Source organism: Streptomyces mutomycini, assembly GCF_001700505.1.
In the GTDB taxonomy this organism is placed as follows: domain Bacteria; phylum Actinomycetota; class Actinomycetes; order Streptomycetales; family Streptomycetaceae; genus Streptomyces; species Streptomyces mutomycini.
Genome location: NZ_MAPV01000063.1, coordinates 1 through 57,671 on the forward strand (window position 1 = coordinate 1; position 57,671 = coordinate 57,671).

The following is a 57,671-nucleotide window of genomic DNA, read 5'->3' on the forward strand; positions in this document are numbered from 1 at the left end:
CCCCCGTACCCCAATGCGCCCCGGTAGGAGCGGCCGGGACGGGGCATCGATGGGACGACACCGGCGTGCCGCGCCGTAGGGGGAGGTCCACCGTGCACGGACCGGCGATGTCCGGCTGGCTGCTCATGGCGTTGTGCGGAGTCACGGGGGCGTACTGCCTGCTGCGCACCCGTGACGGCACGGAGCGGGAGCGCGGGCCGGCCCGCGCCGAGGCGCTCATGGGGTTCGGGATGGCAGCGATGGCGGTACCCCCGGCCCTGATCACGCTCCCCGGGTGGATGTGGGTGGTGTACGCGGTGGTGTTCGGCTCCGCCTCGCTGCACGCACTCGTGTACGCCGGGGGCGGCGGCCACCATCTTCACCATCTGGTCGGTTCGCTGGCCATGGTCTACATGGCCGTGGCCATGGCGCCGGGGGCGGCACACACGGGCAGCGGTCACCCGGGCCACGCGGCGGGGGCGGCCGGAGGCGTCCCCGTGCTGACCGGAGTGCTCCTGGCGTACTACGCGCTCTACGTGCTGCGCTCGGCGGGGCGGCTGATACCGGCGCCCCCACAGGCCGGCGCCCCTGCCGACGGCGGGAGCGGCGGCATGGCGGGCCCTGCCTGGGGTGCGCGGCCGGAGCTGGCCCTGGCGTGCAGGCTCACGATGGGGATAGCCATGTTCGCCATGCTGCTCACATTGTGAGACGGCAGGCCCCGCGCCCCGTGTCGTACGTCACTTGGCGCACGCGGCCATACCCGTGGATACCGCGGCACTCATAGGCTGACGCCCATGTTGGTCTCCCTCGCGCTGCTGCTGCTCGGTGCACTGGCTGCCGTCGTGGCCCCGGGCCTGATGGCGAGGGCCCGCTGGCCGGAGCGTGAGCCGGTCGTGGCCCTGTGGGTCTGGCAGTGCGTGGTCGCGGGCGTCCTGTTGTCGTTCGGGCTCTCCATGACCCTCAGCGCGGCCGCCGCCTGGCAGGCGGTCCGCGGCCATGTCTTCGCACCCGCCCCGCACGCCGTGGTCGAGGCGTACGCCCTGGGCGCGTACGGGCCGTGGTCGGCGGTCATCGCGGTCCTGCTGGCGCTGGGCGGACTGTGGAGCGCAGCCATGCTCGTGCGGGAGATCCACCGGGCCGGCGCCCGCCGCAGGCAGCGGCGCACCGAACTGCTGGTCCGCTCGCCGCTGATGCCGGGCGAGGAACCCGGCAGCGGGCGCCTCGTGGTGCTGGAGGGCGAACGGCCCGACGCGTGGTGGCTGCCGGGCTCGGCTCCCCAACTCGTCGTCACCACCGCGGCACTCGGGCGGTTGAAGGGGCGTCAGCTCGATGCCGTGCTGGCCCACGAACAGGGCCATGCGCAGGCCCGCCACGACTGGCTCCTGCACTGCTCGGACGCGCTCGCCACCGGGTTTCCCCAGGTGCCGGTGTTCTCCGCTTTCCGCGACGAGATGCACCGCCTCGTCGAGCTGGCCGCGGACGACATGGCCTCACGGCGCTTCGGACGCCTCACGATCGCGCTCGCCCTCGTCGAACTCAACGAGGACCGCGGGGTGTTCGGCCCGGCACCGTCGTCCGGCGCCCATGTCCCGCTCAGGGTGAACCGCTTGCTCGCCCCGGTGGAACGGCTCACCGCGGGCCGGCGGCTGCGGCTCACAGCCGCCGCCGCACTGGTGCCCGTCGTGCCGCTGCTGGTGGCGTTCGTCCCCGGACTCAGCGCACTGGGATAGCTTCACGCGCGGATCATGAACGAGGATCGTCCCCATGCACTCCCCTCCACTCCCTCCGCACACCCGAGTACCCCTGCTGCCCACGGGCCTCGTCTGCGCCTCGCTGTCCTTCGTTCTCCTCGTGCTGGTCTCGGTCCGCTGGTCCCCCGTGATGTCGCTGGACACCACGGTGGCCGAGGCGCTGCACCGCAGGGCGGTGGCGGAACCGGCGCTGGTCCACGCGAACCGCGTGCTGACCGACTGGGTGTGGGACCCCTGGACGATGAGGGCGCTGACCGCCGTCGTCGTGATCGCCCTCTGGTGTCGCGGCTCACGGCTCCTCGCCGGGTGGATCGCCGCGACCAGCCTGCTCGCCACGCTCGTGCAGCAGGGGCTGAAGGCCGCTGTGGGCCGGGAACGTCCGCAGTGGCCCGACCCGGTGGACTCGGCGCACTACGCGGCCTTCCCCTCGGGTCACGTCATGACGGCGGCGGTGACCTGCGGGCTCCTCATGTGGCTGCTGCGGCTGCACGACGCGCAGCCGGCCCTGTGGTGGGGCTCAGCCGTGATCGCCCTGATCTCGGTGGCCGGTGTGGCTTTCACGCGTGTCTACCTGGGCGTGCACTGGCTGAGCGACGTGGTGGGCGGGGTGCTGCTGGGAGGAACGGTGGTCGCGCTCTCCGTAGCCGGGCACAGCGCGTACACCCGTCGCGTCCACCGGCCGGCCTGCGACGGGGGCGCCCCCTTGTAGGCCATCGCCGGGGACGGCGATGATCGGCTTCATGAAGATCAAGGGTGTTCTTTTCGACTTCTCCGGGACCCTCTTCCGGATCGAATCCGTCGACGCCTGGCTGCGCGCCGTACTCGGCGCACGGGGCACGGCCGTGGAGCAGGCCGACTTCGAGCGCTACGCAGCGCAGCTGACCGCGGCCGGAGCGTTGCCCGGCGGCCCGCACCCGGAGCGGATTCCGCCGTCGCTGGCCGCCGCATGGGACGCTCGCGACCGCAGTGCGCCGCTGCACAGGGAGGCGTACACCGGCCTGGCCCGCGAGGTGGCCCTGCCGGACCCGGGCCTGTACGACGAGCTGTACGACCGCCACATGAGCCCTGCCGCCTGGCAGCCCTATCCCGATGCGGAGGAGGTGCTGCGCGGGCTGCGTCGTAACGGAACGGCGGTCGGTGTCGTGAGCAACATCGGCTGGGACCTGCGCCCCGTCTTCCGCGCGCACGGCCTGGACGAGCTGGTCGACGCCTACGTGCTGTCCTACGAACACGGCATCAACAAGCCCGATCCGCGCCTGTTCCGCACCGCGTGCACGCTGCTGGAGTGCGATCCCGAGGAGGTGGTCATGGTCGGGGACGACCGCCACGCGGACGGCGGTGCGGCCGCCCTGGGCTGTGAGGTGCGTTTCGTGGACCATCTTCCCGTGGCGGAGCGGCCGGCCGGGCTGCGGGCGCTCGGCCTGCGGTAACTCACCGGGAAGGGGACCAACCGGCACCGCTCGTGAAGGATTCCGGGAGACCGTGTGAGGGATATCCCTGCCCCTGAGGGGGTCCGGGCGTCCCGCGGGGGTTTAGTTTGGTGGACATGTCCCCGTACCCGAACCCGTCCGCCGCCGTGCGCCCCGCCTCCGTGGTCAACGAAGAGATCCGCTCCCTGTGGCAGCGCTCGGGCGGACGGCTGCTGTCCGCGGACGACGAGACGGAGTACCAGCGCCTGCTGGTGGAGTGGGCCGCAGCGGCGGGTACGAGTGTGCGGCCGGCTGCCTGACAGACCGTGCAGCACGGGGCCTCGCGGCTGGTTCCGGCGATCCCCCGCATCGCCGGAACCAGGGTTCCAGCATGTCCCCGCGCCGCCCACGGGTCAATGAGATAAACGTGCCCCGCCGGGCGGGGGCAGGGAGGCGTCAGACCTGGCCGAGGCGCTCGGCCTGCAGGTCCGCCCCACCGAGAACGCTGTCCAGCAGGCCGGGGAAGAGCGCATCCAGGTCATCCGTCCGCACGGAGCTCAGCTTGGCCGTGCCGCGGTAGAACTGGGCTATCACACCGTTCTCGCGGAGCACCCTGAAGTGGTGCGTGGTGGTGGACTTGGACACCGGGAGATCGAAGCGGGAACAGGCCTGCTCATCGGTCGCGGCGGCCAGTTGGCGCACGATGCGGAGCCTGATCGGATCGGAAAGCGCATGGAGCACGCCTTCGACGCGGATCTCGTCACGGGAGGGGTGTGCGAGCAAGCGGGCGGCTTTCGTCGTCACAGTGGCTCCACTTCGCACGGGGGCCACCATTGTACGAGGAGTGTCGTAGCCCTATCCACGGGCCGCGGCCAGGAGCCGGACGCGAGGGCTGCCGTCCGGCCGGCGGCCGAACTCTTCCAGTGGCAGCAGCCGCACCGTGAATCCGGTCCGCACCAGGTCGTCCACCACACCGGCCAACGGAAACGTGCGGTAGTACATGACGAAGGGCGGGCGCCACAGCGCGTTGCGCACGCGCATGGCCACGTCGAAGCCGAGCAGCGACCAGTAGGCGCGGGAGCCGACCGCCGGCGGCGCGCCCACCGGGAAGACGAACAGTCCGCCCGGCCGCAGCGCCGCGTACACCTGGTCGAACAGCTCGGGGCGTTCCTCCGGCAGGAAATGACCGAACGCACCGAAGCTGACGGCCAGGTCGAAGCTGCGCGCGAACGGGAGTGCCAGGGCGTCGGCCCGGATCCAGTCCACCGCCGGTCCGCCGGGGTCCGCGGTGTGCGCGGCCCGGGCGACGTCGAGCATGCCGGCACTGAAGTCGACGCCGGTGACCCGCTCCCGGCACAGCCCCCGCAGCACGCCCACACCCGCTCCGGTGCCGCAGCAGACGTCCAGGCCCCGGCCGAACGGCCCGAGGGGCCGCACCGCTTCGGCGACGGCTTCGAGCAGCCGGTCCGGGGTCCGGTAGGGCGTCAGGTCGAACTTCGGGGCGAGCAGGTCGTATCCGCGCATCGTCGAGGAGAACGCCTGTACGGCCAGTTCGCGCAGCGTGGGGCCCTGGGGAGTGAACATCGCCGCTCAGCGTACCCACAGTCCCGCCGACGCACCGGGTGGCGGCGCTGTTCGCGCGCCCCGTCGGGGGCCGGCCCGGCGAAGCCGCGCGCACGGTGCCCGCTCACCCGCCCGGCCTCAGCCGGCGCCGGAGCCGGATGTCGGCCTCGGCCGCGTACATCTGGCTCCAGCTGCGTCCGCTTCCGGAGGTCCAGGTCACCTGGACGTTCTGCCCGTCGGTCCTGACGGCCTCCACCGTCATGAGCCTGTCCCCGTCCCGTACGTCACCGCGCAGCAGCTCACGCGCCTTGACGGTGACGGGCTCGGCCGATCGCGCGTGCTCCGCTTCGGTGGCCGCCCGGACGAGCGCGGCGGCCAGTTCCCTGGCCGCCGCCGGCGTGCAGGACCAGGAGGCGTGCGCCGAGGGGCCCTCGATCAGGAGCGCGACCTGGTCAGGCCCCTCAGAAGCCCCGGGGGCCACCTCCAGCACCGCGCCGCGTCCCTCGGTGTCCCGGATCTCGATGCTCATCCCTGCCGCCTCCTCGTCCCACTCCGGTCAGCTCAGCTCAGCCGGAGACTCTCCGGCGGGCCCGGACGGCTGGGCTCGAGGCCGCCGGGTGTCCACCACGAGGTTCTGGAGTACCACGATCGGGTCGGCCGGCCAGAATTTCCGGCCGGGAGTGACCTTCGAAAGTTTCGAAGCCGGCCCCGCACACACCGTGGGCGTGTGCGGGGCCGCTGTGCCGGGGGTCGCGACCTCCGGGTAGTCAGCTCTGCGCGACGAGTGAGTCGAGCGACGGGGCGCACACCATGCGTCGCCGGTGGTCGACGGTGCGCTCGGGGCCGGTGAGACGAAGCCGTACGGTGTGCCTGACATCGGCCACGTCACTGGACGTGGCGAAGCGCAGTTCCAGGTCGCCGGGCTCGACGATCCGGCGCCCGCCGGCCCCGGTGAAGGAGACCAGGTCCGGGTGGAAGCGGAAGCTGACCCTGCGGGACTCCCCCGCCGCGAGCGGTACCCGGGCGTATCCGATCAGCCGGGCCTCGGGGCGCGTGGTCTGGGCGACCGGATCGTGCACGTAGAGCTGGACCACTTCGGCCCCGTCGCGCTCACCGGTGTTGCGGATCGTGACGGCGAGGTCGGTCTCCCCGTCGGTGGAGAGTTCGGCCGGCACGTCGGCGTCGCCCTCCCAGGCGAACGAGGTGTACGAGAGTCCGTGACCGAAGGGGTAGAGCGGGGTCGGGTCCAGGTTGCTGACCCCGTTGACCCGGCCGAGCGGCGGCTGCAGGTAGGTCCACGGCTGACCGCCGGGGCCGTCGGGCACGCCCAGGGGAAGGCGCCCGGAGGGGTTGACCCGCCCCGAGAGCACGCCGGCGAGAGCCGCTGCGCCCTCCTCGCCGGGGAAGAACGCCTGCACACATCCGGCCAGCCGGTCCGCCCGCCCGCCGAGGGCGTACGTACGTCCCGTCACCAGCACCAGGACGACCGGGGTTCCGGTTTCGAGCAGCGCGTCCAGGAGCTGGCCCTGGAGACCGGGCAGCGCCAGGTCGGCCGCGTCGCAGCCCTCGCCGGAGGTGCCGCGGCCGAACAGCCCGGCCCGGTCGCCGAGGACGGCCACACAGACGTCCGCCCCGGCTGCCAGGCTTGCGGCGCCCTTGATCCCGGCGGCGTCCGTACCGTCCACGTCGCATCCCTGCGCGTAGTCGATGCCCGTGCCGGGGAACTCCTCGCGGAGCGCTTCCATGACCGTCGGCACCTCGATGCCCGTGGGGGCCTCGGGGTGCAGGACTCCCACGTGGCTCGGGAAGGAGTAGCAGCCGAGCATGGCCAGCGGGTCGTCGGCGCGGGGCCCCACGACCGCGATCCGTCCGGTGCCGCTCAGCGGCAGCGCGCCCTCGGGATTGGCCAGCAGGACACAGGAGCGCTCGGCGAGCAGCCGGGCCAGGGCCCGGTTCAGCGGCGGGTCGAGGTCGACAGTGCCGCGCGCCTGCTCCGGATCCACGCCCTTGAGTACGGAGGGCAGAGCCGGTCCGTCCGGATCGAGGAGACCGAGCTCGCACTTCTGCAGCAGAACCCGGCGCAGGGCGCGGTCCACCAGTTCCTCGGCCACGAGGCCCTCACGCACGGCCGCGACCAGCTCGTCACCGTAGCTGCGCACGGTGGGGAGCTCGATGTCGACGCCGGCGGTCAGGGCGAGGCGGGCGGCGTCGCCGCGGTCCGCGGCGACCTTGTGCAGGGTCTCCAGGAAGCCGATGCCGAAGTAGTCGGCGACGACGGTGCCCTCGAACCCCCAGGTGTCGCGGAGGAGTCCGGTGAGCAGCGCCGGGTCGGCGGCGGCCGGGACCCCGTCGATCTCGGCGTACGAGTGCATCACCGAACGGGGGCCGCCCTCACGGACCGCCATCTCGAACGGGGGCAGGATCACGTCGGCCATCTCCCGGACGCCGGCCCGCACCGGGGAGAGGTTCCGGGCGCCGGCCGAGGCGGAGTAGCCCGCGAAGTGCTTGAGTGTCGCGACGATCCCGGAGGACTCCAGGCCCCGGACGTACGCCGTGCCGATGGTCGCGACGAGGTAGGGATCCTCGCCGATGGTTTCCTCGACACGGCCCCAGCGCAGGTCCCGCACCACGTCCAGGACCGGGGCGAGGCCTTGGTGGACACCGACCGACCGCATGTCGCTGCCGATGCGGTGCGCCATCTCGGCGACCAGTTCCGGGTCCCATGCCGCGCCCCAGGCGAGCGGCACGGGATAGGCGGTGGCGCCCCAGGCGGTGAAGCCGGCCAGGCACTCCTCGTGGGCGAGTGCCGGGATACCGAACCGGCCCGCCTCCACGATCCTGGCCTGAGCCGTGGCCAGCGAGACGGCGCCGACGCCCGGGTCCACCGGGGCGGTGCCGAACGGCCGGGTGAGCTGTCCGAGTCCGCGGGTGGTGATGTCCTCGAAGTCGACCGGGTCGACCATGTCGTTCTGGTGCGGTGCGACTCCGTCGCCCTCCGCGTCGGCGCCCACCCAGATTCCGTACAGCTGGGCGGCCTTCTCCTCGAGGGTCATCCGGGCCGCCAGATCGGCCACCCTCGCCTCGGGGTCGAGTGAAGGGTCGCGCCACGGGCCGTCGACGGCGGGGGGCGGATCGGCCTGACGGGTCTGCGGGGCGGGCTGGATTGCCATGGCGGCAGGGGTTCCTCTCATGAGTGCGGTGGTCCGGGGCGGCGTCGGTGTGCTATTTGCCGCCCACCCCCATCAGTCCGTTGATCAGCGCCCGCCGGGCCACGAGGTACACGGCGAAGATGGGTATGACGGAGAGGACGATCGCTGCCAGTACCGCGGGGATGTTCACTCCGAACTGGCTCATGAAGTTGAACAGCCCCAGCGTCAGCACGCGCTGCTCCTCCGACTGCGTGAGGATCAGAGGGAACAGGAAGCCGTTCCACGCCTGCAGGGCGGAGAAGATCGCCACCGTGCTGATCCCGGCCCTGGACAGCGGCACCGCCAGCTGCCACAGCATGCGCACGGGCGAGGCACCGTCGAGGGACATCGCCTCGTACATCTCCTCGGAGACGTCTCGCATCGTGCCGCTGAGTACGAGCACCGCCACGGGCATCGCGAAGGCGGCGGTCGGCAGGATGATCGCCCACAGGGTGTCGTACAGCCCCATCTTGCCGATCATCAGGTAGAGGGGCACGATCACCGCCTGAGCCGGGATCGCGACGCCGAGCAGGAAGGTGCGGAAGGCGAGCGACGAGAGGCGGCTGCGGGTGCGGACCGCCACGTACGCCACCGGGACGGAGAGCACCAGCACGATGGCGACCGTGGCCACGGCGACGATCGCGGTGTTGCCGATCAGGGTGAGGAACCCGCTGTCCAGCACGGTGTTGTAGTTGTCGAGCGTCGGGTCCGTGGGGATCGCCAGCGGGTCGCCGTTGAGCGCCTCGTCCTGATGCATCAGCGAGGCGGAGACCAGTGTGTAGAGCGGCACCAGGACGATGAGGAGCCAGATCAGCGAGCCGAAGCCGGCCACCGGGTTGCCCGGGGACCTGCGCCGGCGGGCCGGGCGGCCGCGGCGCGGCGCAGTGGGTGTCGCGTCACGCCGCGGCGCGACGGGACGGGTGTCGATCGACATCGCGTCACATACCTTCCCGGGTGGACCGCATGGACCCGAAGCCGCTGAGGCGGACCATGAGCAGCGAGATACTGGTGGCCACGACGACGAGCGCGGTGGCGATGGCCGCCGCGTAGCCGAGGTCGTACGTCTGGAAGCCGGTCCTGTACATCAGGTAGGGCAGGATCGTCGTGTCCGTGCCCGGCCCGCCCTTGGTCATGATGAGCACGGTGTCGAAGTACGTCAGCGAGCCGACGATCATCAGGACGGACGAGGTCGTCATCGTGTGGCGCAGCTGCGGCAGGGTGATGTGGAAGAACTGCCGCACCATGCCCGCGCCGTCGATGGAGGCGGCCTGGTAGAGGACCTCCGGGATCTGCCGGGCGCCGCCCTGGTAGATCAGCGTGTGGAAGGGCATGAACTGCCAGCCGCCGACGAAGGCCACCACGAGCAGGGCGCCGGTGGACGATCCCATGACGTTGGGGTCGATGCCGAGCCATGGCCCGATCGTCTGGATCACGCCGAAGTTGGGGTCGAGCAGGGCGTGGAACAGCATCGCGATGGCGGTGGTGGAGAGCAGCAGCGGGATGAAGAAGATCGCGGACAGGAACGCGCGGCTGCGCTGGCGGCCCGCGGCCCAGACACCGAGCAGCAGGGCCACCGGTGTCTGGAAGAGCCAGCTGACCGTGGTGAGAAGGAGGCTCAGCCAGGCGGCCTGGCCGAATTCGGAGTCCTTGAACAGCCGGGTCCAGTTGTCCAGGCCGGTCAGGGTCGGGGAGTTGAGCCCGTCCCACTCGCAGAAGGAGAGATAGACGGCGATCGCAAGCGGGACGATCGCGAAGACGGCGAAGAAGAGGATGCCGGGTACGGCCCAGGCGACCGGGGGGCGGCCGACGTTTCCGACGGCCGCCTTCCTGTCTCCGTGCCTCTTCGCGACCGGAGTGTGGTGGGACATCGTTACTTCGCGGCCTTCATTGCTTCGACGAACTGCTCAGGGGTCGTCTTGCCGGCGAACAGCTTGCTGATCTCCGTGAGCAGTGGCGTGGCGTACTGGGCTTCGAGTGCCTGGTCCCACGAGAGGGTGAAGCTCGGGGCCTTCTGCACCATTTCGTACTGGTCGGTGGCGAACTGCGGGTTGGGGGAACCGCTCAGCATCGAGGCCGCGTTGGACGTGGTGGGTACGTCACCGTTGTCGACGAGGGCCTGTGCGTAGGTCTTCGACGCCATCGTCTTCAGGAACGCGACGGCGGTGTCCTTGTGCTTGGTCCGGGCGTTGACCGACCAGTAGTTGGTGGGGTTGCCCACCACGTTGGCGGGGTCTCCCACGCCGCCGGCCACCGTCGGGAAGGCGGTCCAGCCGAGGTCCTTCTTCGCGAATTCGGGAGCCTTGCCCAGCTGGGTGGAGTACTCCCACGAGCCCATGAGGTGCATGGCGGCCTTGCCCTTGTTGAGCAGGGTCGGGGCTCCGCCGTTGCCGTAGTCGACGGAGTTGAAGTTCTTGCCGAACGCGCCGTCGTCGATCAGCTGCTTGACGGTCTCGGCCGTCTTGAGCACCGCCGGGTCGCCCCAGCCCTGGGTGTCGCCGTCCTGGATCTTCTTGAAGACCTCTGGGCCGCCGATCCGGTCCAGCAGGTACTCCATCCACATCAGTTCGGGCCACTTGTCGGAGCCGCCGAGCGCGAAGGGGGTGATACCGGCGGCCTTGAAGGTCTTGATGGCCGCCTGGAGGTCTTCCCAGGTCTTGGGCGGCTCGATCTTGTGCTCGGTGAAGAGCGCCTTGTTGTAGAAGAGCATCACGGGCTGCATGCCGCGCATGGGCACCCCGTAGACCTTCCCTTCGAGACCACCGGCCGTCATGATCGAGGGAAGGAAGCCGTCCTTGAGCGTGGCATCGTTCTTGATCGTCGACGTGAGGTCGACCAGGTCCTCGGAGTCGACGTACGGCTTGATGGATCCGCCGCCCCAGTTGAAGAAGACGTCAGGAGCGCTGGGCGAACCCATGGCGCTGCGCAGCTTGTTCACGTAGTCGGTGCCGGGGACCGACACCAGCTTCACCTTGACCTTGGAGGTCTTGTTGAACGTGTCGACCGCGGCCTGCTGAACCTTGACCGCGTCGTCGCCGTAGACGTAGGCCGTGATGGTTCCGCTGTCGCTCCCGCTGCTCCCGGAGCCACAGCCGGCCAACAGTGCGGCCATGGCCATCGCCGCACCCGCCGCGGCCCATCTCGTCGTACGTGTGCCCTGAGTGAATATCCCCGACCGCATGACCGCACCCTCTATCGAATGTTTCGGCGTGCCTTTCGAATGTTGCCGGAACCGTACGGTCGTGTTTCGGGCCCGTCAAGAGGGTGGGAGCAAGGATTTACGGACCTTGCCCAGCCGCGTGTCCAGGGCGGCAGGCGAGCTACGATTCGTGCATGAGCCCTGCAAAGGTCCAGCCCCAACAGGAGACGGCGTCCGTCGCCGAGTCGTCGGAGAGCACCGCCACGCTGGCAGAGATCGCCCGAGCGGCCGGAGTCTCGGCTCCGACAGTTTCGAAGGTGCTGAACGGCCGCGCCGACGTCGCCCCGGGTACGCGTACGAGGGTGGAGGAGCTTTTGCTGCGGCACGGCTACCGCCGCAGGCGTGGCGCCTCCCAGCAGTCCCGGCTCATCGACCTGGTCTTCCACGAGCTGGACAGCGCCTGGGCGATGGAGGTCGTCCGGGGCGTCGAGAACGTCGCCAGGGAGGAGGGCCTGAGCCTGGTGCTCTCGGAGAGCGCCGGCCGGCTCACCCCGGGCCAGACCTGGGTGGACGGCGTCCTGGCCCGTCGCCCGGCCGGAGTGATCCTCGTGCTCTCGGACCTCGACGCGGCGCAGCGCGCCCAGTTGACCAGCCGCTCCATCCCCTTCGTGGTCGTCGATCCGGCAGGCGACCCCGGGGACGACATCCCGTCGGTCGGGGCGGCCAACTGGCAGGGCGGCCTTGCCGCCACCCGCCATCTGACGGGTCTGGGCCACCGGCGGATCGGTGTCATCGGCGGGCCGGCGCGCATGATGTGCAGCCGGGCCCGGCTGGACGGCTACCGCGCCGCGCTGGAGACCTCGGGTGTCCCGATGGATCCCGCGCTCGTGAGGGAGGGCGAGTTCAACCACGAGGACGGCTACAGGGCGGCCCTGGAGCTGCTCCGGCTGCCGGAACCGCCCACGGCCGTCTTCGCGGGGAACGACCTGCAGGCACTCGGCGTCTACGAGGCGGCGCGCGAACTGGGGCTGCGGATTCCGGAGGACCTCAGCGTGATCGGCTTCGACGACCTCCCGATCACCCGCTGGATCGGACCGCCCCTCACCACGGTGCGTCAGCCGCTCATAGAGATGGCCGAGACCGCGGCTCGTCTGGTCCTCGACCTGGGCCGGGGCAGGCAGCCCGCGACCACCCGGGTCGACCTGGCCACGAGCCTGGTGGTCCGCAGCAGCACGGCCCCGCCGTCGACGGCGGACCGCCCGTGACTCCCGAGCTGCGCACGGCACGGCTCCTGCTGACCCCGTACACGCCGTCCGACGAGGAGGAGTTCGTCGCCCTGTTCCAGGACGCGCGGGTGTCCCGGTGGATGGGCGACGGCCCCTCCACGGAGGCCGAGGACCGTGCCCTCTTCGGACGGGTCTTCAGCAGGGTCTACGCCCGGGAGCTCTTCGACGTGTGGGCGGTCCGCGAAGGAGGCACGACGGTGGGCCATGCCGAGATCAAGCCCACCCCGGAGTCCGGCGGGCACGAGATCATCTACGCCCTGGCCCCCGGCGCCTGGGGCCGTGGGCTCGGCACCGAACTGGCCGGTTCGCTCGTCGACTACGGATTCGGCGTGCTGGGCCTGCGCGATGTGTACGCCACGGTCGCCGCGGAGAACGAGGCATCGCTGGCCGTGCTGCGGCGCATCGGCTTCCGGCACGTCCGGGACGTCCCGGAGGCGGACGGGAGCACGACCCGGCTGCTGGTCCGCACCCGCGAGGAATCCCGGGAGCAGCCGCCCGGATGCCGGACGCCGTAGGGTCCTCCGGAGGCGTACCGACGCCGCCGCGACCGATGTGACCTGGGCCGACACCGCATTTCCCGGCCACTGTCAGTGGCCGGGTGCAGACTTGCCCTCATCCGGCACAACGGCGTCTCGGGAGGTCCTCTCATGACCGATGTACTGCTCACCGTAGGCACCCGCAAGGGGCTCTTCATCGGCCGCCGACACCATGGCTCATGGACGTTCGGCGATCCGCAGTTCAACGCGCAGGCGATCTACTCCATCGCGATCGACACCCGCGGCGACGAGCCCCGTCTGCTTGTCGGCGGCGACAGCGCGCACTGGGGCCCCTCGGTCTTCCACTCCGACGACCTGGGCGCGACCTGGGTCGAGCCGAAGCAGCCGGCGGTGAAGTTCCCGCAGTTCACGCAGGCGTCGCTGGAGCGGGTGTGGCAGCTGCATCCCGCCGGCCCCGAGGCGCCAGGCGTCGTGTACGCGGGGACCGAGCCCGCCGCGCTGTTCCGGTCGGACGACCGGGGAGAGTCCTTCGAGCTGGTCCGCCCGCTCTGGGAACATCCGACACGGTCCAAGTGGGTGCCGGGCGGCGGCGGCGAGGGCCTGCACACCATCCTGACCGACCGGAGGGACGCCGGAGCGGTGACCGTCGCCGTCTCCACCGCGGGAGTGTTCCGCACCATGGACGGCGGCGAGCGCTGGACGCCCTCCAACAAGGGTGTCTCCGCCGTGTTCCTGCCGGACCCGGACCCCGAGTTCGGCCAGTGCGTGCACAAGGTGACCCGGGACGCGGCGGACCCCGACCGGCTCTATCTCCAGAACCACTGGGGTGTGTTCCGCAGCGACGACTCCGGGGAGCACTGGAAGGACATCGGCGCGGGCCTGCCCTCGGACTTCGGCTTCGCCGCCGCGGCGCACCCGCATCGCGCGGACACGTTCTACGTCTTCCCGATCAACGCCGACGCGGACCGTGTGCCGGCCGGCCACCGCTGCCGGGTGTTCCGCACCCGGGACGCGGGAGAGTCCTGGGAGCCGCTCACCCGGGGTCTCCCGGAAGGCGATCACTACGGCACGGTGCTCCGTGACGCGCTCTGCACGGACGACGCCGACCCCGCGGGCGTCTACTTCGGCAATCGCAACGGCGAGTTGTACGCGAGCGCGGACGACGGCGACAGCTGGCAGCAGCTGGTCTCGCATCTGCCGGACGTGCTGTGCGTGCGGGCGGCGGCGCTGGGCTGAGCGGGCGGGGCGTCGAATCCCTGCCCCGCCCCGGTCAGACCTCGGTCGGGACGCACAGCACCGGTACGGTCGAGAGGTGGAGGAGCTTGTGCGGGGTGGAACCGAGCAGCGCCCCTCGAATCGGGCTCTCGCCCCAGGTGCCCACCACGATGACTCTCGCCCCGTGCCGCGAGGCGGCTTCGATCAGCGCCTGCGCCGGACTCATGTCGATGACCTCGACCGTGGTCGGCACATCGGCCGCCTCGGCTGCGGCGACCGCGTGTTCCAGCCCCGCGCGCCCGGCCTGGCGGATCGCGTCGTGGTGGGCGCGGTACTCCTCGCCGGTGGGGCCGGGCGGCGCCGCGCCGTAGACCAGGACGAGCGGCTCACCGTACGCGGCGGCCACCTCGATCGCCGTCCGCAGGGCGCGTGCGGCACCGGGCGACTCGTCGTACCCGAGGACCACGGACATCTCAGGGCTCCTTGCCGTGTACGAGGTCCGGGTCGACCACGCCGCGGCGTTCGGCCCAGAAGGATGGCGACCGGAACCGCAGCACCACCATGATCACGATGCCGATCAGGCTGATGCAGATGCCGATGACGAGCGGGGGGCCCAGCCCGAACCAGGAGGTTCCGCTGTACGAGTTCGCCGGGTCGGACATATCCATGACCGACCGGACGAGCAGCCAGGTCAGCAGGCCGGCTCCGACCAGCGGGCCGAGGCCGATGAGGAAGAAGTTGCGGACGCTCTCGGTCAGATGGCGGCGGTAGTAGACCACGCACGCCACTCCGGTGAGCGCGTAGTAGAACGCGATGAGCAGGGACAGTGCGGTCAGCGAGTCGAAGAGGGCGTTCTCACTGATCCGGCTGACGACGAGGTACCAGGCGATGGCGATGGCGGCCACCCACCACGTGCTCAGGTCCGGGGTCCGGAACCGGGGGCTGATACGGGCGAAGTGAGCGGGCAGCGCATGGCGGCGGGCCATCGACAGCGCTGTTCGCGACGCCGGGATGATGGTGGTCTGGGTCGAGGCGAGCGCGGACGTCGCGACGGCGAGCAGGACGATCCAGTCCCAGCCCCCCATGACCTCGCTCGCGAGCAGGGCGAAGATGAACTCCTCCTCGGCGGCGTTGTCCGCCAGGTACGCCGTTCCGGCGAACGCGACGACCGCGAAGCCGACGGACAGGTAGGTCACCAGCAGGATGACGGTCGACCACACGCCGGCTTTCCCGGGCGCGCTCGCGGAGTCCTCGACCTCCTCGGTGAGGTTGACGGCCGATTCCCATCCCCAGTAGATGAACACGCCGAGAAGCAGACCGCCGGTGAGTGCCGCGCCGCCCGCACCGAAGGGGTTGAGCCACTCGAAGGAGGGTTTGACGGAGTCGAAGGACGTCGTGCCCGCGTAGACGCGGTAGAGCGCGACGATCACGAAGACGAGGAGGAAGGCCACCTGCGCCAGGATCAGGATGTTCTGCACCTTGGCCGACAGCTCGGTCCCGATGACGCACAGTCCGGTCATCACGATGATCAGAATCACGGTGAGCAGCTGCCGCACGAAGGTGTTCTCGGCCCAGCTGTCGAGGCCGACGGCCAGCAGGCCGAAGCTGACGGCGACATCCGCCAGCGACCCGACCACGAGCACACCGGTCATGGCGATGGCCCAGCCGCCGAGCCACCCGGTCCAGGGCCCCATGGCCCGGGTCACCCAGGAGAACGTGGTCCCGCAGTCCTGGTCGACCTTGTTCAGGTAGTAGAAGGCCGAGGCGATGAAGAGCATCGGCACGAAGGAGGCGAAGAGCACCCCTGGTGCGTAGATGCCGACGAGCGCCACGACAGGGCCGATGACGGCCGCCACCGAGTAGGCCGGGGACGTGGCGTTCAGGCCGATGACCAGCGCGTCGACGAATCCGATGGCGTTCGGCTTCAAGGTTGCCGGCTGTGCTGGGCCGACGCGGTCCTCTGCCATACTCCCTCGCTCGGGTCACAGGCCTGAAGAGTAGGCGGAATGGGTCGTTCCACATGCTAGGGAGCTACTCACGGGCGTGCACGCCGGCGACAGGGCGTCCAGCCGGCGGTCACTGCTCGCGGATGCCCCAGGGTGCCCCGTATTCCGTCAGCAGGTCGAGGAAGGGCCGCGGCGGCATGGCCTCGGGGCCCAGCACACCGCTGCCGCCCCAGAGACCGCCCGCGATGAGTTCGAGCGCGGCGACAGGGTTGACCGCCGTCTGCCAGACCACGGCCTGGGAGCCGTACTCACGCATCGACCACTGGTTGTCGACCACGTGGTGGAGGTAGACCTCTCTCGGCTGCCCGTCCTTGCTGCCCTTCACCCAGGTTCCCGCGCACGTCTTCCCGTGCATCCGCTCACCGAGTCCGGCCGGGTCGGGCAGGCAAGCGGCCACCACGTCACGGGGCGAGACCAGGGCGGAGCCGGCACCGCTCTTCACCGGGACGGGCTCCGTACGGTCGAGACCGAGCTTGTGGAGCGTACGCAGCACCCCGATGAACTCGTCGCCCAGCCCGTACTTGAACGTGACGCGCCGGGCCTTCAGCCATCGCGGGACGAGCAGCACCTCCTCGTGCTCGACGTTGACGCACTCCACGGGCCCGATGCCCCCGGGGAAGTCGAAGACCTCCGGATCGCTGAAGGGGGCGGTGGTGAACCAGCCCCGCCCCTCCTCGTAGACGACCGGTGGGTTCAGGCATTCCTCGATGGTCGTCCAGATGCTGAAGGACGGGGCGAAGTCGTATCCCTCCACCGTCAGATCGGCGCCGTCCCGGATCCCGATCTCCTCGATCTCGTCGAAGAGTTCGTCGGAGGCGTACCGGGCGAACACATCCGAGAGCCCTGGCTCCACCCCCATGCCGACCAGTGCGAGGCGTCCGGCGGCCTCCCACTCGGGCGCCCGGTCGAACTGCGCGTCCCCGAGCTTGACGCCGCACTCCTCGTACGGGCGGGACGGATGCGGCCGGGACAGGGACATGGCCATGTCGAGGTAGTGCGTGCCGCGGGCGAGAGCCGCCTCGAACAGCGGCATGACGAACCGGGGGTCGGTGGCGTTGAGCAGGACGTCGCAGCGGTGTTCGTCGAGCGCGGCACGCACGGCTACGGGGTCGGAGGCGTCCAGCCGGACCGCATCGAAACGCTCACCTCGGTCCCCGAGCGCGGCGACGGCGCGCTCAGCCCGTCCGCGGTCGTAGTCGGCGACCGTCATGTGCTCGAAGAAGGGGCGACGGGCCGCGATCCGGGTGATCGCCGTGCCAACCCCTCCCGCGCCCACCAGAAGGACACGCATGGGACATCACTCCTCTGCGGCTTCTGCCGCGGCAACGGCTGCAGCCGGGCCGGCCGGTCCGGCGGAGTGGGGACGCTAACAGCCGGTCCGCCCGGTGGCGGGCAGCCGTCCGGGCGGTGTCCCGCGTCCGGGCTATCCGCGCTGCGGGGCGCCACCCGGACGGACTCCAGGCGCCATGGCACACGCGCCGTCGGGCCACCGGGACGCGACCCCGGTACGACGAACCGCTCCGGACAAGGATCCGGCCCCACCGGCGGGGGGATGCCGGTGGGGCCGGGTGCTCACGGACGGGAGGGGGACCACCGCCGGAGCTCGTTCCATCAAGTCTCGTGCCCCGGAAGGGAGGAGGTATGCGAGGGGACGGTCACGGGGTGCGGGGCGCGTGGCGTTCCGCCCCGGCCGCTCACGGCAGACGCCAGTCCACCGGTTGCTCCCCGGCGTGCACCAGGAATTCGTTGGTGCGGCTGAAAGGCCGTGAGCCGAAGAAGCCGCGGTCGGCCGACATGGGGGAAGGATGGGCCGATTCGACCGCCGGCAGGTCACCGAGGAGCGGCCGCACGTTGCGCGCGTCCCGCCCCCACAGCACGGACACCATCGGCTTGCCCCGTGCGACCAGGGCGCGAATGGCCTGCTCCGTCACTTCTTCCCAGCCCTTGCCACGATGGGCGGCGGGCTTGCCGGGCGCCGTGGTCAGCGCCCGGTTGAGCAGCAGTACACCCTGCTGCGTCCAGGGTGTGAGGTCTCCGTTGGAGGGCCGGGGAAGACCGAGGTCGGAGTGCAGTTCCCTGAAGATGTTCTCCAGACTGCCCGGCAGACGCCGCACGTCGGGCGCCACCGCGAAACTGAGCCCGATCGCCATGCCCGGTGTCGGATACGGGTCCTGACCCACGATCAGGACACGTACGTCGTCGAAGGGCTGCTGGAAGGCGCGGAGAACGTTCTGCCCCGCGGGCAGATATGTGCGGCCCGCTCCGATCTCAGCACGGAGGAAGTCACCCATGGCCGCGATACGGCCCGACACGGGTTCCAACGCCTCGGCCCAGCCGGGCTCCACAAGTTCACTCAACGGTCGCGCTGCCACAGACGTCACTCTACCGGCCCACACGGTGCAGAGTGATCATGAGGCCCCCATCGGGCCGGGTTGAGCGATAGGGTGCCGCTCGTCTCCAGCCCCCCATCCCCTCGGAGTCCGCACATGAGCTCCCGCAGGCAGTCGTCCGCAGTGAGCGGTGCCCGTTGCTTCCGCTGACCCGCCAGGCCGGCGCCGGGCCGTCGGACGGGCGGCTGCCGTGACGGACGCGCTCGTCCTCGGGGTGGACTCCGGGGGGTCGGGACTGCGCGTGGCGCTCGGTCCGGTGGACGCGGGGCGTCCGGCGTCCACCGCCGTCTGCGCCGAACCCGTACGGACGGGCCCGGACGGCATCGACGCCGGGCACCTCCTCGATCAGCTGCTGCCCGCTGTCCGCCGCCTGCTGGAGCAGGAGGACGCCGGGGCGGCAGTCGTCGCCGCGACGGTCGGGGCGGCCGGAATGGCGACCCTGGGAGGCCGGCTGCGCGCCCGGCTGCCCGACGCCCTGGCGGAGACACTCGGCGTACGGCGGGTGGCGCTGGCCGCCGACGCGGTGACCGCGTACGCCGGGGCACTGGGGCAGCGGCCGGGAGCGGTCGTCGCGGGCGGCACCGGCATGATCGCGCTCGGCACCGACCTGGTGACGTGGCGCAGGGCGGACGGCTGGGGCCATCTGCTGGGCGACAGCGGCGGCGGGGCCTGGATCGGCCGGGCGGGGCTCGATGCGGCGCTGCGGGCCCACGACGGCCGGCGCGGTGGCTCGCCCGTGCTGCTGGCGCGGCTCGAGGCGCTCTTCGGACCGGTCACCGGCCTTCCCGGCCTGCTCTATCCGCGTACGGACCGTCCCGCGCTGCTGGCCTCCTTCGCCCCCGAGGTCGGGGCCTGCGCTCGTGAGGACGAGGTCGCGGCCGGGATCCTGCGGGAGGCGGCGGCGCACATCGCCGCCGCGGCTGCCGCGGCGTGCCCCGGGCCCGCCGTCTCCGGTCCCGACGACTGCGAGGTCGCTCTGACCGGTGGCCTGTTCCGCATCGGCGAGCCTCTTCTCGGGCCGCTGCGCGGGGAGCTGGCACGGCAGGTCCCGCAGGCGCGCGTGGTCCCGGCGGAGGGTGACCCGCTGCACGGCGCACTGGAGATCGCGCGGGCGCTCGCCGGCCCGGGGCTGCGGCTGCCGCCCCACCCGTCCCTACTGTTCGTACCGGGAGTAACGTAGGCGAAACGTAGCCGATCCGAGCGATCACCCGTCCGGACAGAGCAGGCCAGACACCTAGTTTGCCGCTCAACAGACATATACGGACAGATAACGCCTGTCCGCCCCCTCCCCGAACAGAGGGGTACCCAAAACCAGTAGCATGCGGCGCCATGAGCACCCCCACTGGGCCCGCTTCCGGCCTGCCTGTACGAATGCCGCGACCTCGCCAGTCCGGACGGCACCGCCGCCCGGAGCCCGTGGTCGCACCTGAGGGCGCTGCCGCGCTCGTTCTCGCCCTTCCCGGTACCCCTTCCCCGGCCGCGCGCAGCCTGGCCGAGGAAGTGATCAGCATCGCCCGCTCCGAGCTGCCCGGTCTGAACGCACAGATCGGCTATCTCGACGGCGACGACGCGGAATATCCCACGCTCGTCTCCGTACTCGCCCATGCCGCCGCCGAGCGCACCGCGCGCTACGAGCAGGCCACCGCCGCGGGCCGTGAGGTCGCCGAGCCCTCGGGCCCGTCGGCCGTCGTGGTGCCGCTGCTCGCGGGGCCGGACAGCTCTCTGATCCGGCGCATACGCCAGGCGGTCATGGACAGCGGTACGCAGGCCGAGCTGACCGACGTGCTGGGCCCGCACCCCCTGCTCGCCGAGGCGTTGCACGTACGCCTTTCGGAGGCCGGCCTGGCCCGCGCCGACCGCGCGCGGCTGTTCACCGTGGCGACCGCGGCCGACGGCATCGTGCTGGTCACGGTGGGCGGCGAGGAGGCCGTGCAGGCCGCCGGGATCACCGGCATGCTGCTGGCAGCCCGCCTCGCCGTGCCGGTGATGGCCGCGGCCCTGGACGTGGAGGGTTCGGTCGCGTCCATCGCCGCGCAGCTGCAGAACTCCGGTTCGGCACAGCTCGCGCTCGCGCCGTACCTGGTGGGTCCGGAGATCGACGCCGGACTGCTGGACGCTGCCGCGAAGGAGGCCGGCTGTGCCACGGCGGAGCCTCTCGGCGCGTACCCGGCCATCGGCAAGCTGGTGCTCTCGCTGTACGCGACGACGCTGGGGATCACCCCGGCGACGCCTCAGGGAGCCCAGGCGCACTGATCCGCGCCACCCGCACACCCTGGACGATGTGGGGCGGACCAGTCTCTCCGGTCCGCCCCACATGCCGTCGCCGGTCGCCTGACGGCGCACCCCCCGGCCGCGGCGCCCCGGCCCTGTGGGGGCGGGAGTCAGCCGAGGACCACGCAGGATGCGGCCGGCACCTCGACGGAGCCCGCGTGCACCGGGATTCCCGTCTCAGCGTCCACGGCGAACCAGCTGACGTTCCCGGAGTGCTCGTTGGCGGCGTACAGCCACTGCCCGGTGGGGTCGAGGGTGAGATCGCGCGGCCAGCGTCCTCCGCAGCCCACTGCCGCCGCCAGGACGGGCTTCTCGGCCGTCTCGTCGAGCGTGAGGACGGAGATGCTGTCGTGCCCGCGGTTGGCGGTCCACAGGAAGCGGCCGTCGTGCGAGACCACCACCTCCGACGGGTACGCTCGCGCAGCGCCGCCGCCTTCGTCGTGGTCCTGCGGCAGCACCTGCGTCTCCCCGAGCGGTTCGAGGACTCCCCCGGCCGCGTCCCAGCGGCACACGGTGACAGTCGGTTCCAGCTCGTTCAGGACGTAGGCGTGTCCTCCGGACGGGTGAAAGGCGAGATGACGCGGTCCGGTACCCGGTCGCAGCGCCGTCTCGGTGTGCAGCCTCAGGGAGCCGCTTTCGGGGTCGAGGGCACAGACGCGTACGGAGTCCGTACCGAGGTCCACGCTCAGCACCCAGTTCCGCGAGGGGTCGGCCAGCACCTGGTGCGCGTGCGGGCCCGACTGGCGGCTCTCGTCGGGGCCACGGCCCTCGTGCCGGAGCAGGCCGGTCGCCGGACCGGGTGAGCCGTCGTCCCGCACGGGCAGTGCGGTGACACTGCCGGAGCCGTAGTTGGCCGTGAGCAGATGGCCGGCGGCGAGGGCAAGGTGGGTGGGGCTGCTCCCGTCGACCGGTCGCACCTCACCGATCAGCCGCGGCGTGCCGTCGTCGTCGATGCCGAAGGCCGCGGCGGCACCGTCGGAGGTCTCGCTGACCGCGTACAGCACGGCGCCGCCCGTCCCGGGAGCACGGCCGACCGCGAGGAAGGACGGATCGGCCAGGACGTCCGTGGACGCGAGGACGGACAGCGCTCCGGTGTCACGGTCGACGGCGGCGACACTGATGCCACGGCCGCCCGCCGAGGTGAACGACCCTATGAATGCCCGCCCTGCGTGGTCGGCGCCCATCGCGCTACCCCTCTTCACGTCCGTCACGATCTTCCCGGCCGACGGTAGCAGGCAGCGCTTACCGGTCCGGCCCTGTCGGGGCGGCGGAGGCGGGTCGACGGGGCGCGATCAGGCGTCGGCGAGCGGCGGGCGCCGGAAACCGTGCAGCGGTGAGGCGAGCACCCCAGAAGCAGTACCGGGTCGAGGTGACGCTCGAGGGTCTCGCCGCGCGCGGCGGCTCAGGCGCCGGCCGGAACGCGGCCGGCCCTCCGCAGGGGCACGGCGAGTTCGAGCAGGGCCCGCTCCAGCGCATGGAGGTGGGCGAGCACCGGCTCGACGCCCGTCGGTTCCGTAGCCGTCGCGGTGTCGAGCCGGAGGTCCCGCCCGACGGCCGGCGCGTCGGTGAGCGCCTCGACGGCGGCCTCCACCCGCCAGCAGGCCGCGGCGAGCCGGATGTCGTGCGACGCCTCCGGGTCGGCGGCCACGGAGGTCAGGCCGCGCACCTCACGTGCGCAGTCGTCGAGCAGCGCGAGGACCTGCAACGCCCGTCGCTTGCGGGCCTTCATCAGGTTGAGCGGATGCACGAGCGGCGCGAGCGACAGGCGCACCCGGCCGAGGATCGCCTCCAGTTCGACAACGCGCTGGTGCGGGTCGACGTCCTCGCTCCCGGCGAGCCGGGCGGCGGCCTCCGCCGTGCACGTGTGCACGCACCGCAGCGCCCGCTCCACCCACGCCTCGGTCACCGAGTGCGTGGTCACCGGCAGCACGAACAGCACCGCCAGGGCGGCGCCGAGCGCCCCGACCGCCGTCTCGGCCACCCGCAGCATGAGCAGACCCGTGTCGAGCACGCCGAGCAGTCCGTACAGCATGCTCGCCATGACGGTCACGGCAAGCATCATCCAGGTATAGGAGACGGCGGCGGTGTAGAAGATCCCGAACACGCTGAGCGCCACGACCACGGCGGCCACGACCGGCTCATGGTGCAGCGGCACAGCCACGGCGAAGCCGACCCCGATCCCGAGCACCGTTCCCAGGAACCGTCTGAACCCGCGCACGACGGCCTCGCCCCGCGAGGTCGTGGCCACGAACACCCACCAGGTGGCGCCGACCGCCCAGTACCAACGCTGATCTGAGAGCACCTGCCCCACCGCGAGCGCGAACCCCGCCCCCAGCGTCGCCTGCACGGCCTGCCGCGTCGTGACCCGCCCGAGCCCTGTCCCCCCGGCAGGAAGGGCGACTGCCATGGGGGCCGCGAACCGCCGCTCGTAGCACCACACCCCGAACCGCACCACCGACGACGCGACGAGGGACAGCAGCACGGCCGCACAGAGTTCGGGGAGCTGGCCGGGCACGGTGTGCAGGAACTGGGCGGAGAAATAGGCCATGAAGCCGAACACGCCCAGCGAGTGCCCGCGCGGTCCCCACCGCCGCGCGTACACCCCCGCCCCCACTACGGCGAGGAAGGCCAGGTCGCGCGCGACGGGCACATCGTGCAGCACCGCGGCGAGCGTGAGCACCGGGAGACCGACGACGGGGAGGAACGCGGTCGTGGTCGCCTGCCCACGCACCGTCGGGTCGGTCACCGTGAACAGTGCGAGCAGCGCGGCCAGGCCACCGGTGATGGCCGCTGTCAGCGAGTACCCGGCCGCCCCGCACAGGGCGACGGCGAGCCCGATGCCGAGCACGGCCCGGGACGCGAACCGCAGTCGCATCTGCCCAGGATCGTGTGCGACGAACGCCCTCTTCAGCAAGCTACCCGGCCCCTTTCGCACCTGGACCGGTGCGGACATGAGAAAGGCGCCGCAGAGATCCCGAGGGGACCCGCAGCGCCATTGACAGACCTATCTCAACATCTGAGGGACTACTGGTTCAACTGAAGCCCAACCTCTTGGACCAATGGCCCAAAAATAGCTTCACCTTGTCCTCCGCAGCAGAGCCAACGGACCAACCGCACGCGACAAGGCGCTTGAACGGCGTCCTCCACCCCCGGAATCTCCGCATGATCACTGCAGCTTCCGCCGCCGAAGCCGGGCCGTCACCACGGAGCCCCGGACCGGTCCCCCGGACCGCCGTCCATGACCGCAACCCGGTCCCCGTCGTGCGCGCGAATCCGTCATGAGCGAAAGCTCAGTCGTCTTCCCGCGACTCAGCCGGAATCTCCTTCCACAGCACGACCGCCCGTGGCTATAGTCACCACGGAGAGGGAGGTGTTGATCATGAAGAAGCAGCGTCGCGGAATCTGTGCGGGGTTCTGAAACCGGCTCGCCCCGGTCATGAACGGCGAACCTGCGGGGGGAGAGGATTCTCCCCCCGCATTCCGCGAGCTCTCAGACGGACCTCCACGGATTGTCCAGCGACACCTCGGCCAGGGAACTTTCGGACCCCTTGGCGATATTGATCAGACCGGCCTCGATCGAGGCCGCGAGGACGGCCGGAAGATTCCCTTCGAGGTAGTCGCGGCTCGCGCCCACGCCGATGAGAATCCCCTTCCCGGTGGCCACCGCGAGGTGGAAGTTCGGCCCGGATCGCTGGGTGGAGGGGCGCCACTGAATCCCGGTGTGCAGGTCCGATCTGGCGTCGGGCTCGGCGTCGACGTCGCCGAGGAAGTTGAAGTGCTTGGCGAAGGCGGTCGGGTCCGTCTCCTGCCGGCCCGCTTGCCGAAGGCTCGTCCTCAGCGCGTCGACGTCGTAGCAGCCGTTCATGTACGCCGTCATGCACTGGAGGTAGCCCGCCCGCAGGTACTCCAGCGGGTTGGCCTCCTCATCGATGGTGAGGGTGACCGGAGCGAACTGGTTGAGCGAGCTGACCAGCGGCACCCACCGATCGGTGAGCCGGTTGGCGGCCATCAGCGCGAGGGTCACCTGTTCGGTCCGCTTGAGCCGGGACAGCGCGAGCGCGCCGACGCCCAGCACCACCGACTGGACCGAGATCCTCAGCCGTTCGGAGAGCTGCTGCGTGGCGGCCAGAGCCTCCAGGCTGTAGAGCGACGCCCGGCGACGCTCACTGCCGTCATCCGGATCCCGGTCCGCCGGGACCAGTTGGCCCCATGCCTCGGTCCAGTGCCGGACGCTCCGGGAACCCGGCTCCTCCTGCTGCGCCTGCGCCATCTCCAGCGGCTGCACCACCGGCCCGAGCGTCCCGCCGTCCAGGAGCAGGCCGAACTGCTCCTCCAGCACCCGCAACGCACCGTTGTCGGCCGCCACATGATGGATCACGGTGACCAGGTGGAGCGCATCGCCCTGGTGAGTCGTGACGAAGGCACGCCACGGCTGCCCGGACTCGATGTCGATCGGCTCGGCGGCCGACTCGGCGGCCAGCCGAAGAGCCGCCTCGAAGCTGTCCTCGGCCAGCTCCACCGCCGCAACGCCGGACGGGCGGTACGGGTGGACCGTCTGGGTCGGCGAGGGGCCGCTCAGGTCATAGGTGGTCCGCAGCGACTCGTGTGCCGCCACCAACTGGAGCCAGGCGTCCATCACCTGGGCCGTCCCGACACCGAACGGCACCTCCCAGACGCTGATCAGGTTGGCGACCGACCGGTGGTCGGCTCCGTGCGTCTCCAGCGAGCGCAGGACCGACAGTTGACCGTAGGTCACCGCTCCTGTGCGCAGGTCGTCGCTCACAGCTGGGCCGCCCGGAGGGCGAACTGGCCGAGCATGGTCTGCTGGATCTGCGTCGTGCCCTCGATGATCTCCATCACCTTGGCATCCCGGTGGTGACGCTGGACGGACGCCTCCGCGCCGATGCCCTGGGCCCCGTGGATCTGCACCGCGTCCGCGGCAGCCTTGACGGCGATGGTCGAGGCCCGGTACTTCGCCAGCAGGGTGTGGTTGACGGCCTCCATCTCGCCCTGCTCCTTGCTCACCCCTGCGTGGTGGCAGAGCAGCCGGGCCGTGACGGTGTCGGTGAGCATGTCGGCCAGCAGTTGCTGGACCAGCTGGTGGTTACTGATCTCGGTGCCGTACTGGGCACGGCGGCCGGCGTACTCCGTGGAGGCCTCCAGGCATGCCTGGGCCAGACCGACCGAGCCCCAGGCCGTGCTGTAACGGCCGAGGTCGAGCGCACTGGAGGCGACGAAGGTGAGACCCACGCCGGGCCGGCCGACCAGGTTGGTGGCCGGGATCCGGCAGTCGTCGAAGGTGATCCGGCCGAGCATCGAACCACGCAGGCCGAGCAGGCCCTCGATCGGTTCCACCGACAGGCCGGGAGTGTCCCGCTCCACCAGGAAGGCGGTGTGCTGCCCGTCGAGCTTGGCGAAGACCAGGAAGAGGTCCGCGATCTGGGCGAAGCTGATCCACTTCTTGGTGCCGCGAAGGACGATCTCGGTGCCGTCGGCCGTCGCCGTGGTCTCGACGGCGGCGGCGTCGCTGCCTACGTCCGGTTCGGTCAGGGCGAAGGCGGCAAGAGTCCGCCCCGAGGTGATCCGGAGCAGCCACTGCTCCTTCTGCTCCTCGGTTCCCCATTTGTGGATCGAGTGGGCGACCATGTCGTCCACGGCCACGAAGTTCCGGATCGACTGGCAGCCCCGGCCGAGCTCCTCGGTGAGCAGCCCGTACTCGATCCAGCCCATGCCGGCGCCGCCGAACTCCTTGGGAATGAGCGCACCGAGGTATGCCTGCCCGGCGAGGTCGGCGATGACCTCCCGGGAGATCGCCTGCTCACGATCGAAGCGGTCCGCCTGCGGGACCAGGGCACGATCTGCGAAGGCGCGGAACTCGCCGTGGCGCTCCGCCTGTTGCGTGGAGAGGTGACTGAGTATCAACGGAATCCTTGCGAAGGTGGGTGCGGGCGCATCATTCCGGTGGGTGGCGCTGTCCGGGTTCAGCCTGGGGGATCTGCCGCAGCCGGACACCGGGGACATCGAAGTGTGGACTCCGGATCGGGCTCCCGCCCCCAGCCGGCGCAGGCCAGGCGGCGCGCCGGCGGTGTTTCGGTTCTGGCCTGGTGGTCGACGACCGGCATTCTGCGCTTCCCCACAATGTTTCCCGCAGGATGAACCGACTGACCTGAATTCACGCCGTCGTCACGAAGCCGGTGCACCGGCATGCGATCGAGTTGAAAATATATGGACCGCCCGGCGGCTCGTCAATGACGCCAGTGGATCATCTTCTCCGTCAGCGACGGTAGGCGACTTGATGCCCGTTTCATCGTCGTCCGATCGTGTGGGCCTGTGAGGGTCCGGGCCGGTCGGCGGACTTGGCGGTGGCGCGTTGCGGGGTGACGCGATCCCGTACCGGGAACCGGACATGATGCGGGCAAGGGATGGCGATCCGGTGGCGGAAACGGTGCCCTTGCCTCCCTCCCGACACTCCATCGCCCGCCGATGGCGTACGGGTTATGGCCGCACGGGCCACCGCCTTCGGCGAGTGGCTGCGGATCGTTTCCGGCGCGCTGGAGCGTCAGGACGACGGCTCGCAAACGTCAACCGAGTATGGTTCAGGCCATATTCATGGACTCACGTCATGGAATCACCTCCACCGAAAGGGCCCCGACCCACTGACACCGGACATATGAGGCAAGATGCAAACGTGGTCCGAGGTGCAGTTGGTACCCACATGCACCTCCCGCGACCGCATTCCATGAATTCCTCATTCTCGGCGCGCGAGGTTGAAAGGCGGACCACATGGGCGAGTGTCACCGGCCGGGTGCCCGGGGTGTACACCTTCGACCGCCGGACGGGGGTCCTCCCTCATCACGGCCGCCGGTCACCGGACGCACCGTCACCGGCACTGTCCGTCCGGCAGACATTGACAAGCCGGCGATGCACTAAGAACATGGGCCCCACGTTGGAGCACTGCGACTTCACGCCATACGGCCTTTCCCGGCGGTATGGCGTATTTCTGTTCACGGCGCGTGGCGTACCGCAGCGAATCGCTCGCCGGCGGGCGCCCTGTGGATCTCTGCCTCCCGTCTCTCCCGGCGGCTCCGCGGCAGATCTCTCCTGCGCGACCCGCCCCTGCAGGCCGGCCGACCGCCTCCAGGCCCCGGTGGCCCGCTGCTCCCGTCAGCCGGACCTGTCCCACAACCTCATGCAAGGACGGCCGAGATGATCCACGGACGAGGCCTGCCCGAAGGCGCGCGCCGGGTCCCCTACGAAGACCCGGGCCAGCCGGATCACCGGAGTCCCCTCCGGTACCTCTGGTGGCTGACGACAAGTCAACGCAGGCGAGTGCTTCTCGGCACCACGTGGGGAACCACATGGATGTGCGCGCTCATGATCCCGCCGTACCTGATGTCGAAGACGATCGATGACGGACTCAGGGCCCGGGACACCAGCGCGCTGCTCCTCTGGATCGGCGCCCTGGTCGTCACGGGGGCCGTGGTCGCGATCCTCGGCATCCTGCGGCACCGCACCATGACGCTCATCCGTGTGGACGCGGCCTACCGCACGGTGCAGGTCGTCACACGCCACGTCACCCGCCTGGGATCGACGCTGCCCCGCCAGGTGTCCGCGGGCGAGCTCACACACCTCCAAGCCGGTGACACCAGCAGGATCGCGCAGACACTGACCATCACGGGCCCCGGCGTGGGTGCGGCCATCGCGTACGTCGCGACCGCGGTGCTCCTCTTCCAGATCTCGGCCGTTCTCGCCCTGGTGATCCTTCTCGGGGTCCCGGCTGTGGCGCTCACCGTCGGCCCCCTCCTGGGGAGACTGCACGGCGCCGAGAACCGTTACCGGGAGGATCAGGGAGCCCTGACCGCTCTGGCCGGCGACATGGTGGCCGGCCTGAGCGTCCTCAACGGGATCGGCGGCAAGCGCATGTTCGCCGGACGGTACCGGGAACGCTCCCAGGCCCTCGTGCCGCTCGGCTACCGCGTCGCCGCCATCACCAGCTGGGTCCAGGCACTCACCGCCTGCCTTCCCATGGTCTTTCTCGCCGTCGTGACCTGGATCAGTGCGCGGATGGCGGCCAGCGGGGCCATCACCGTGGGCGAACTGGTGGCGGTCTACGGATATGTCGCGGCCCTGCTCGGGCCAGTCTCGTTCCTCATCGAAGGGGCGGACGACCTGCCGCGCGGGCTCGTCTCCGCACGGAGGGTGATCGACATCCTGGCGCTCGCCCCGGCTCCCGAGGAACCGCGGACCCTAATCGACGCGCCGGCCACCCCCAGCCCGTTGCACGACCCCACGTCGGGCCTCGTGGTCGCGCCGGGAAAGGTCACGGCCCTGGTCGGCGCCCGCCCCGACGAGCCACGCGCCGTGGTGGACCGGCTGGCCGGCTACACCGGCTCCGACGTCTCCTGGGGGGAGACCCAGCTGTCCGAATGGGACCGCACCGCTCTGAGACAGCACATCCTGCTAGCGGACAACGACGCCTACGTGTTCGCAGGACCACTGCGTTCCGTCGTCTCCGGACGCGGCGAACATTCCAGCGAGGACATCTGGCGGGCGTTGCACGCCGCCGCCGCGGAGGACATCGTCGAAGCGCTGCCCGACGGGCTCGACAGCCACCTGGAGAACCAGGCGCGCAACGTCTCGGGGGGCCAGCGTCAGCGGCTGCAGTTGTCCCGGGCCCTGCTCGCCGATCCGGCGGTGCTCCTGCTCGTGGAGCCCACGTCCGCACTGGACGCGCACACGGAGGCGACCGTCGCCGGCTGGGTGGCACAGCACCGCGAGGGGCGGACCACCCTTGTCGTCAGCACCTCGCCACTCGTGCTCGGCCAGGCCGACGAAGTCGCCTACCTGGTGGACGGGAAGGTGCGGGCGACCGGCACGCACGGAGAACTCCTCGCCGGTCAGCCCGGATACGCGGAACTGGTGTTCCGCGGCAGCGCCGAAACCCCCGCCGAAGCCGCCGTGGCTCAGCTTGTGGAAGGACAGTCCCGATGAGCCGATCCGACGACACGCCCCGTCTGCCGGTCGCCGACGGCAGGACGGCACGCCGGGCAGGCTGGCAGCTGCTGAAGGACGACCCCCGTGCCGTCTGCGGGATGCTGCTGCTGACGTCTCTTGCCGCACTCGCCGGCGCGGCCGGTCCCTGGCTGCTGGGCCGCATCATCACCAGGTTCGAGGCGGGCGACCTGTCCGTGTCCCAGGTCGACGTACTGGCTGCCGCCGTGCTGGCCTTCGCAGCCGCCCAGTTGGTGCTGACGCGCTATGCGCGCGGTCTCTCCCACCGCTTCGGCGAGCGCGCGCTCGCCCGGCTCCGCGAGGAGGTCGTCGACCGGGCCCTGGCGCTGCCGGGGCGGGTCGCGGACGAGGTGGGCACCGGTGACCTGGTCACCCGCTCGACACTGGACGTCGCGACCGTGTCGGCCACGCTGCGCAACGCGGCCCCGGACATCTTCATCGCCTGCGTCCAGGTAGTGTTCATCTTCGCTGCGGTCTTCCTTCTGGACCCCCTGCTCGGGCTCTGCTCCATGGTGGGTCTGCCGCTCGTCTGGGTGGTGAGCCGTTGGTACCTCGCGCGCTCCCGCGACGCCTACCTCGCCGAGGGAGCAGCCGCCGGTGGAGTCGCCGAGATCCTCAACTCCACCGCGCACGGCGCACGCACCGTCGAGGCCTACGGGCTGCGTACACAGCAGAACAACGCCCTCGACCAGGCGATCAACAAGACCTACGGCGCCAGTACCCGCACCCTCTCCCTGCGGACTGTGCTGTTCCCGGTCACCGAGTTCGCGCACACCCTGCCCATGGCACTCGTCCTGCTCGTGGGCGGCCTCCGCTATCTCGACGGAGCCATCCCCCTGGGCACCGTGGTGGCGGGCAGCCTCTACATGTGGCAGTTGGTCGACCCGCTCAACCAGATGCTGATCTGGGTCGAGCAACTACAGCGCAGCGGGGCCTCGTTCGCACGTATCAAGGGCGTCGGACTGGTGTCACACACGCCGGACGCCCCGGTGCCGCCCCCTGCGGACGACCTCATCGAGGTCCAGGGCGTGCGGTACTCCTACCTCCCCGACCACGAGGTCCTCAAGGACGTCGAGCTCCAGGTCCGGCCCGGTGAACGGCTTGCGGTGGTGGGACGCTCCGGAGCCGGCAAGTCCACCCTCGGCAAGCTGATGTCCGGCGTGGACACCCCCGACACCGGCTCCATCCTGGTCGGCGGTGTTCCCGTCGCCGACCTGGCCGCGGCGGGCGAACTGGGCAACCGCATCGTCCTCATCACGCAACAGCACCACGTGTTCATGGGCACTCTCCGCGACAACATGATGATGGCCGCACCCGAGGCCGACGACGAGGCCATCCTCGCGGCACTGGCGCTGATGGAGGCGGACTGGGTGGCCGATCTGCCACAGGGGCTGGACACCATGCTGGGCTCGGGCGGCGTCGAGCTCAAGGCCGCACAGGCGCAGCAGCTCACCCTGGCCAGGGTGCACCTGGCGGATCCGCACACCCTGATCCTGGACGAGGCCACCTCGCTGCTCGACCCGACGACGGCCCGGCAGGCGGAGCGAGCGGTGGCCGCGGTCCGGTCGGACCGCACCGTCATCGCCATCGCCCACCGGCTCCAGACCGCACATGACGCCGATCGTGTCGCCGTCATGGAGTCCGGCCGCATCGTCGAACTGGGCACACACGACGAGCTGGTGGGCGCGGGCGGAGCGTACGCGGCGCTGTGGCGGTCGTGGAACGGCGAGAACTGAGCCTCCGATCGTCCGTACGCCCCCGGGGAGCCCTCTCCCCGGGGGCGTACTCGTGTCCACTCCCCCTGCTCGCCGCTCCCCCTGCTCCTCACCATCCGAGAACGACGCGAAGGAAATCAGCCGTGTACACCTCCGCCCCGAAGGAGCCCAGCATGCGCGCGAAGTTCCTCCTGGTCTGCATGCTCTGCCAGCGAGAGTTCGAAGCGGCGCCGATGTACCGATGTCCTGAGTGCACAGGAGCACTGGAACCTCGATACGACCTGTCCGGCATGGTCCGGCATGACCACGTCGACCCGGAGCAGGTCTATTTCGACCTGCTCCCGCTGACCTCGCGGGACTTCCTCGACAGCGGTGTGACCGTGCGGACCCCGTGCCGTCCCGCACCGCGCCTCGGCGAAGCCATCGGTGTCCCGGGGCTGTGGCTCAAGGACGAGTCCCGGCAGCCGACCCGTACCACCAAGGACCGGCTGGCCTCGCTGGTGACCGCCGTGCTGCGCCAGTTCGGAGTGAAGGAGTTCGTCGGCTCCAGCACGGGAAACAGCTCGACCGCACTGGCCCGGGCCGTACGCATGGACCCCATGATGCGAGCACGGTTCTTCTGCGGCAAGGAGTTCGTCGCCAACCACGACATACCTGACGACAGCCGGACCGCCCTCACCGTGGTGGACGGAAGCTATGTGGACGCCTCCGCCGAGGCCCGCAGGTACGCGGCGGAATCGGGCATCCACTTCGACGCGGGCTTCTTCAACTGGGCCCGCAGGGAGGGCCTCAAACTCGCCTACCTCGAGGCCTTCGACGCCATGGACCGCGCTCCGGACCTCGTCGTGCAGGCGATCAGCAGCGGCATGGGCATGCTCGCCGCCCACAAGGGTGCGCAGGAGTATCTGGCCCTGGGCGAGCTCTCGCGCATGCCGGCGTTCCTGATGGTCCAGGAGGAGTCCTGCGCCCCGTCCGCACGCGGCTGGCAGGAGGGCCGCACGGAGCTGTCGGACGCCCACCGGATCGAGGACCCCCGCGGACTGGCCACCGCCATCCTCCTCGGGGACGGCTCGCCCTACTACCCGTACCTGCACTCCATCGCCACCGCCACCGGCGGCGCCATCGTCTCCGCGGCGAGCGCGGACCTCGTCACGGCCCGCCGCATGCTGAGTGACCTGGAGGACATCGACGTCTGCCACGCATCGGCCGCCGCCATCGCCGCCGTACGCGACCGGGCCTCGTCGGGGCAGATCCGCCCGGACGAGACCGTCCTCGTCAACCTGACCGGCCGCAGCCGGATGATCGACGGCCTCTAGTGTCCTGCGCCAGGAATCCGGCTCGCGGACGCCGTCCACGAGCCACTCGTGGACGTTTCTGGCGCAGCACCTGGTCGAACCGGGCGTCCCCTGTCCGGTGCGCGCGGTCGGGCCGCAGTGCCCGGACGTCTCCGTACTACCGTCTTCCACGCACCACACAAGAGGCGCCTGCTGGACCCCGCCGGAGCCCGACCCGGTTCAATGGCCAGTCCGACGACAAGGGGAAGTGACGTCATGAGCGACACACCGGCTCACGACATGGCGGCAGAGACCCTGCCGGATCTGTTCGCGGCCCAGGTGGCCCGCACTCCCGACACGATCGCGCTGGTGTCCGGCGACGAGTCCATGACGTACGCCGAACTGGATGCCAGGGCGAACCGGATGGCACTGTCGCTGGTCGCCAAGGGGGCAGGACCCGGCACGGTCGTGGCGGTCTCGGTACCGCGCTCGGTGGAGCTGCTGGTCGCCCTGTACGCCGTGCACAGGGCCGGGGCGGCCTATCTGCCCGTCGACCCGCTGCTGCCTGCGGAGCGGGTTCGGATGATGGCCGAGGACGCCCGGCCGTTGCTGACGCTCGGCGTCGAGGACGTCCGGCGGCTGTCGGAGAAGGACGGGCTCACGGCCGCGGAGTGCGAACTCCGCTCGCCCCGCCCGTCGGATCTCGCCTACGTCATCTACACCTCCGGGTCGACCGGCCGGCCCAAGGGAGTGGCCGTCTCCCACGAGGCCATCGTCAACCGGCTGCGCTGGATGCAGTCCGAGTACCCGCTGGACCGCGACGACCGCGTCCTGCAGAAGACACCCGCCGGATTCGACGTATCCGTGTGGGAGTTCTTCTGGCCGTTGTGCGTCGGCGCGCGCCTGGTTCTGGCCGGGCAGGACGGGCACCGCGACCCCGCCCTGCTCGCCGGGGTGATCCAGACGCAGCGGATCACGACCGTGCACTTCGTACCGTCCATGCTGCGGCTCTTCCTCGAAGAGCCCGCCGCGGCCCGGTGCGCTTCACTGCGCCGGGTGTTCGCGAGCGGCGAGGCGCTCTCCGGTGAGCTGCGGTCGCGGTTCTTCCGCGTCCTGGATGCCGAACTGCACAATCTCTACGGGCCCACCGAGGCCGCGGTGGACGTGTCCTACTGGCGCTGTCGCCCCGGCGACCCGCCAGGCCCGGTCCCCATCGGAACCCCGGTCCCGAACACCGGGCTGTACGTCCTGGACACGGAGCTGCGCCGGGTCGCGCCCGGAGTGACGGGCGAGCTCTACATCTCGGGCCTCCAGCTCGCCCGTGGCTACGTCAACAGGCCGGCACTGACGGCGGAGCGCTTCGTACCCGATCCGTACGGTCCCGACGGCAGCCGGATGTACCGCACCGGAGACCTCGCCCGCTGGGACACGGACGGGGTCCTGCACTACGCCGGCCGTGGCGACCACCAGGTCAAGGTGGGGGGCGTACGCATCGAACTCGGCGAGGTCGAGGCGGCGTTGGCACGGCACGACGCAGTCGCCGAAGCGGTGGTGACGGCGGTGCCCGACGGGGCGGGCGAGACGCGTCTGACCGCCTATCTCGTACCGGATCCCCAAAGGGCCGGCGCACTGCGGAACCTGTGCCGCCTCGAACAGGCCGGTCTCGTCGACAGGGAGGAACTGCACACGCTGCCCAACGGGATGGCCGTCGCCGGTCCCAACCGGGCGGAGACGGACTTCCTGTACCGCGAGATCTTCGAGGAGGACGAGTATCTGCGGCACGGGGTCGTGCTGCCGGAGAGCGGAGCCTGCGTCTTCGACGTCGGCGCCCACATCGGGTTCTTCTCCCTCGCCGTCGCCCGCTCGTGTCCCGACAGCGTGGTCTACTCGTTCGAGCCGATACCTCAGCTGTTCCGCATGCTGGAACTCAACACCCGGCTGCACGGGGTCGACGCCAGGCTGTTCGCGTGCGGACTCGCCGAAGCGGCGGGCACGGCCTCGTTCACGTACTACCCACAACTGTCGATCATGTCCGGGCGGTTCGGCGACCTCGGCGAGGAACGGCAGGTCCTGGACGCCTTCGTACGCAACGAGCGCCCGGCACAGGAAGACCTCCCGCGGGGCGGTTCGGAGGAGGAGGACCTCGACAGTCTGCTCACCGAGCGGCTGCGGCACATCGATGTGACCTGTGATCTGCGCACGCTCTCGGACGTGATCGACGAGACCGGCGTCGAACGCATCGATCTGCTCAAGATCGACGCGGAGAAGAGCGAACGCGAGGTCCTGCTCGGGCTCCGCGACGAACACTGGGGCCTGGTCCGTCAGCTCGTGATCGAGGCGCACACCGCGTCTGGGCGGCTCGACTGGATTCAGGAGACCCTGGAAGCGCGGGGGTACCGGGTCACCGTCGACGGGCTGCGGATGCTCTCGGACACCGGCCTGGTCACCGTCTACGCCGTCCGCGACGATCTGCCCCGGCTGCCCGCACCCGCACACGGGACGAGCGCCACACCGGCGTCCTGCGCCCCGGGCTGGTCAGCCCCGGACCTGTACGTCGATGACGTGCGGCGGGAGGCGGAACTCCGGCTGCCCGCCCAGATGGTGCCGGACCACTTCGTGATCGTCGACGAGCTCCCCCTGACGGTCAACGGCAAGCTCGACCGCAGGGCGCTGCCGGCGCCCCGGCTCCGGCCCGCCGGAGTGACGGTCGCCCCGCGCGATGCCACCGAGGAACTGCTCTGCTCGCTGTTCGCCGATGTGCTCGGCATACCCGGCACGGGAGTGCACGACGACTTCTTCCGGCTGGGCGGCAACTCGTTCGACGCGATCCGCCTGGTGGCCCGTATCCGCGAGGCACTGGGTACCACTCTGACCGTGCGGAGCCTGTTCGAGGCCCCGACCGTGGCCGCCTTCGCGGAGCTGCTGGCCCGCGGCACCGGCGGGGACCCGCTCTCGGGCATCCTGCCGCTGCGCACCGGAGGCGCCCTGCCGCCGCTGTTCTGCCTGTATCCGGCGGCCGGGGTCGGATGGGTCTACTCGGGTCTTCTGCGGTTCACCGAGAGCGACCGGCCGGTGTACGCCCTCCAGGACGGCGGGCTGACCGGAGCCGATCCCGCGTCGGACGTCGAGGAGCTGGCGGAGAGCTGCGTACGCCGGATCCGGGCCATCCAGCCCACTGGCCCCTACCACCTGCTCGGCTGGTCGTTCGGCGGTCTCCTGGCGCAGGCGATCGCGACCCGTCTCCAGACGGCCGGTGAGACGGTGGCACTACTGGCGCTGCTCGACTCGTATCCCCTGCATCACCTCCCCGCCCCTGTCCTGAGCTCGGCCTCCGGCCTGCGTGAGCTCCTCGAATCACTGGGCGACGGCGACCCGGCACCGGGGGCCGCCGACGGTGTGCTCGCGGGCCTGGCGCAGGAGCAGGTCGACGCCATGGCGAGGGTGTTCAGGTCCAACGTCGGCCTCGCGCACGCCTTCCGCCCGACGGTGTTCGACGGCGACGTCCTGCTCTGGACCGCCACGGAGGGCAGGGGGGACGGGGCACCCGTCCCGGACGACTGGGCCCCGTACGTCACCGGGAGGATCCGGACGGTACAACTGGCCTGCAGTCACGGGGAGATGACGTCGCATCGGGCGCTGGACCGCATCGGTCCGCAGATCGCGGCGCTGCTCTCCGGCGGCCCGTGGCCCGGCGGCGACTGAGGACCGGGCAGCCCAGGATCAGACGAAGAAAGCAGAAAAAGGGGGGAGGCCCCAAGGTCATCGCGATGGCGATGACCTTGGGGCCCCCCCTTTTTCGTCGTTCCTGCGGCGGCTCCCGTGCCGGAGACGACGGGCTGCCTCGGATGCGCACTTCGCTCAGATGCGCACTTCGGCCGGCCTCCTGGGAAGGTCGTAGGTGCGCCGGATGCTGGAGCCGAGCCTGCCCATGTCGGCTCCGTACACATGAATGGACACGGTGGTGCACTCGGCCGAGTTCCGGACTTCGTGGATGTCGCCGGGCGGGACGATGAAGTCGACCTCTCCGGCCTCGTTCGTCGTGACGGCGACGGGAACGAGACAGGGCTTGGCACCGTCCTCCACGAGCCGGTAGCGGACCTCTTCCTCAGCCCCGACATAGGTGCCTGTCACGCACCAGGAGACGTGGTCGTGAATGGTGGTCCGCTGCCCGGGCAGCCATACCAGCGCGACGACGGAGAACGCCCCGCCGGGCTCCACATGCAGAACGTGCTGCTTGTAGGACCGCGGGTCCGGCTCCGACTGCTCCGGTGTCAGGAGGCCCTCGGCCAGGAGATGAGGGGCGACGGCTGCCGCGACGCGCCATCCGCTCCGCTCCGGATCGTCGGCTCCACCCGCTTGTACGGCCGCGCGGATGTCGGCGACGAGCCGTGCCAGCGACGAGGGGGAGGTCTTGGGGTGTTCACTCACGCGGATCGTCCCTTCCTGGTGTTCTCACTCGACCGGGAGCCCCTGTCGGCGGCGTCGGGTCACACCCCGAGGCCTTCCAGCGTGCGCAGTGCGTCGAGCAGGCCCGTCCGGTCGTCGTCGCTCCGTCGCATGGTCGTCACGACCGTGGCGTCGGTGCCGGAGTCCTCGACGCTCTGCTGAAGGGCGGGGGCGAGGACGGGATGGGCGCTGATCTCGACCAGGACGTCGTTCTCGCGCAGCAGCCGGCTGACGGCGTCGGAGAGGAGGACGGGATGGCGCAGGTTGCCTGCGAAGTAGCCGGCGGTGGCCTGCTGCCAGTCGAGCTCCTCGCCCGTCACCGAGGACACCATCGGGATGCGGCCCGGCTTGGGAGTCAGGGTGCCGACGGCGCGTTCGAGGTCGGCCATGATCGGGTCGATGGCCGGGCTGTGGGCGGGCAGGTCGACGCGGACCATGGCGCACAGGACGTCGCGGTCCTGGAGTTCGGCCACGATCGCCTCGAGGACCGGGCGCTCGCCGGCCAGGATGGTGGTCCTGGGGCCGTTGCGGGCCGCGATGGAGACGCCTTCGCGCAGGTGCGGGGTGAGATCGGCCGCGGACAGCTCGAACGCGGCCATGCCGCAGGCCGGGCCCGCCACCCTGCGCTGCTGGTCGCTGTAATGGTGGACGAGCCGGGCCGCGTCGGGGATGTCGAGTATGCCCGCGATGACACAGGCGGCGATCTCGCCGATGCTGTGGCCCGCGACGGCGGACGGCAGCACGCCCTTGGACTCCAGCCAGCGGGCGATGCCCACCTGCACGGCGAAGATGATGGGCTGCATCACCCCGACGTCACCCGTCCTGGCGTCCGGTTCGTCGAGGAAGAGCTCATGCACCAGGGACCAGCCCGTGTGCCGGGCCAGTTCCCTGTCGCACTCCTCGAGGACCGTACGGAAAGCGGGTTCGGCCCGGAACAGGGTCCGCCCCATACCGACCCACTGCTGGCCGTAGGGGGAACAGACGTAAGCGGCCCGCAGCGCGATCTCGGTGGAGGGCACGGACTCGGCAGGCAGGCTTTGGACCGGCTCCTGCACGGGAGCCCGGTCGAGTTCGCTCAGCCGCAGTTGCGGAGCCGTGGCCACCACGCGCAGCAGGTCGCTGAAATCCTGCGACAGTCGCTCGGCGTCCGCGGGCGTGAACAGGTCGAGAGCGTAGGTGAGGCTGGCGTCGATGCCGGCCGGCGTGCGACGGTCGGCGAAGCGCTCGAACAGCTCGAAGCGCAGGTCGAAGCGGGTGATTCCCTCGTCCACGGGTTCGGTCCGCACGGCGAGACCGGGCATCTCGAGTTCGGCGATCGCGTTGTTCTGGAACGCGAGCATCACCTGGATCAGCGGGTGCCAGGCAGGTGACCGAGGAGGGTTGAGGGCCTGGACGAGGTGGTCGAACGGCACTTCCTGGTGGGCGAAGGCCGCCAGGTCCGTGCTGCGAACCCTGGACAGCAGCTCGCGGAAGGTGGGGTCGCGGTCGGTCCTGGTCCGCAGTACCAGGGTGTTGACGAAGAATCCCACGAGGTCGTCGAGTCCCTCGTCGGTGCGCCCTGCGGTGGGGATGCCGATCGCGATGTCGGTGCCGGCGCCCCGCCGGGTGAGCAGCGCCGCGAGGGCGGCCTGCACGACCATGAACACGCTGGTGCCGGTCTCACGAGCCAGTTGCTGCAGCGCCTGGTGGGTCGACTGCGGAATCCGCGTGGCGACCCGGCCACCCCGGTGGGAGGGGGCGTCCGGCCGGGCGGCGGCCGCGTCGATCTGCAGCCGGTCGCTCAGCCCCTCCAGCTCCGCGCGCCAGAACGCCGTCTCCCTGTTGAGCAGGCTGTTCGGGTCGTCCTCGTCGCCGAGGAGTTCGTTCTGCCAGAGCGTGTAGTCGACGTACTGCACGGGGAGTTCGTCCCAGTCCGGCTCCTGCCCGCTGCGGCGCGCGGAGTACGCGCATGCCAGATCCCGGTTGAGCGGCGCCAGCGACCAGCCGTCGCAGGCAATGTGATGGACAGTCAGCAACAGCACGTGCTCGTCGGGACCCAGCCGGAACAGGTGACAGCGCAACACCGTCTCGGCTGTGAGGTCGAAGGCGTAACCGGCCTCCACGCTCAGGGCCTCGGGCAGCTCCGCCTCGGTGACGTCGGTGACCGGCAGTTCGACCGGCGCCTCGTCAGGGTCGAGGACGATCTGCTGGGGCTGTCCGTCCCAGTTCGGACAGGCCGTGCGCAGGCTCTCGTGCCGTGTCACCAGGTCCCCGAGGGCACTGCGCAGGGCGGGCAGGTCGAGCTCGCCGCGCAGCCGGTAGGCGATGGGCATGTTGTAGTGCCCCGCCGCGCCGTGCAACCGGTTCAGGAACCACAGCCGGCGCTGGGTCTGCGAGAGCGGGATCTGTTCCGGGCGGCCGGTGCGCCGCAGGGGCGGGCGCCGGCTGCCGGTGCCGTTCTTCAGGCGCTCGGCGAGCTGGGCGACGGTCGGGGCCTCGAAGACCGTACGCATCGGGACGTCGACCCCCAGGGCCGCCCGGACACGGATGGCGAGCCGGGTGGCCAGCAGGGAGTGACCGCCCAGCGCGAAGAAGGAGTCGTCGACGGTGACCCGGTCCACTCCGAGGACCTGGGCGAACACGGCGCAGAGGATTTCCTCCTGCTGGTTGCGCGGGTCACGGCCCTTGCTCTCGTTCACCGTCAGCTCCCGACGACGGCCGAGCGCACCTGGGCCGGCCACTCGGCGCTGTCCAGGCCGTACTGGCAGAGGAAGGCGTAGACGAGTCGCTCCAGACCGAAGCCGACGCAGCCGCTGCGGATCGGGCCGTTCGCACCGTGGTCGATGCCGAAGGCCTTGCCGAAGAGGTCGTCGTGGAAGTTGAAGGAGCCGACGGCGATCGTCCGGTCCGGCGCGACGTCCAGCCGCAGTTCGTACTTGAGCTCCAGCAGACGCTGGGACCAGATGCGTTCCGAGGTGTCCGTGCCGCAGAAGAACGGGTCGTTCCCCACCTCGCAGAAGCCGCTCATACCGAGCGTCTCGACGAAGGCGAAGACCTTGCGCATGAACCGCTCCCGGGAGTTCAGCACGTCTTCCCGGGCACCCATGAAGACGATCTCCCGGATGGTGAAGTCCCAGAGACGCTCCAGCGTCGTGGAGTACGCCGCCTCGAATCGGAACGACTTGCCGCGGGAGGTGACGACGTGCAGCCGGTCCGCCTCCACCGTCCGTCCTCCGTACTGCTGGAACGTGTGGTAGCACATCGTCGGCGGCAGACAGTAGTCGACGTTCCCGCAGGAGCCGAGTACCCCGGAATCGAGGCCGTTGCCGGCGTACGAGTCCTGGAAGTCGCGGTAGACGTCAAGGTCGTTGCGCAGCCGGGTGACGAACATCAGGTGCTGCGGGAAGGACTTCATGTATCCGGCCGTTTCCAGGGCCTTGGTCCGGATCAGTGTCGGGTACCGGTACTCCCGGGCGTCGAAGTCCTCGGCCAGCAGGTCGCAGACGGCCTTGTCGAAGTACGTGAAGAGGGAGAGCAGCGGCTCTCCGAGGGCCACCTGGCCCTCGCCCACCTCGGTCACCGCGCCGGACTCCGCGAGGAGGCCGAATATGTCGCCCTGCGGTGCGCGCCGGTTCGGCGAGGTCCAGACCGACCTGGCCGGGGTCACCCGCTGCTTGCGGACGTCGTTGTTCACCATGTAGTCGACCTTGGCGGTCAGGGCGGCGTGATCGAGCGGCTCCGGCGAGTACAGGACCATGCCGTGCACCTCGTGGTCCTTCACGACCAGTTCGTAGCCGGTGATCTCGGGCGACACGAAGTAGAGGCGGCGCTCGATCTCGGCGGCCAGCGCCTCGGGGACCGGACTCTGCAGTTCGATCCGGGTCAGGGCGTCGTTCGGGTGCTTCATGGTGATTGCTTCCTCGCCGGTAGGGAGAACGGGCCCGGCGCACGCCGGCTCAATACCGCCGCGCGCCGGGAAGGGCCTAGGGCCTGTCGTTCGGATCATGCTGGGCTCGCGTGCCCTGGCACCGCACCTCGCAGCGTTGTCGTCAGTCTTCCCCAAGCTCTCGGCTTCGCTCGAGCAGGGGAGACCCCAACCGCTCCGCGTGGGCTCCTTTCTCCGCTCACGATGCACGGCGCCAGGCCCCGCTCCCTGATCCAGCCTGATCCGAACGAAAGCCCCTAGACCGCTGCCTTGGAAGTGACCAGGCGGACAAGGCCGTCGACGGTACGGAAGTTGTCGAAGTCCATGTCCTCCGGCCCGAGGCTCATCCCGAATTCCTTCTCCAGGAACAGCGCGAGCTGCATGGCGAAGAGGGAGTTGACGTAGCCGAGGGCGAATATGTCATCGCTGTCGGCCAGGGGCCGGCCCGCCAGTTGCGGGATGAGGAATGCGCGGACCCGGGCACGGGCGTCGTCGTGCGTCATTGAGGCGTGTCTCCTTCGTACTTTCGGTGGGACGGAAATGTCAGTAGGTGTAGAAGCCCTGGCCCGACTTGCGGCCCAGCAGCCGGGCGTCGACCATCTTCTGGAGCAGCGGGGCCGGGCGGAACTTGCTGTCCCGGAAGCTCTCGTACAGGACCGTGAGGGAATTCAGGATCGTGTCGAGGCCGATCAGATCGCCGGTCTCCAGCGGTCCCATCTTGTGACCGAAGCACTCACGGAACATCTTGTCGACGTCCTCGGCCGAGGCGATCTGTTCGTGGACGCAGAAGATGGCCTCGTTGATGGTCACCATGAGGACCCGGTTGGTGATGAAACCCGGGGAGTCCTGAACGACGATCCCCTCCTTGCCGAGGTCCTTGAGCACGCCCCTGGTGATGTCCAGCGTCTCCTCGGAGGTGAAGTGGCCGCTGACCACCTCGACCGCGCTCATCATCGGAACGGGGTTCATGAAATGCAGCCCGAGGATCTCGGCCGGACGCTTGGTGACCGAGGCGACCCGGGTGATCGGCACCGCCGAGGTGTTGACCCCGAAGATCACGCCGGGACGGCAGATGGCGTCGATCTGCTCGTAGACCGCGCGCTTGATGTCCCAGTTCTCCGTGACGTTCTCGACCACGAAGTCGGCGTCGGCCAAGGGCGCGTACTCGGTGCTGGTGCGAATCCGGGAGAGTACGGTCTCGGCGCTCTCCTGCGCCTGCTGCCCGAGGAGCATGGCGTGGACCAGTACGTCCCGCCGGATCTGGGCGAGCGCGCTGTCGAGCTGCTCCTGCGAGATGTCCACCAGGATCACCTCGAACTTCGCCTGCGCGAACGACTGGGCGACGCCGCGGCCGATCGTTCCTGCGCCGATCACGCCTACGGTACGGATACTCACTCGATACCACCTTCTGAGGTTGCGGATAGGGGGTGCTCCGGGGGCTTCCGGGGCATTCCAGTCAGATTTGGGGACGGCGTGGAGCATCGCGGTGGAGACGTTCCGCTCGTGCCGGCGGGGGCCCTGTCAGGAACCGGTCCGTGTCGCTCAGACCGTGCGCCCGGCAGCGGCGGGGTGCGCGACGTTGCCGCTCCAGTCGCCGAGCATCGACTGGTGCAGCTGCGTCGTCCCCTCGATGATCTCCATGACCTTGGCGTCCCGGAACAGCCGTCCGACCGGCGAGTCTCCTCCGATGCCGTACGCCCCGAGCACCTGGACCGCGTCCGCCGCCACCCGGTTCGCAGTGGTCGAGGCGAAGTACTTCGCCATCAGCGTCCGGTTCACGGCGTCCATGCCGCCCGCGTCCTTGACGCTTCCGGCCTCCAGACACATCAGCCGGGACGCGGTGGCGCCGGTGAGCATGTCGGCGAGCATCCGCTGCACCAGCTGGTGGTCGATGATCGCTGTCCCGTACTGCTCACGCTTCCGCGCGTAAGCGGACGCCTCTTCCAGGCATGCCTGAGCGAGCCCGACGCAGCCCCAGGCGGTGCTGTACCGGCCGATGTCGAGCGCGGTCGAAGCGACGAACACCAGCCCGGAGCCTGGCTGGCCCACCATCGAACTCGCCGGAATGCGACAGTCGTCGAAGGTGATTTCGCCGAGCGACGAGCCACGCAGACCCAGCAGACCCTGCAGTGCCCCGATCCGGAGCCCCGGGGTCTCCCGCTCGACGAGGAAGGCGGTGTGCCGCCCCTCGTACTGAGCGAAGACCAGGAACACGTCGGCGATCTCACCGAAGCTGATCCACTTCTTGACGCCCCGCAGAACGATGTCGGATCCGTCGGCGCGGGCCTGTGTCTCCACGCTCTTGGCATCGCTGCCGACCTTCGGCTCGGTGAGCGCGAAGGCGGCGATGGCCTCGCCCGACCTGATGCTCCTGAGCCAACGGTCCTTCTGCTCCTGGGTCCCCCACTTCCAGATGGAGTGGGACACCATGTCGGCGCATGCCACGAAGTTGCGGACGTTCTGGCAGGTACGGCCCATCTCCTCGGCCATCAGGCCGTAGCTCACCATGTCCAGGGAGGAGCCGCCCCACTCCTCGGGCAGCAGCGAGGAGAGCCAGCCCGCGCTGCCGAGTTCCTTGATCAGGTCCCGTGACAAGACCTGCCGTTCATCGGCGGTCCCGGCCTCGGGGGCTATGAATGCGTCGGCGAACTCCCGGAACGATGCCCAGGTCTGCATCTGCCGGTCGGTGAGTCGGCTGGTCATCGGGGCAGTTCCTCGCTGTCGGGGAGAAGGGATCGCTTGTCTTCGGTGGACTCGCACCCGAGGTGCAGTGCCAGCTTCGTCAGCAGCTCTTCCTCGGAGTCACGCAGGAAGAAGTGATCTCCGGCGATCTCCTCGGCTGCGAAGGAACCACTGCTGTAAGAAGCCCACTCACCCACCGATTCCGGCGGAACGTCCTGGTCGTCGGCGCCGTGGAACACGGATACCGGACACGGCAGAGGAGTGATCTGCGGCGCCCTGTAGTGGTCCAGGATCGTGTAGTCCGCCCGGATGGTCGGAAGGTAGAGCTCCATGAGTTCCTCGTTCTCGAGGAGCTCCTCAGGTGTGCCGCGCAACTTCCGCAGACGTTCGGTGAACTCCTCGTCCGAGAGGTCATAGTTGGTCTCGACCGGGGTGGCCTCGTGCGGGGCCAGACACGCGGAGACGAGCAGGCGCTGCGGCGCGGGAAAGCCGCGGGCCGCGAGGTGCCGGGTGAGCTCGAAGGCCAGTACGCCGCCGAAGCTGTGGCCGAACAGGGCGTAGGGCGTGTGCCGTGCCTCGTCCATGCCGCCGGTCAGGTCCTCGAGCAGGGCGGACATCCCGGTCAGCGCCGGTTCGGACCAGCGCGCCCCTCTTCCGGGAAGTTCCAGCGGTCTCACCGTCACCGAGGAAGGCATCCTGCTGTTCCAGTCCGCGTACATCCGCGCCGAAGCACCCGCGTACGGAAGGCAGTACAGCGTCAGGGCCGACGTTCCGCCGGCCGTCGGCGCCGGCCCGGACGGGAGGCCGGCAGCGCCTATCCCGAGGAGCCCGCCCACCGTGGGATTGTCGTGGATCTGCCGCAGCGGAACAGCGTGGCCGAGCGCTTTGACAAGCCGTCGTTGCAGTGCGACGGCCAGAATGGAGTTTCCACCGGCTTCGAAGAAGTTCTCGTCGTCCGAGGCGGGTTCGGCTTCGAGTGTGTCGCGCCACGCCTGCAGGACAGCAGTACGGATCGTTTCCGTCTCAGGATTCATCGCATGCGCTTTCGTTACAGGTCGGCATGGCCAGGCCGGCACGGTCGGTCCCGCCGGAGCTGTTCCGGGGTAGTGACCGTCCGACGCGGGTCCTGCTCGGGCGGTGGCTCGTCGGCAGCCGCGTACGGCGTGCTGCGGCGCGGCCGGCGGGCGGGGAGACCCGGGACAGGCTGTCCCTTCAGATCTCGGCCCGCTGGAGCTCGTCGCCGGACCCGCCGGCCGCCTCCCCGGGGGGCGCCGTCCGGCGCAGCGCATCGATGTGCGCGGCCAGCGTGGCGACGGTCGGCGTATCGACCAGCGAACGCACCGGAATGTCCAGCCCGAGTTCGGTCCGCAGCCGGCTGACGACCTCCAGGAGGGAGAACGAGTCCCCGCCGGCTTCGAAGAAGTTGGCCTGTACGTTCACCACGTCCAGCTTGAGCACATCCGCCCAGGCCGCCGCGACGGTGTGTTCCGTTTCGGTGCTCGGCGGCACCACGACGGTCTCGGCGGCCGGTGGGGCGCTGGGCCGGGGAAGCCGGCGGCGGTCGACCTTTCCGTTCGCCGAGAGCGGGATGGCGTCGAGCCACATGAACACGGCCGGCTGCATGACGATGGGCAGCTTCGGGGCGAGGTAGGCGCGCAGCGCGGCATCGTCGAGCTCGCTGCCGGGCGTCAGCGCGGCGTAGGCGACCAGTCCCCGGCCGGAGTCCAGGACGACGACGGCGTTCGTCACGTCGGGGTGCCCGCGCAGCACCGACTCGATCTCCTCCAGCTCGACCCGCACGCCACGGATCTTGACCTGGCTGTCGACCCGGCCCAGGAACTCCATCTCTCCGTTGGGAAGGCGGCGCACCAGGTCACCGGTGCGGTAGAGACGGCGACCGGGCCTGGCCGGGTCCGGGGTGAAGCGCTCCGCGGTCAGGGCGGGCCTGTTCCGGTATCCGCGGGCCACGCCGTCACCGCCGATCCAGAGCTCGCCGGGAACACCGATCGGCTGCGGGTTCCCCCAGCGGTCGACCACCGCACAGGACGCGTTGGCGATCAGCTCACCGAGCGGCATCGAGCTGCGCTCCACCGGCTCGTCACCCATGCGGCCGACCAGCGCCGCACCCGCGGTCTCCGTCGGCCCGTACTCGTTCCAGATCTGACACTCCGAGGAGACGACCTTGCGTGTCCGCGCGACCAGATCGGCGTCAAGGTTCTCGCCGCCCATGGACACGTGGCGCAATGTCGGCATCCCGATATCGGCGTCCGCGATGAAACGCATCTGAGTCGGCGTCAGGTAGACCAGATGAATCGACCGCTCGTTGATGAACCGGGCGGTGGCCGGGCCGTCGGCCCGGACCTCACGGGGCAGCATGACCAGGCAGGCACCGCTGGTCAGCGCGTGGAACATCTGCTCGACGGACCAGTCGAAGTGGTACGAGAGGTTGTGCACGACCCGGGTGCCCGGTCCCATCGGGCGGGCGTCCTGGGCCCACTGGATCCACGGGGTGATCGCGGTGTGCGGCAGCCCGACACCCTTGGGGTTGCCGGTGGTCCCGGACGTGTACATCTGGTACACCAGCTGCGACGGGTGCAGCGCGGACTCGCGGACGCCGCCCTCGGCACCGGCCTGCGAGGTGCCGGCAGGGCCGGCCTGCCCCACACCACCGGCGATCACCACGTCCACGTTTCCGAGGACGCCCGCCGGCAGCTGCACACGGAGTTCCGGGGTGGTGACCAGGACCTTCATCCCGCTGTCCGCGACGACGTAGGACATCCGGTCGACGGGCGAGAGGGGATCGATCGGCACATAGGCCGCCCCGGCCTTGAGGATACCGAGGATCCCGACCATGAGGTCCACCGACGGGTTCGCGCACAGGCCGACCAGATCGTCCGTGCCGATGCCGCGCGCCGCCAGTTCCTGCGCCAACCGCGATGCCCTGCGGTCGAGTTCGCGATAGCTGACCCGTTCGTCACCGCTCTCGACCGCATCGGCTTCCGGGGTACTGAGCGCCTGCTCCTCGAACAACCGGTGCAGGAAGAGGTCGGTGGGGTACGGACCGCAGGCCGACGTGGACCACTTCTCGAGCTGCCGGCGCTCCACGTCGGGGAGGATGTTGAGTTCCGAGATGCGCTTGGCGGGAGAGGCCACCGCATCCGCCGCGAGCACACCGAGGTGCTCGAGGATGCGCCACGCCTTCTCCTCGGCGAAGAGATCGGTGTTGTACTCCAGTGCGAGGCGGTACGTGAACTCGGTCTCGACGACCCTGAACACCAGGTCGAACTTGACCGCCTTCAGGTTCAGGTCCAGATCCACATCGGTGACGGTGAGCCCGGTCAGCTCCGGTGCCGGCAGCTCGTGCTGGAAGGCCAGCATCACCCGGAAGGGCCCCTGGCGGGCGGAGCGGTCGGTCGAGATCGCGTTGACCACCCGCTCGTAGGGAACGTCCTGGTGCGCGAAGGCCTCCAGCGTCCGGACCCGGACGTCGCCGAGCAGACCGGTCAGCGTCGGATCGCCGGACAGATCGCTGCGCAGCGCGAGCGTGTTGAGGAAGCACCCGAGCATGGTCTCCAGTTCGGGCAGGTCCCGGCTGGTGCTGGGGATTCCGACCACGATGTCCGTCTGACCGCTGTACCGGCTGAGCAGCACGTTGAGCAGGGTGAACATGGTCATGAACGGCGTGGCGTTGTTCTCCTTGGACAGCTCGCGGATCCGGCGCGACACCGCCCGGGGAAGCTCGATGCCCACCGACCCCCCGCGGCTCATGCCGGTCTCCCTGGCCGGCATGTCGGTCGGCAGATCCAGTACGGGCAGCGGGCCGCGCAACCGCTCCTTCCAGTAGTCCAGTTGCCGGTCGAGCGTGGCTCCGCCGATCGTGCGCCGCTGCCATGCGGCGAAGTCGGCGTACTGCACCGGGGGCTGCTCGGTCGCGGGGAGTGTTCCGCCGGCGGCTGCCGCGTACAGCTCGAGCAGCTCCGACATGGCAAGCTCGAAGGAGTGCACGTCGGTGATGATGTGGTGCAGGTTGATGAGCAGGACGTGCCACTGCTCGTCCAGGCGGTACAGCTCCACCCGGAGCAGCGGGCCCCGCTCCACGTCGAACGGCTTCTGGGCGGAGGCGAGAAGCTGGTCGGCCAGCACCTGCTCCTGCTTTTCCTCGGGCTCGTCCCGGAGGTCGCGCACGGTCAGCGGCAGGTCGATCCTGGCCTGGATCACCTGCTCGGGGATCCCGTCGACGGCCGTGATGGTGGTGCGGAAGATCTCGTGACGGTCGGCCAGGGTCTGGACGGCCGTCTCCAGCGCCGCGACGTCGAGCGGCCCCACGATCTCGTTCGCCACCGGGATGTTGTAGCGGGAGCTCGGCCCCTGGATGTGCTCGTCCACCCACAGGCGCTGCTGTGCGAACGACGTGGGGGCGTGGAAGACGCCGTCCGGCCGCTCACCGAGTGATTCGATGGTCATCGCCGCCCCGGGCGCCTCCTCCCGCAACCCCTCGACGGCAGTGGCCAGCTGGGCGAGCGTCTGGGCCTCGAACAGCACACTGAGCGGAATCCGGATGCCCAGCTCCTCACGGAGCCGGCCGATCACCCTGGCACCCTGCAGCGAGTTTCCGCCCAGAGCGAAGAAGTTGGCGTCCGGGCCGGGTATCTCGGTCCGCAGGACAGCCGTCCACACATCCGAGACAACGTCCACTACGGGCCGCTGCGACATGTTGTTCCACCCAATTCCATCGATCGGAAGCACAGATTTCTTGACGAGAACCGCGGTTCAGCGGCCGCTTCGCTGGGCCGTGGCACTCAGCAGTCCGGCGATCTCGGCGAGGACTGCCGGACGGGCGGAGTGCAGGAAGAAGTGGTCCCCGCGGAACATCCGCAGATCGAAACCTCCGGTCGTCAGCTCACCCCAGCGCGGCAGTGCCGCGTTGCCCGCAGCCTCGTCCTCGGTCCCGCCGAACGCGGAGACCGGACAGTTCAGGAGTGGCGCGCCGGTGTACCGATAGGTCTCGATGACGGCGAGATCGGCGCGGATCGCCGGGAGCAGCAGCGCCATCAGTTCCGGATCTGCCAGCACCGCCTCCGGCGTGGCCTGCCAGGAGCGCAGCTTCTCGATGAGTTCGTCGTCCGGACTCTCGTGATACTGCGGAGCGGACGCGTCCCTGGCCTGTGGCGGCGCACATCCGGAGACGAACAGCCGGGTGGGCGAACCGGCCTCCATCCGCTGCAGCGAGCAGGTGAGGTTCCATGCCACCAGGCCGCCCATGCTGTGCCCGAAGAAGGCGAATGGGCGGTCCAGGTACGGGATGAGTGCGGGCACCAGTGCATTGAGCACATCGCCCATCCTGTCGAGCGGCGGTGTACCGAGGCGGTCCTCGCGGCCCGGGAGCTGGATCCCCCACGGCTCGATGTCGTCGGGCAGGGCCGCGCCCCATTCGCGGAACGCCGAGATGCCACCCCCTGCGTACGGGAAGCAGAACAGCCGGGTGTCCGCCTGCGGCCGGTCGACGAGTGGCCTGACGAGCGCTCTCATCGGTCGGTCTTGCCTGCCATCTCCTGGCGCAGGGTCAGCGGACGCATGTCCGTCCAGACCTCGTCGATGTGGGCGAGGCACGCGTCCTTCGAGCCCTGCTTGCCCGCGTCCCGCCAGCCGGGGGGCAGTTCGCGGCCCAGCGGCCAGACGGAGTACTGATCCTCGGAGTTGGTCACCACGGCGTAACCGCCGTCGTCACGCTGCTCGTCCATGTTCTTCCTTTCGGTGAGATGACCTGGCACCGCTTCAGGCGTCCGGCGTCGTCGACCGGGAGCCGCGCAGCCTCCCCAGCCGGCGGCCGTCCCTGGGCGCGGCCCGCATCGTCCGGCGCGCCTGCCGCAGTGGTTCGGACAGGGAGTCGAGCGAGATGGCCGCGTCGCCGAGGATTCGCCGCAGTACGGCCTGGAAGCAGGACTGGACCTCCCTGATCTCGGACTCCGCGAGCCGCCGGGAGTTGTAGTTGAACCGCAGTTTGATCCGCTCCCCGTCCGGCCTGCCGTACAGGCAGAGGTCGAGTTGCGAGGTCTGTTTGGCGGGCGGCAGGAAGCGCGTGAACTGGAAGGCGCTCGAGAAGAACGGGTTCCGACCGGGCCGGGCTTCGGCGTCGACCTGCTCGAGCAGCCGGGTGAAGGGGTAGCGGCTGTTCGCGTACGAGCCGATGCTCGCGCTCCGGGCCCGGCGCACGACGTCGTCGAAGGCATCGGAGCCAGACATCTTCATCCGGACGGAGAGCGGGTTGACGAAGTTGCCGACCATTCCCTCCAGGTCCTTGGTGTCGCGACCGAAGAACGGGACGCACACGACTATGTCGTCGTCTGAACTGATGTCACGCAGCGCGACCACGAAAGCGCTGAGCAGCAGGATGTGGAGCGTGACATGCAGCTCCTTGGCGAGCGCTCCCAGGCCCTCGGTGATGTCGGCCTCGACCCAGAATTCGAGCGTCTCGTTCACCACGTCGTCGGCGGGTGCCTCGTAGTCACCGATCCGCAGCCTCGGCAGCGGGGCGGCCAGCTGGTCGAGCCAGTACGTCTCCATGGACTTGCTCTGCGTGCCCGACAGCCACTGCTGCCGGTCCTGCACGAATGCTTCGAACGTCTTCGGGAGCGGGGCCAGCGGCGGTTCCTCGCCCGCTGCGAAGGCCCGGTGGCAGAGCAGCAACTCCCGCAGGAGGATGCCCATGCTGGTGCCGTCCGCGATGATGTGGTGCACGTTCACGAATACGCAGTGGTGATCGGACGCCAGCCGGTAGATCTTCACCCGCACCGGCGGACTGCCGAGATCGTCGAAGGGAGTCGCGCTCTCGATCCGGATGAGCCGGTCCACCTCGGCCTCGGGGTCGGCCAGGCCGGTCAGGTCGACCAGCGGCACATCGAGGTCGTGAACGGGCAGCACGCGCTGACGCGGACCGTCCGCGGTGTCCTGGAAGGAAAGCCTCAGCGCCTGGTGCCTGTCCACCAGGAAGGACACGGCCTTGCGGAAGGCCGCGAGGTCCAGCGTCTCGTGAAGGTGCTGCCACAGGGGCAGGTTCGAGTCCGCCCGGCTCTCCCCCAGTTGGTGCTGGAGCCACAAGCCCTGTTGGACGTTCCACAGTTCGAACCAAGGCTGATCGCCTCGGCCGTCCTGACCGCCCTGACCGCCCTTGCCACCGTGGCCGTCCTCGCCACCGTGGCCGTCCTGGCCGTCCTGGCCGTCGAAGCGTCCGGTGGTGAGCTCCGAGTCCGAAGCGCCGGACGCGCCGACTTCGCCGGTCGTCACCAGCCGGCCGGTGGCCCGGTTCGCCTGCTCGAAGTGCATGGTGGACGGCAACGTCCCGTTCGGCGCCACGGTTTCAGTGGGCTCGCCGCCGGCGAGTGGCCCTTCGTCCTCGCAGAGACTCGCCGTCTCCGCCCCGTCCCGACGGTTCATCAAGAATTGATCGAGATCAGCTGCACCCGGATAACGTCCCGCCTTGCCAATGGTGACGTCACTGAAAAATTCTCCGACGTCTTCGGCGACATTATTGGAGCCTTCCACTCAGCCAACCAATCAATAGGTCTATAGCTCGCGACGGGTACTGAGCAGCCGCGAAGCCAGTAGGGGATAACAAGAAGGCGTCGAGGTTCGGGAATGTGACGCACAGCGAAGGCCGGCGAGCCCAACCAGTTAGGACTGAACGGTACTTCCGCAGGAGTTCAACTCAGGAGGGCGCCGCCCCGCGCAGGAACACACCTACCGCGATTCCGCATACCAAGTGGGCGGCATAGCTCAGCCACTATGAGGCACATATTCTTACGGGGGATCTCCCCCTGTCAACCCCCTCAAAAGCCGAGTACAGCGGGCACCGCGCACGGGAGTTGACCGTGTCCGCCCGGCGGCGGCGCTTGCTGTGCGCCCGGCCGGAGGGCCGACGTCACAGGGGTCGCCGCCGAGCCGATCAAGCCTGCGATCGCGACGGATCCGTGCACTTGGGGAAGTGCCGGTGGAGGTGCCGTTCGCATCCTCGTTCTCACCGCTACGGGCCTCGGGGCCGGCGGTCCAGGGTGGCGCACAGGCGCCGCACTCCGCCGTAGCGGTTGCGGGCCCGCCCCAGCCGCCCGGCACGGCGTCCGGACGACGCATCACATCACAGCAGGCCAAACGTTCACGTCCGCCTGCCTCGTGGGCTCAGCGAAGACGGTGCTCAACCGATCGCTTCGAACAAGCCACCCTTCAGGGAGCGCGAGACGAAGCCGTCGGGCCCACAGGGCAGGTCGCCGACGACGGTGGTGCGATGGACGATGCGCTCCTCCTCGAACAGCAGACCGTCCACCGGCCCGGCGTGGGCCACGGCGCGGTTGTCCCACATGACGAGCGTGTCCTGATCCCAGCGGACCCGGGCATGAATCTCGTCGCGCCCTGCGAGTTCGTCGAGGAGGAAATCCAGCAGGGCGGTGCTTTCGCGGGGCTTGAGACCGCGGATCGCCTGCAGGAACACGGCGCTGACCATCAGACTCCGCACCCCGGTCTCGGGATGGACCCGCACCAGAGGATGGAGAGCGACGAAGGGGCCCGCCGGCTTGCCGTCGAAGCGGGGCGTCCGCGACGGATTGCTCCGGGAGTGGATGGCCTGCAGGGTGTCGAGGTATCCCCGCAGAGAGGGCGACAGACCGGCATAGAGCGCTTCCAGGTTGGCGAAGAGGGTATCGCCGCCGGTCGGGGGAATCTCCACGCCGCGCAGGATGGTGATGGAGGTGGGATTGGCGACGAATGTGCTGTCGATATGCCACTCGGTGCGGAGGCGCCTCGGCGTCGCCCCGCTCAGGGGATTGCCGAGTCCGGACGACTCGGCCAACCCGGGGCGATCCTCCGACAGTGCGGTCCGCAGCACAGCAGGCGCTTCGCGCAAGCCGTTCACGATGGGATGGGCTGCGGTGGCCCCGCCGAAGACGTCGGTGAGTGCGACATGCTGCGCGTCATTCATCGGCTGTTCACGGAAAACGAGGACCTTGTAGCGAAGCAGGGCCTCGCGCAGGCAGGTGACATCGTCCGGCTTCAGATCGACGGCCAGATCCACACCTTCCACCTCTGCACCGGTGATTGGCGTGAGAGGCCGAAAGCTGATTTCTGACACAAGTACCCCCAAGTATTGTGGCTATGCCATGAATCGCGGGCAGCCTACCTCAGGCTTCGCGAGGCATACAGCCTCCCGCAGCAGGACAAATAGTGCATTGATCAGAAACTAAATGGGTTCGCCTCGACAGGCACGCATCGATCACGAAACGGACATCAGCCCACGTACCGCCTTTCATGTGCCCGACCCGCTCCGGCCGGTCGTCCGCCGAAGTAAGGTCTTGACACTACCCATCCGGCGCAATAGCATCATTCGACTTGATATGCCTCGACCATAAGAATGGATCTGGGAAAACGGAATGTCGAACGAACAGTCAGATGACTTGATGTCGGTTATTTCTGAAGTATTCGCTCCCCTCGAGGTCTCACGTGACAGCACTTTTGACGACCTCACCGCCGATTCCGTTTCATTGCTCCGTCTGATGGTGGCAATACAGAGTAAATTCGATGTGGACCTCGACGTTGTCGACATGTTCACCGTAGGTAACGTCGGCGAGCTCATCGACCTCGTCGAAGGGCGGATGGCTCACAGAGGAGTCGCTTCGACGTAACCCCTGACGTCGCGGGGCCCCGAGCCGTCGTAATGGGATATCGCGTTGTTGACGCCTTTCCCAGCATCTGGCGGCGGCAGCGGACCTGACCGGATATGGTCGGCCCCGGCCCGCGCACTTCGGCCGTCAGTACGATCAGTTCGCCCGATTGTCATGCCTCTGCACAGACTGCCGCCGAGCCCGGAACGTACGCGCGGGACGGCGGACCGGTCGACGCCGAGAGGGCCGTGCGGGGTCGCATCCGGTTGCGGACCGGGGAAGATTTCGGGGCGGGAGAAAGAACAACGGGGAGCTCACGGCCGCGCTGCGGTTGAGTGAGCGGTCGGCAGAGGTACGGCGCCGACAGCGGCGCGAGCAAGGTGCCGAGAGGGTTCGGGCACTACTCGAGCGCCATGGCCGGCCCTGGTAGCAGCCGGGCCGCCGAAAGGGACGAGGGGGGCTTTCGTGCGGTGGAAGAAGGGGGTCCGGCCCCGTGCGAAGCGTGCCACCGGCACAAGGAGCGCCCGGCAGGCCTTCGGGGCATCCGCCCTCCTGCACCCCGGCCTCAACCCGCACGAAGGCATGTGTGCCCTGGTCACACGCAGAATCGCAGTCTCGCGACCGCTGACGTCGGCCACCTGGCGAAGACCTTCCCCGACGCCCTCTCAAGAAGATCGAGTACCGCCCGCACCCGAGCGATGGCTGCCTCACCCAGGCCGGCCCGGTCATGAGTGACCGACCTCGGCCGGCATCGACATCACGAATTCAAGTTCAGTAGCCACTGCCTGATCGCCAAAGGGGAAATCGTGACCGCGCGCCCAGATACGAAGTACTTCCTCTCGAGCTACATTTCCGCACCCGAAAGCCTGTCCGTAATTGCACCACGCCATGACCAGAATATTGCGCTGTGGCGCAGCCGCGATTCGCAGGTCGAGCTGGTCAGGGTATGGGAACTCGAGCGCATCAGCGGACAGAAGCATCACTACTGGCCCCTCTTCACAGTGGACCGGTACAACCGGGTGCTGACCGAGCTGCTCGCGGCCGAGGGGCTGTCTCCGGATGATGTGAGTGCCTCGTGGGGTACGCCCGGCCTGCCGCATCACTCGGAGATCAAGCTGCCGACGGGCGCCGAGGAATATCCGGTGCACAGCCTCTCCCACCTCTACAGCGGCCTGCTTCTCGATTCCGACGTATTTCGAAATGAAACGATCGTCGGGCTGGCGGTGGACGGCCGGCCCGACTTCGGCCTCGACCAAACGGGCAAGAAGTACTGGTACGCAGGCTGCGTGTCCGACAAGGGTGACGTGGACTTCGCTCCCGTCGAGTCACCGGCTCCCATCTATGACGCCGCTTCGGCCGAATTTGGCAAAGAGCCCGGCACCCTGATGGCTCTGGCATCGGCGTGCACCACCGAAATCACCTACGACATCGACACAGCGGTGCAGGAACTGCAGCTGTTCGGTGGCCGGCGCGTACCGTTGATCGATACGCTGCCGTTTGTTCAAGCCATCATTCGTGCGGCTGAATCGCAACTGCCGTCGCTGGAACTGGACAGCCGCTTCACCGCGCAGGAACACCTGCAGTCGGCCGTCATGAAGGTCGTTCAGACGGCTTGCGAGCTCGTCATGGTGCGGAACGTCGATCGGCTGCTCAGCTCGGGAGCCGTGGACCCGCGGGAGGCCTACCTTTCCCTGAGTGGGGGGTTCGCCCTCAACTGCCCGACGAACTCCTTCCTCCTTCGCCGGTACGGCTTCAAGGGGCTTCTCGTCCCTCCCTGCGCCAACGACTCCGGCCAGGCTCTCGGGCTCGGCCTCCTCGGCCTCCTCGGTGCCGGCGAACTCAGTGACCGTGATTTCCGTCTGAACGGTCCGTACCACGGATCCGAGCTGACCGATGTCGAGGTCGCCTTGCGGCACTTCGACGATTTCATCGAGGACGTCCAGGACTTCACGGACACCCAGTTCGTCGAGGACATAAGCCGCGGACCGCTGGTGTGGGCGGACGGGGCTGCCGAGATCGGCCCGAGAGCGCTGGGCCATCGAAGCATCCTCGCCGATCCTCGTTCGCCTCGCTCGAAGGACCTCCTGAACGAGTGGAAGAGCCGGCAGTGGTGGCGTCCCGTTGCTCCGATCGTCCTGGAGGAGCACACCGGTGAGTGGTTCGAGGACCCCTGGGCATCGCCCTACATGCTCGAGACTGCGTACGTTCGCGAGTCGAAGCGCCATCTGGTTCCAGCGATTCTCCATCTCGACGATTCAGCCCGGCGTCAGACGCTGAACCAGGAGACCAACCCCCTGCTTTACCGGGCGATAGAGGCGTTCCGGCTCGACACCGGGGTTCCGATGGTGTGTAACACCTCTCTGAACGACAAGGGCGAACCGGTGGTCGACACGGCGGCACAAGCCCTGAACTTCGCCATACGCAAGGGCGTCGCCGTCGCCTATATCGACGGCCGCCGGGTGCAGTTGCGCACGGAGGCCCGCAGTCAGGCCCCGGCGCCCGCACGCCGGCACCCTCGCCGCGAGGAGCTCTTCGAGAACCAGGAGCAGGATCGTGACCTGATCTGGGACTCCTGGGCCAAGTTGGGCTACAGCACCACGGCAATGGTCCTCATGTCCCGCTCCCCCGAGCTTCGCGATCAGAAGCTGGCGACGCCCGAAATGGTCAACCAGCTGGCCGATGTCGCGAACGCGCGAGACGCGAGTGGCACGCTCACCCTCGCGGCGGCGAAGCATTCCCGAATGTTCGGGCCGAGTGCTGTCTTCGATCCCGAGTCCCAGGAGGGGGCAGCCTTCTGAACTCCCCGAGGGTGCGCTGACGTCGAGGCGACAATCGGGTAGCCGCCGGGTACGCGGCCCTGTTGAATCGCACTGCAGTATGCGCCCAGCAGTCGAACGGGACGATCGGACGGTCGCGTGGTGGAGGACGGAGGCCCGGGCTCGCACAGAAGGCGCCGCGGCGGCTCGGGAAACCTGGCTGGTCCTCGAGGACGAAGCCGGGCAGACCGGGAGGCCGCCGCTCGCCGGAACGCGGGGCGGCGTCGGGTGGACTCCGGTGGTTCGTGGCCGGGTTCCGGACGGCCACGACAGCCGGGCCGGTCTGCTGCCCCGTCCTCCGCCCTTCACCGGCTCGGCCGCTGAACGTCATGACAGGCTTTGCTTCAGCAGTATGGAGAGTCAGAGCAGTGAACGCTGAATCGCTTTGGGCACGGACCTCCGACGTGGGTTACATGAGCGAGGGCAGACGGGCCGAGCATCCGTCGCACGCGGTCGTGACCGAGCGGATCGCGGCTCTGTACTCAGGGGCGCCGTTCGAGCTGCTCGACTGCGGCGTCCTCTCGGGGGTTACGTACCACCACCTGCTGCAGGCGGGCCTGGAGGTCGACTACACCGGCATCGACATCGGCGAGGCCGCCATCGCCGACTGCCGCAAGCTCCACCCCGGGGCGCGGTGGGAGCAGATGAGCGTGGCCGACCTCGCCTTCCCCGAAGGCTCGTTCGACGTGGTGAACTGCCGCCACGTGCTGGAGAGCCTGCCGTACTACGAGACCGCCGTCCGCGAGCTGTTCCGAGTCGCTCGCCGCACGGTGGCGATCTGCATGTTCCAGGTGCCGCGGGAGCCGGAGGCGCTGCTGCGCCGGGAGACGGCCAACGGCTACATCTGGCTCAACCGCTACGCCCCGGGTCCGTTCGAAGCGCTGCTCCACTCGCTGTCGGAGTCGGTCGAGATCATCGACGTCCCCGCCGACCACCGTCGCAACCGGGTCTACTTCTGCACGAAGCGATCCGCGTAGCCGTGGCCCCCTCCGGCAGGACCGGTGATCTGTGTCCTCGCCCCGACCTTCTCAAGGCAGCCTCATGACACTCCCGCACTCCGCAACGCCTGTGACCGATCCGGAAGGTGCCGGACACCTCGCCGGGCTGCTCAGCGCGCCGGAACTCCCGCTGGACCGGCCACATCCGGCCTCGCGGGATCTCCGCGCCGACTCGGTGCCCTTCGTGGTGCCCGCCGCCGCGACTTCCGCGCTGCGGCAGCTGGGTGAGGCCTGCGGCTCGGGGCTCCCGGCGGCCGCCTTCGCCCTCTACCTGGTCCTGCTGCACCGGTACAGCGGGCAGTCCGGACTCGCGGTCGGGGTGTCCAACGGCGCCGACGTCACCACCCCGGTCCGAGTCGAGGTGGGCGGGAGCTTCCGGGAGCTGGTTCAGCTGGCGGGCTCCGCGCTCGCGGAGGCCGAGGAGGTCCGTACTTCCACGCCAGTGCACCTGTGGCCGGGCTTCTCCTGCCGATCCGCACCTCGAGA

Annotated in this window: 44 protein-coding genes and 1 pseudogene (1 of these 45 running past the window's edge); 18 read left to right on the forward strand and 27 right to left on the reverse strand. The window is 69.6% G+C overall.

Annotated features, from left to right (window positions below):
- The first annotated feature begins 92 nt into the window (after positions 1-92).
- The 5 genes from BFF76_RS10385 to BFF76_RS10405 all read left to right on the forward strand — a co-directional run bounded on the left by BFF76_RS10385 (position 93) and on the right by BFF76_RS10405 (position 3,459).
- Positions 93-686, forward strand: coding sequence for a DUF5134 domain-containing protein (locus tag BFF76_RS10385; protein ID WP_065848059.1), 594 nt, complete (start codon positions 93-95; stop codon positions 684-686).
- An 87-nt stretch (positions 687-773) separates the two neighbouring features.
- Positions 774-1,709 carry a M56 family metallopeptidase gene (locus tag BFF76_RS10390; protein WP_053929986.1) on the forward strand — a complete coding sequence of 312 codons (936 nt, stop codon included), beginning with the start codon at positions 774-776 and terminating at the stop codon, positions 1,707-1,709.
- A 34-nt stretch (positions 1,710-1,743) separates the two neighbouring features.
- Complete coding sequence (locus tag BFF76_RS10395; protein WP_031096834.1) at positions 1,744-2,439, forward strand: phosphatase PAP2 family protein; 696 nt, start codon at positions 1,744-1,746, stop codon at positions 2,437-2,439.
- 31 nt (positions 2,440-2,470) lie between these two features.
- Positions 2,471-3,160 carry an HAD family hydrolase gene (locus BFF76_RS10400; RefSeq protein ID WP_031096835.1) on the forward strand — a complete coding sequence of 230 codons (690 nt, stop codon included), beginning with the start codon at positions 2,471-2,473 and terminating at the stop codon, positions 3,158-3,160.
- Between the two features lie 116 nt (positions 3,161-3,276).
- On the forward strand, positions 3,277-3,459 hold the full coding sequence (locus BFF76_RS10405; protein ID WP_031096836.1) for a hypothetical protein: 183 nt from the start codon (positions 3,277-3,279) through the stop codon (positions 3,457-3,459).
- A gap of 136 nt (positions 3,460-3,595) precedes the next feature.
- Here BFF76_RS10405 and BFF76_RS10410 read toward each other — a convergent pair whose 3' ends face one another.
- From BFF76_RS10410 to BFF76_RS10440, 7 genes are all read right to left on the reverse strand, one after another.
- The gene (locus tag BFF76_RS10410; protein ID WP_167359483.1) at positions 3,596-3,973 is read right to left on the reverse strand and encodes an ArsR/SmtB family transcription factor; all 378 of its coding nucleotides are present in this window, start codon (positions 3,971-3,973) and stop codon (positions 3,596-3,598) included.
- Between the two features lie 21 nt (positions 3,974-3,994).
- Positions 3,995-4,723, reverse strand: a complete 729-nt coding sequence (locus tag BFF76_RS10415) for a class I SAM-dependent methyltransferase (protein ID WP_053929985.1) — start codon at positions 4,721-4,723, stop codon at positions 3,995-3,997.
- Positions 4,724-4,826: 103 nt separating this feature from the next.
- Positions 4,827-5,231, reverse strand: coding sequence for a hypothetical protein (locus BFF76_RS10420; RefSeq protein WP_031096839.1), 405 nt, complete (start codon positions 5,229-5,231; stop codon positions 4,827-4,829).
- Positions 5,232-5,469: 238 nt separating this feature from the next.
- On the reverse strand, positions 5,470-7,872 hold the full coding sequence (locus BFF76_RS10425) for a beta-xylosidase/alpha-l-arabinosidase (protein WP_053929984.1): 2,403 nt from the start codon (positions 7,870-7,872) through the stop codon (positions 5,470-5,472).
- 52 nt (positions 7,873-7,924) lie between these two features.
- Positions 7,925-8,824 (reverse strand): carbohydrate ABC transporter permease, encoded by a 900-nt coding sequence (locus BFF76_RS10430; protein WP_031096844.1) that lies wholly within the window; start codon positions 8,822-8,824, stop codon positions 7,925-7,927.
- Between the two features lie 4 nt (positions 8,825-8,828).
- Entirely contained in the window at positions 8,829-9,758 is a 930-nt protein-coding gene (locus tag BFF76_RS10435) for a carbohydrate ABC transporter permease (protein WP_031096846.1), read from the reverse strand.
- A gap of 2 nt (positions 9,759-9,760) precedes the next feature.
- Positions 9,761-11,005, reverse strand: a complete 1,245-nt coding sequence (locus tag BFF76_RS10440) for an extracellular solute-binding protein (protein WP_031096848.1) — start codon at positions 11,003-11,005, stop codon at positions 9,761-9,763.
- A 215-nt stretch (positions 11,006-11,220) separates the two neighbouring features.
- Here BFF76_RS10440 and BFF76_RS10445 point away from each other — a divergent pair, with 215 nt between their 5' ends.
- The 3 genes from BFF76_RS10445 to BFF76_RS10455 all read left to right on the forward strand — a co-directional run bounded on the left by BFF76_RS10445 (position 11,221) and on the right by BFF76_RS10455 (position 14,045).
- Positions 11,221-12,291 (forward strand): LacI family DNA-binding transcriptional regulator, encoded by a 1,071-nt coding sequence (locus BFF76_RS10445; RefSeq protein ID WP_078958892.1) that lies wholly within the window; start codon positions 11,221-11,223, stop codon positions 12,289-12,291.
- A complete protein-coding gene (locus BFF76_RS10450; RefSeq protein WP_031096851.1) occupies positions 12,288-12,827 on the forward strand; it encodes a GNAT family N-acetyltransferase in 540 nt (179 codons plus the stop codon). The genes BFF76_RS10445 and BFF76_RS10450 overlap by 4 nt, the downstream gene beginning before the upstream one ends.
- A gap of 132 nt (positions 12,828-12,959) precedes the next feature.
- Positions 12,960-14,045 carry a WD40/YVTN/BNR-like repeat-containing protein gene (locus BFF76_RS10455; RefSeq protein ID WP_031096853.1) on the forward strand — a complete coding sequence of 362 codons (1,086 nt, stop codon included), beginning with the start codon at positions 12,960-12,962 and terminating at the stop codon, positions 14,043-14,045.
- Positions 14,046-14,079: 34 nt separating this feature from the next.
- Here the strand turns inward: BFF76_RS10455 and BFF76_RS10460 are convergent, their stop codons facing one another.
- From BFF76_RS10460 to BFF76_RS10475, 4 genes are all read right to left on the reverse strand, one after another.
- Positions 14,080-14,496, reverse strand: a complete 417-nt coding sequence (locus BFF76_RS10460; protein WP_031096854.1) for a universal stress protein — start codon at positions 14,494-14,496, stop codon at positions 14,080-14,082.
- Between the two features lies 1 nt (position 14,497).
- Positions 14,498-15,991, reverse strand: a complete 1,494-nt coding sequence (locus BFF76_RS10465; protein WP_031096857.1) for an APC family permease — start codon at positions 15,989-15,991, stop codon at positions 14,498-14,500.
- 109 nt (positions 15,992-16,100) lie between these two features.
- Positions 16,101-17,321 carry a saccharopine dehydrogenase family protein gene (locus BFF76_RS10470; RefSeq protein WP_031096859.1) on the reverse strand — a complete coding sequence of 407 codons (1,221 nt, stop codon included), beginning with the start codon at positions 17,319-17,321 and terminating at the stop codon, positions 16,101-16,103.
- A gap of 403 nt (positions 17,322-17,724) precedes the next feature.
- Positions 17,725-18,402 (reverse strand): uracil-DNA glycosylase, encoded by a 678-nt coding sequence (locus BFF76_RS10475; RefSeq protein WP_031096860.1) that lies wholly within the window; start codon positions 18,400-18,402, stop codon positions 17,725-17,727.
- Between the two features lie 208 nt (positions 18,403-18,610).
- On the opposite strand from BFF76_RS10475, the gene BFF76_RS10480 reads away from it, so the two are divergent.
- Both BFF76_RS10480 and BFF76_RS10485 read left to right on the forward strand, forming a co-directional pair.
- Positions 18,611-19,600: an N-acetylglucosamine kinase gene (locus tag BFF76_RS10480; protein WP_065848060.1), complete on the forward strand. Its 990-nt coding sequence runs from the start codon at positions 18,611-18,613 to the stop codon at positions 19,598-19,600.
- Between the two features lie 149 nt (positions 19,601-19,749).
- Positions 19,750-20,673, forward strand: coding sequence for a sirohydrochlorin chelatase (locus BFF76_RS10485; protein ID WP_107418410.1), 924 nt, complete (start codon positions 19,750-19,752; stop codon positions 20,671-20,673).
- Positions 20,674-20,801: 128 nt separating this feature from the next.
- Here BFF76_RS10485 and BFF76_RS10490 read toward each other — a convergent pair whose 3' ends face one another.
- The 4 genes from BFF76_RS10490 to BFF76_RS10510 all read right to left on the reverse strand — a co-directional run bounded on the left by BFF76_RS10490 (position 20,802) and on the right by BFF76_RS10510 (position 26,613).
- A complete protein-coding gene (locus BFF76_RS10490) occupies positions 20,802-21,875 on the reverse strand; it encodes a lactonase family protein (protein ID WP_065848061.1) in 1,074 nt (357 codons plus the stop codon).
- Between the two features lie 218 nt (positions 21,876-22,093).
- On the reverse strand, positions 22,094-23,605 hold the full coding sequence (locus BFF76_RS10495; protein WP_053929978.1) for an FUSC family protein: 1,512 nt from the start codon (positions 23,603-23,605) through the stop codon (positions 22,094-22,096).
- 576 nt (positions 23,606-24,181) lie between these two features.
- Positions 24,182-25,474, reverse strand: a complete 1,293-nt coding sequence (locus BFF76_RS31215; protein WP_208604832.1) for a condensation domain-containing protein — start codon at positions 25,472-25,474, stop codon at positions 24,182-24,184.
- The gene (locus BFF76_RS10510) at positions 25,471-26,613 is read right to left on the reverse strand and encodes an acyl-CoA dehydrogenase family protein (RefSeq protein WP_244167249.1); all 1,143 of its coding nucleotides are present in this window, start codon (positions 26,611-26,613) and stop codon (positions 25,471-25,473) included. The genes BFF76_RS31215 and BFF76_RS10510 overlap by 4 nt, the downstream gene beginning before the upstream one ends.
- 1,452 nt (positions 26,614-28,065) lie before the next feature.
- Here BFF76_RS10510 and BFF76_RS10515 point away from each other — a divergent pair.
- The 4 genes and pseudogenes from BFF76_RS10515 to BFF76_RS10530 form a co-directional block, all read left to right on the forward strand.
- Entirely contained in the window at positions 28,066-29,682 is a 1,617-nt protein-coding gene (locus BFF76_RS10515; protein WP_244167250.1) for an ABC transporter ATP-binding protein, read from the forward strand.
- Positions 29,679-31,439 (forward strand): ABC transporter ATP-binding protein, encoded by a 1,761-nt coding sequence (locus BFF76_RS10520; RefSeq protein ID WP_053929976.1) that lies wholly within the window; start codon positions 29,679-29,681, stop codon positions 31,437-31,439. Before BFF76_RS10515 ends, BFF76_RS10520 begins: the two co-directional genes overlap by 4 nt.
- Positions 31,440-31,591: 152 nt before the next feature.
- The gene (locus tag BFF76_RS10525; RefSeq protein ID WP_141695584.1) at positions 31,592-32,734 is read left to right on the forward strand and encodes a threonine synthase; all 1,143 of its coding nucleotides are present in this window, start codon (positions 31,592-31,594) and stop codon (positions 32,732-32,734) included.
- A gap of 249 nt (positions 32,735-32,983) precedes the next feature.
- Positions 32,984-36,394: pseudogene (locus BFF76_RS10530) on the forward strand (amino acid adenylation domain-containing protein); the annotation flags it as partial.
- A 156-nt stretch (positions 36,395-36,550) separates the two neighbouring features.
- On the opposite strand, the gene BFF76_RS10535 reads toward BFF76_RS10530, so the two are convergent.
- The 12 genes from BFF76_RS10535 to BFF76_RS10590 form a co-directional block, all read right to left on the reverse strand.
- Positions 36,551-37,120, reverse strand: coding sequence for a cysteine dioxygenase family protein (locus BFF76_RS10535; RefSeq protein WP_244167251.1), 570 nt, complete (start codon positions 37,118-37,120; stop codon positions 36,551-36,553).
- A 59-nt stretch (positions 37,121-37,179) separates the two neighbouring features.
- Positions 37,180-39,816, reverse strand: a complete 2,637-nt coding sequence (locus BFF76_RS10540; RefSeq protein WP_141695585.1) for a condensation domain-containing protein — start codon at positions 39,814-39,816, stop codon at positions 37,180-37,182.
- Positions 39,817-39,818: 2 nt separating this feature from the next.
- A complete protein-coding gene (locus BFF76_RS32670) occupies positions 39,819-41,024 on the reverse strand; it encodes a class-II aminoacyl-tRNA synthetase family protein (protein ID WP_053929971.1) in 1,206 nt (401 codons plus the stop codon).
- Between the two features lie 275 nt (positions 41,025-41,299).
- Positions 41,300-41,545: an acyl carrier protein gene (locus BFF76_RS10550; RefSeq protein ID WP_031096896.1), complete on the reverse strand. Its 246-nt coding sequence runs from the start codon at positions 41,543-41,545 to the stop codon at positions 41,300-41,302.
- A gap of 40 nt (positions 41,546-41,585) precedes the next feature.
- Positions 41,586-42,437 (reverse strand): 3-hydroxyacyl-CoA dehydrogenase family protein, encoded by an 852-nt coding sequence (locus tag BFF76_RS10555; protein WP_065848066.1) that lies wholly within the window; start codon positions 42,435-42,437, stop codon positions 41,586-41,588.
- Between the two features lie 147 nt (positions 42,438-42,584).
- The gene (locus BFF76_RS10560) at positions 42,585-43,745 is read right to left on the reverse strand and encodes an acyl-CoA dehydrogenase family protein (protein WP_031096900.1); all 1,161 of its coding nucleotides are present in this window, start codon (positions 43,743-43,745) and stop codon (positions 42,585-42,587) included.
- Positions 43,742-44,758 (reverse strand): alpha/beta fold hydrolase, encoded by a 1,017-nt coding sequence (locus tag BFF76_RS10565; protein WP_079122359.1) that lies wholly within the window; start codon positions 44,756-44,758, stop codon positions 43,742-43,744. Before BFF76_RS10565 ends, BFF76_RS10560 begins: the two co-directional genes overlap by 4 nt.
- A gap of 178 nt (positions 44,759-44,936) precedes the next feature.
- The gene (locus tag BFF76_RS10570) at positions 44,937-48,419 is read right to left on the reverse strand and encodes a non-ribosomal peptide synthetase (RefSeq protein ID WP_065848067.1); all 3,483 of its coding nucleotides are present in this window, start codon (positions 48,417-48,419) and stop codon (positions 44,937-44,939) included.
- A 75-nt stretch (positions 48,420-48,494) separates the two neighbouring features.
- Positions 48,495-49,253, reverse strand: a complete 759-nt coding sequence (locus BFF76_RS10575) for a thioesterase II family protein (RefSeq protein WP_031096905.1) — start codon at positions 49,251-49,253, stop codon at positions 48,495-48,497.
- The gene (locus BFF76_RS10580) at positions 49,250-49,465 is read right to left on the reverse strand and encodes an MbtH family protein (RefSeq protein WP_031096907.1); all 216 of its coding nucleotides are present in this window, start codon (positions 49,463-49,465) and stop codon (positions 49,250-49,252) included. Before BFF76_RS10580 ends, BFF76_RS10575 begins: the two co-directional genes overlap by 4 nt.
- Before the next feature lie 34 nt (positions 49,466-49,499).
- Positions 49,500-51,158 (reverse strand): condensation domain-containing protein, encoded by a 1,659-nt coding sequence (locus BFF76_RS10585; protein WP_079122361.1) that lies wholly within the window; start codon positions 51,156-51,158, stop codon positions 49,500-49,502.
- Positions 51,159-51,912: 754 nt separating this feature from the next.
- The gene (locus tag BFF76_RS10590; RefSeq protein WP_199831545.1) at positions 51,913-52,842 is read right to left on the reverse strand and encodes a TauD/TfdA dioxygenase family protein; all 930 of its coding nucleotides are present in this window, start codon (positions 52,840-52,842) and stop codon (positions 51,913-51,915) included.
- Between the two features lie 298 nt (positions 52,843-53,140).
- Here BFF76_RS10590 and BFF76_RS10595 point away from each other — a divergent pair, with 298 nt between their 5' ends.
- The 4 genes from BFF76_RS10595 to BFF76_RS10610 all read left to right on the forward strand — a co-directional run.
- Entirely contained in the window at positions 53,141-53,392 is a 252-nt protein-coding gene (locus BFF76_RS10595) for an acyl carrier protein (RefSeq protein ID WP_031096915.1), read from the forward strand.
- Positions 53,393-54,102: 710 nt separating this feature from the next.
- Entirely contained in the window at positions 54,103-56,169 is a 2,067-nt protein-coding gene (locus BFF76_RS10600) for a carbamoyltransferase C-terminal domain-containing protein (protein WP_079122362.1), read from the forward strand.
- A gap of 431 nt (positions 56,170-56,600) precedes the next feature.
- Entirely contained in the window at positions 56,601-57,164 is a 564-nt protein-coding gene (locus BFF76_RS10605) for a class I SAM-dependent methyltransferase (RefSeq protein WP_159037444.1), read from the forward strand.
- Between the two features lie 91 nt (positions 57,165-57,255).
- Positions 57,256-57,671, forward strand: partial view of a non-ribosomal peptide synthetase gene (locus tag BFF76_RS10610; RefSeq protein ID WP_065848070.1) — the start only. 2,104 nt of this gene lie beyond the right edge of the window; the window shows 416 of its 2,520 coding nt (coding positions 1-416); the start codon lies at positions 57,256-57,258; its stop codon lies beyond the right edge, outside the window.

Coding starts and splice junctions, on each gene's coding strand:
- BFF76_RS10390 (WP_053929986.1), top strand. CDS start 774: ATGTTGGTCTCCCTCGCGCTGCTGCTGCTCGGTGCACTGGCTGCCGTC.
- BFF76_RS10395 (WP_031096834.1), top strand. CDS start 1,744: ATGCACTCCCCTCCACTCCCTCCGCACACCCGAGTACCCCTGCTGCCC.
- BFF76_RS10400 (WP_031096835.1), top strand. CDS start 2,471: ATGAAGATCAAGGGTGTTCTTTTCGACTTCTCCGGGACCCTCTTCCGG.
- BFF76_RS10405 (WP_031096836.1), top strand. CDS start 3,277: ATGTCCCCGTACCCGAACCCGTCCGCCGCCGTGCGCCCCGCCTCCGTG.
- BFF76_RS10410 (WP_167359483.1), bottom strand. CDS start 3,973: ATGGTGGCCCCCGTGCGAAGTGGAGCCACTGTGACGACGAAAGCCGCC.
- BFF76_RS10415 (WP_053929985.1), bottom strand. CDS start 4,723: ATGTTCACTCCCCAGGGCCCCACGCTGCGCGAACTGGCCGTACAGGCG.
- BFF76_RS10420 (WP_031096839.1), bottom strand. CDS start 5,231: ATGAGCATCGAGATCCGGGACACCGAGGGACGCGGCGCGGTGCTGGAG.
- BFF76_RS10425 (WP_053929984.1), bottom strand. CDS start 7,872: ATGGCAATCCAGCCCGCCCCGCAGACCCGTCAGGCCGATCCGCCCCCC.
- BFF76_RS10430 (WP_031096844.1), bottom strand. CDS start 8,824: ATGTCGATCGACACCCGTCCCGTCGCGCCGCGGCGTGACGCGACACCC.
- BFF76_RS10435 (WP_031096846.1), bottom strand. CDS start 9,758: ATGTCCCACCACACTCCGGTCGCGAAGAGGCACGGAGACAGGAAGGCG.
- BFF76_RS10440 (WP_031096848.1), bottom strand. CDS start 11,005: ATGGCCATGGCCGCACTGTTGGCCGGCTGTGGCTCCGGGAGCAGCGGG.
- BFF76_RS10445 (WP_078958892.1), top strand. CDS start 11,221: ATGAGCCCTGCAAAGGTCCAGCCCCAACAGGAGACGGCGTCCGTCGCC.
- BFF76_RS10455 (WP_031096853.1), top strand. CDS start 12,960: ATGACCGATGTACTGCTCACCGTAGGCACCCGCAAGGGGCTCTTCATC.
- BFF76_RS10460 (WP_031096854.1), bottom strand. CDS start 14,496: ATGTCCGTGGTCCTCGGGTACGACGAGTCGCCCGGTGCCGCACGCGCC.
- BFF76_RS10465 (WP_031096857.1), bottom strand. CDS start 15,991: ATGGCAGAGGACCGCGTCGGCCCAGCACAGCCGGCAACCTTGAAGCCG.
- BFF76_RS10470 (WP_031096859.1), bottom strand. CDS start 17,321: ATGCGTGTCCTTCTGGTGGGCGCGGGAGGGGTTGGCACGGCGATCACC.
- BFF76_RS10485 (WP_107418410.1), top strand. CDS start 19,750: ATGAGCACCCCCACTGGGCCCGCTTCCGGCCTGCCTGTACGAATGCCG.
- BFF76_RS10490 (WP_065848061.1), bottom strand. CDS start 21,875: ATGGGCGCCGACCACGCAGGGCGGGCATTCATAGGGTCGTTCACCTCG.
- BFF76_RS10515 (WP_244167250.1), top strand. CDS start 28,066: ATGATCCCGCCGTACCTGATGTCGAAGACGATCGATGACGGACTCAGG.
- BFF76_RS10520 (WP_053929976.1), top strand. CDS start 29,679: ATGAGCCGATCCGACGACACGCCCCGTCTGCCGGTCGCCGACGGCAGG.
- BFF76_RS10525 (WP_141695584.1), top strand. CDS start 31,592: ATGCGCGCGAAGTTCCTCCTGGTCTGCATGCTCTGCCAGCGAGAGTTC.
- BFF76_RS32670 (WP_053929971.1), bottom strand. CDS start 41,024: ATGAAGCACCCGAACGACGCCCTGACCCGGATCGAACTGCAGAGTCCG.
- BFF76_RS10550 (WP_031096896.1), bottom strand. CDS start 41,545: ATGACGCACGACGACGCCCGTGCCCGGGTCCGCGCATTCCTCATCCCG.
- BFF76_RS10560 (WP_031096900.1), bottom strand. CDS start 43,745: ATGACCAGCCGACTCACCGACCGGCAGATGCAGACCTGGGCATCGTTC.
- BFF76_RS10565 (WP_079122359.1), bottom strand. CDS start 44,758: ATGAATCCTGAGACGGAAACGATCCGTACTGCTGTCCTGCAGGCGTGG.
- BFF76_RS10575 (WP_031096905.1), bottom strand. CDS start 49,253: ATGAGAGCGCTCGTCAGGCCACTCGTCGACCGGCCGCAGGCGGACACC.
- BFF76_RS10580 (WP_031096907.1), bottom strand. CDS start 49,465: ATGGACGAGCAGCGTGACGACGGCGGTTACGCCGTGGTGACCAACTCC.
- BFF76_RS10585 (WP_079122361.1), bottom strand. CDS start 51,158: ATGAACCGTCGGGACGGGGCGGAGACGGCGAGTCTCTGCGAGGACGAA.
- BFF76_RS10595 (WP_031096915.1), top strand. CDS start 53,141: ATGTCGAACGAACAGTCAGATGACTTGATGTCGGTTATTTCTGAAGTA.
- BFF76_RS10605 (WP_159037444.1), top strand. CDS start 56,601: ATGAGCGAGGGCAGACGGGCCGAGCATCCGTCGCACGCGGTCGTGACC.